The sequence below is a fragment of the Mycoplana ramosa genome, from assembly GCF_041930185.1.
Lineage (GTDB): Bacteria > Pseudomonadota > Alphaproteobacteria > Rhizobiales > Rhizobiaceae > Mycoplana > Mycoplana ramosa.
This window is the reverse complement of sequence record NZ_JBHEEW010000016.1, coordinates 1-55,827: the sequence shown is the minus strand read 5'-3', so window position 1 is coordinate 55,827 and position 55,827 is coordinate 1. Positions and strand designations below refer to the sequence as shown.

Genomic DNA, 55,827 nt, shown 5'->3' with positions numbered 1-55,827 from the left:
GTGTTCGTGGCGCCGCTTTTCTTTTTCTTTCTCGTTCTGTCGTCGGACCGCGTCGCGCGCGAAAGACTGAAGCACACCGAGGTGCTGATGCAGGCCAACGCCCAGGCGCTCGGCAAGCCGATCTGGGACTTCGACCTCGACAGCATCGCCCAGATCGTGGAAACACTGAGGGCGGGAGCCAACATAAATTACCTGCACATCCGCGACACTTCGGGGCTGATCAACATCCGCGAGCCGGAGGTGGCCCCCTCGCCAGACGCGATCCAGTCCATCGTGACCGCAGACATCCTTCATCGAACGAACGAAGGCATTCGCAAGGTCGGCACGGCAGAGATCGCAATTGCGCGGGACGGACCGTTCTCGCGCTTTTCCACGGACGAACTGGCGCTCTTCTCGATCTTCCTCTTCGCCGTCGGCACGCTCTTCACCGCGGCAATCATCGGCAATCGCATCACCATCATTCGACCACTGATGCGCCTGACCGCAGCGATCGAAGCGACCCGCCGGCTGGGCTCGCGTCATCACGTGGATTGGATGTCGAATGACGAAATGGGCCACCTCGCCCACAACTTCAACGAGATGCAGATCAGGCTGGAGCGGGAAGAGAACGAGCTGAAACTGGCGCATGCTCGCACCACCGAGATCTACAACAAGACGCCGGCGATGCTCTTTTCGACCGACCGGGACAATTGCATCACGGCGGTCAGCGACTATTGGCTCATTGCCACCGGCTATAGCCGCGATGCGGTCATCGGCCATAGCTTCACCAATTTCGTCGATGCTGCCGACCACCTGATCTACCGCGACCGGCACCAGTCCGGGCGGACCAGTACGGGGATCTGCGAGGTGACGGTGCGCTTTCACCGTGCCGACGGCACGGTAATGGATGTGCTCGTGCTCGAAACGGGGCTGGCGACGGACGACGCCGGCACCGAAACCACCCTGTCGGTGATGACGGACGTAACCGACCTGAAGGAAGCGGAAAGCCGTAACCTGCGCCAGGCGATCACCGACCATCTCACAGGCCTCCTCAACCGCCAGGGTTTCGAGTCCGTGCTGTGCGAACTGATTCACAAGGCGGAGATCGAAAACCAGACACTTGCCTGCCTGTTCCTCGACCTGGACCGCTTCAAGTGGATCAATGACAATCTGGGTCACGCCGTTGGCGACGAAGTCCTGTGCCAGGTGGCAAACCGTCTGCGTGACCAGTTGCGGTTCAATGACGTCGTTGCACGATTGGGCGGCGACGAATTTGCCGTCCTACTGCTCTCCCCGGAAGCAGCGCCGTTGGCCGTGGACGTCGGCAACCGCCTGTGCACGGCATTGAAGGAGCCCATTTTCGTCAACGGCAGCCGGCTGAACGTCAGCGCCAGCATCGGCATCGCGGTCTACCCGGATCACGCCGCGACGGCTGCGGACCTGCTGCAGAAGTCCGACATGGCGATGTACGCGCGAAAGCGCGGCGGCAAGAACGGAACGCAGGTGTTCCACGACGACATCGTCGACATCGCCCGCCGCCGCCTCGAAATCGAGCAATGCATCGAGCAGGGCCTGCGCGAGGGGCAATTCGATGCTTATCTCCAGCCGATTGTCAGCCTGAGCGATGGCCGGGTCGCCGGGTTCGAGGCGCTCATGCGCCTTTGCCATCCGCAAAATGGTGTCCTGTCGCCCAACGAGATCATCGGCGTGGCAGAGGAAAACGGCAGCATCGGAAAGATCGGTGATGTCATCCTGGAGAAGGCGATCCGCGACCTCGCGGCCATTTCGGCACTGGACGGGATGGCCAACTGCTATCTTGCGGCAAACTTCTCCCCCCTGCAGTTCGAACCGTCTCTGCCGAGCCGGCTCGCCGCACTCCTGCTGGATTGCGGTGTGACACCGTCGCGCATCGTCGTCGAGATCACCGAAGCGGTCCTGATGCTTGACAATCCGGTGATCCGCCAGACCCTGGACGCACTGACGGAACTGGGATGTAAAATTGCCCTGGATGACTTCGGCACGGGTTACTCCTCGCTCAGTTACCTCAACCGCTTCCCGGTGGATATCGTCAAGGTCGATCAATCCTTTATTCGCTCGCTCGACAGCAGCGAGCAGAGTATCAGCGCAAAGAGCCGGACTCTGATCGAAGGCATCCGGATGATCTCGCATCAGATGGGTTGCGTCGTTGTGGCTGAAGGGATCGAGACCGAGGCCGAACGGCAGGCTCTCGAAGAGATGGGCATCGACCTCGGTCAGGGCTTTCTTTTCAGCGAACCGCTTCCGTTTCATGAGTTGATACAGACACTTGACGTCGCGGAACGGACGCGGGGCCAATCCGGGAGCCACTGACTTTAGGACTGAAAATGGGGACGATGTCGATGAAAATCCTAGCCGGCGCATTGGCGATCGCCGCTTTCTTGGCGCAACCGGTAAGGGCGGGTGAGATCACCTTCGTGACGGAGGAATATGCTCCGTTCAACTACTCGGACAACGGGACGATCAAGGGCATCGCCGTCGAGCAGGTTCATCAGATTGCCGCGGCGGTCGGCCTCTCCTACCGGATCGAAATCATGCCATGGGCGCGTGCGATTGCTTTGGCGGAGCGGCAGCCGGATCATTGCGTCTTTACCACCGGTCACAATCGCGCGCGCGACGAGAAATTTCGCTGGGTCGAGCCGCTGCTGAAAGATCAGATGGTGATGGTCAGACACAAGGGCAGCGATGCCGCGACCACGGCGCCGGGCGCTCTACACCGGTTGCGGGTGGGTGCTCAACGCGGTGATTTCGCCGTGGAAGCGTTACAGAAGCACGGCTTCACCGACATCGACCTCGCCGCCGACATTTCGATCTCGCTGGGTAAGCTGAAGAGCGGACGCATCGATCTGATGCCGACCTCCGTCAAGACCTATGAGAAGATGCTCAAGGATGGACAGCCGATCGAAAAGGCGATGCTGCTCGACGGACAAATCTACGGCATCGCCTGCCACAGGGCCATGGCGCCGGAGACCATTGCGGCCATGCAAAGGACGCTCGACGAGCTCATCGCCAGCGGCAAACAGGACGCCATTTTTGCGGCATACGGACTGCCGCCGAATGCGCGCACCGCTTCGCGCTGACCGCCAATGCGGCAATAAGGGTTGACATCGCCCGCGATTGGCTGTGGGACAAACCCAAGAACACAAGCCACGACGCGAGCGCTTCCCATGCTGATCATCGCAGGCCTCGGCAATCCCGGACCGAAATATGCCGCCAACCGCCACAATATCGGATTCATGGCGGTTGACGCCATTCACCGCAAGAATCCCTTCTCGCCCTGGTCGAAGAAGTTCAAGGGAGAAATCTCCGAGGGTGAGATCGGTGGGGAGAAGGTTCTGCTGATCAAGCCGCAGACCTTCATGAACCTCTCCGGCGAATCCGTCGGCGATGCGATGCGCTTTTACAAGCTGGCGCCGAAGGACATCGTCGCGATCTACGACGAGCTTGATCTGGCGCCCGGCAAGGCGCGCATCAAGGTGGGCGGCGGCCATGGCGGCCACAACGGGGTCAAGTCGCTCGATGCCCATTGCGGCAAGGACTACCGCCGCCTGCGGCTCGGCATCGGCCATCCGGGCGTCAAGGAACTGGTGCACAACCACGTGCTCGGCGACTTCGCCAAGGCGGATCACACCTGGCTCGATCCGCTGCTGGACGAACTGGGGCTTAATGCCGACATGCTGGTGCGGGGCGAGGATTCGCAGCTGATGAACAAGCTGGCGCTCGCCGTCGGCGACACTGCGGAAGACGAACCGAAGGCGGAAAAGAAGCCAGCCGGCCAGTCGCATATCCGCGCCGTCCGCAACCATGCCCAGCCCAAGGCGCTGCCGGCAAGCGGCCCGATGGCGGAGATGCTGAAGAAGTTGTTGGGCAAGGCGGATTGAATCCCGACAGAACACGCGACGTCCGTCATGGCGGACCGTGCGCGCCGACAATTCCTTCCGCAGGCTGTCGGAGCAAGGCCGAGAGCGACGTTTCTATCCTTCCGGCTCGGTTGTGAACAGCAACGGAAAACCAGCCTCCTTCGCCAGATCCACCGCCTCCGTCGCCTTGGTTTCGGCGATGTCGCGGGCGCAGACGACCACGACACAGGTGCCCATCTTGTGGGCCGTCATCATGACCCGATAGCCGGCATCCTCCGACATGCGAAAGACGGCGCGCAAGACGAGGATGACGAACTCGCGCGGCGTGTAGTCATCGTTGATGAGGATGACCTTGTAGAGCCGCGGGCGCTGCAGCTTCGCCGCCGCTTTCGGGCTGACTGCGGTATCCTTGTTGCTCATCGGAGGGTCCTCTCCTGATGATCGGCGTTCATGGCCTGGCAGACCCATTTTGCTACGCGAACTCCGAAGCGGCAAGTGCGCCGGGGCCCCTTTGCTTCGGCGCATCCACACCGCGCCTGTCGGATGCTTTCCCAGCCCGCAGGCTTGACCATCCCTCGCCCTTCCCCCATAGCGGGGGCAAAGATTTCCAAGACACGGACGGACCAATCCATGGGTTTCAAATGCGGTATCGTCGGGCTGCCCAACGTCGGCAAGTCCACCCTGTTCAACGCGCTGACGAAGACGGCCGCCGCCCAGGCGGCGAACTATCCCTTCTGCACCATCGAGCCGAACACCGGCGAAGTCGCCGTGCCCGATCCGCGCATGCAAAAACTCGCCGAGATCGCGGGCTCCAAGGAAATCATCCCGACGCGCATCTCCTTCGTCGACATCGCAGGGCTTGTGCGCGGGGCATCGAAGGGTGAAGGCCTCGGCAATAAGTTCCTCGCCAACATCCGCGAAGTCGACGCGGTGGTGCATGTGCTGCGCTGCTTCGAAGATGATGATATCACCCATGTCGAGGGCCGCATCAATCCGGTGGGGGATGCCGACACGATCGAGACCGAGCTGATGCTCGCCGACCTCGAAAGCCTGGAGCGCCGCGTCGAGCAGACCCGCAAGCGCGCCACCGGCAAGGACAAGGATTCGATCGCGCAGCTGCCGGTCATGGAAGCCGTGATCAAGCTGTTGAACGAGGGCAAGCCGGCCCGTCTCCTGCTGAAGACGCTGGCACCGGAAGAGATCGACATCCTGAAGGGCCTCAACCTTCTGACGTCGCATCCGGTTCTCTATGTGTGCAACGTCGCCGAGGCCGACGCCTCGACCGGCAACAAGCATACCGAAGCCGTCGCCGCCATGGCCAAGGAGCAGGGCGCCGAATGCGTCATCATTTCGGCTGCGATCGAATCCGAGGTCGCCCAGCTTCCGGAAGAGGAAGCGGCGGAATTTCTGTCGGCACTCGGCCTTGCGGAGGCCGGCCTCGACCGCCTGATCCGCGCCGGCTACCATCTGCTCGACCTCATCACCTATTTCACCGTTGGCCCGAAGGAAACGCGCGCCTGGACCATCGTGCGCGGCACCAAGGCACCGCAGGCCGCCGGCGTGATCCACACTGATTTCGAACGCGGCTTCATCCGCGCCTTCACCATCTCCTATGACGACTACATCGCCTACAAGGGCGAAGTCGGCGCCAAGGAAGCCGGCAAGGGCCGCGACGAAGGCAAGGAATACGTCGTCCAGGACGGCGATGTGATCCACTTCCGCTTCAACACATAAGCAGGCGCCGGAGAGCATCGCATGGCCAAACTCGTGTTCGCCGACTTTCCGGTCGGACGGCGGTTCGATTTTCCCAGCCGCACGCTGACGGCGGACGAGATCGTCGCCTTTGCCAGCGAGTTCGACCCGCAGCCGATGCATATCGACGAGGCCGCCGGCCGGGCCAGCATCCTCGGCGGGCTTTCAGCCTCTGGATGGCATACGAGCGCCATCATGATGCGCATGCTCTGCGACAGCTACATCGACAGGACCGCAGCAGAAGGTTCACCAGGCGTCGAGAGCATGGAGTGGCGCAAGCCGGTGCTGGCCGGAGACACGCTTTCCGGACACGTCACGGTCACCGAAGCGCGCCTGTCGCGCTCGCGGCCCGAGATCGGCATCGTCCGCTTCGTCGCGGAGGTGACGAACCAGCGCGGCGAAACGGTCGCCGTCTGCGACTATGCCAACATGATCCGCGTCGAGGCAGAGGAGATGATGCATGCGCCTGGCTGAGCTTCATCCCGCCAATGAGAAGATCATCCTCGGCTCGCATCATTTCGACGCAGACGCGATCATCCGTTACGCCCGGCAATTCGACCCGCAACCCTTCCATGTCGATGCTGATGCGGCCAGGCACTCGCTGTTCGGCGGACTTTGCGCCTCCGGCTGGCACACCTGCGCCGGCTGGATGAAGACCTTCGTGGCGTTCTGGAGCGCCGAATATATTCGCTTGAAGTCCGCAGGCATGGTTCCGCCGGAACTCGGTCCCTCCGCCGGTTTCCGCAAGCTGCGCTGGTTCCGGCCGGTCTTTGCCGGCGACACGATAACCTACTCGGTGACGCTGCTCACGTCGCGACCACTGGCCTCACGCCCCGGACGACTGATCAACATGATCCTCTGCGAAGGTGAAAACCAGCACGGCGACCCGGTCGTCAGCTTCGAGAGCACGGTCCTGGAATTCGTCTGAGCCGTTTTCGGGCTACGGACGAAGTCTCGGCTGCTCATTTCCTCGAGCAGCATACAATTTGCTCCGTCATGCCGGACCTGATCCGCATCCAGTGCGCTCAAGTCCTTGAGCGCAAGACACTTCTTTGCGCCGCAGACGCGGCGCTGCTGGATCCCGGCTAAAGCCGGGATGATGGAACGAGGGCGCTGACCACAGACCTGAAGTTTTCCAGCGAGCGGGAGCGACGCACGTTCCCTCAGTGCCCAGCATAGGCGACGAGCGTGCGGACCTCGACGCCGAGATCCTCCAGCTTCATCCGGCCGCCGAGGTCCGGCAGGTCGATGACGAAGCAGGCGGCAACGATGTCGGCGCCGAGCTGGCGCAAAAGATTGACCGCCGCGACGGCCGTACCGCCGGTGGCAATCAGGTCGTCGACGAGGATAACCTTGTCACTCGGCTTCAACGCATCCTTGTGCACTTCCATCTCGTCCACGCCGTACTCCAGACTATAGGCGATGCGCACGGTCTCGCGCGGCAGCTTGCCCTTCTTGCGAATGGGAATGAAGCCGCTCGAGAGCTGGTGCGCCATCGCCCCGCCGAGAATGAAGCCGCGCGCCTCGACGCCGGCGACCTGGGCGACGCCCATGCCCGCGTAGGGATCAACCAGTTCGTCGACGGCCCGCCGGAACGCGCGGGGACTGCCCAGCAGCGTCGTGATATCGCGGAAGATGATTCCCGCTTTCGGATAGTCCGGAATGTTGCGGATCGCCGCGATCAATTCGTCGTGGAGCGTGGTCATGTGCAGGTTCCGTATGGCGGATCAGGAAAAAGAGATGGGCAATGGTGGCCGATTGCAAGAGGGATTCGTCGGCGCATCAAAAAAGGCGGCACGGGGCCGCCTTCTTTGCGTTTTGGTGGAACCGCTCAGTGTTCCTTGTTCGCGTAGACCGACTTCTTCGTCAGGTAGATCAGGCCGGTAAAGATCATCAGGAAGACCATGACCATGAAGCCCGTGCGCTTGCGCGCCTCCAGGTGCGGCTCCGCGGCCCACATCAGGAACGCCGAGACGTCGTGCGCGTATTGGTCGACCGTCTGCGGCGAGCCATCGTCGTAGGTGACCTGGTCGTCGGAGAGCGGATTGGCCATGGCCAGCGTGGCCGAGTTCGCGAAGTACGGGTTGTAGTGCGTGCCTTCGGCAACTTCGACGCCTTCCGGCGGGTCCTGGTAGCCAGTCAGCAGCGAGTAGATGTAGTCCGGCCCGCCCTCCTGGTACTGGGTGAAGATGTCGAAGACGAACTGCGGGAAGCCGCGGGTGATGCCGCGGGCCTTCGCGATCAGCGAGAAGTCCGGCGGCGCCGCACCGTTGTTGGCAGCCGCTGCTGCCTCGTGGTTCGGGAACGGTGACGGGAAGTAGTCGGACGCAACGGCCTTGCGGGTGAACATCTCACCGTCGGCGTTCGGTCCGTCCTGAACTTCGTAATTCGCGGCGAAGGCCTTCACCTGGGCTTCCGAGTAACCGAGGTCCTCCAGCGTGCGGAAGGCGACCAGGTTCATCGAGTGACAGGCGGCGCAGACTTCGGTGTAGACCTTCAGGCCGCGCTGCAGCTGGCCCTTGTCGTACTTGCCGAACGGGCCGGCGAAAGACCAATCCTGTTCGCGCGGCTTGTTGATCGGATAGTGCGGGGTGGCGTGCTCCGCCGCCGCACCGCCGGCAGCGGCCGGATTTTCCTGTGCGGTGGCGATCGATGCGCCGAGGCCGGCGACGACTGCGAGCGACAGAATGCTTGCAAGAAGCTTTTTCATTTTGTTCGGTTTCCTTTCGTCGCGTCGCGATCAGGCCTTGGCCAGCTTTGCGTTGGCGTTCTTCTGTTCCAGAACCGCTTCCGTGATGGAGTTCGGAATGCGCTTCGGGGTCTCGATCAGGCCGAGGACCGGCATGATGACGAGGAAGAAACCGAAGTAGTAGAGCGTGCCGAGCTGCGAAAGGATGACGTAGATGCCTTCTGCGGGCATGGCGCCGAGCCAGCCAAGCATGATGGCGTTGGCGACGAAGACCCAGAAGAACAGCTTGTACCACGGACGGTAGACGGCCGAGCGGACCTTCGAGGTGTCGAGCCAGGGCAGGAAGAACAGGATGATGATCGAGCCGAACATCACCAGAACGCCGCCGAGCTTGGAGTCGATCGGGCCGACGTTGAAGGTGATCGCGCGCAGCATCGCGTAGAACGGCAGGTAGTACCATTCCGGAACGATGTGAGCCGGGGTCTTCAGCGGGTCAGCCGGGATGTAGTTGTCCGGGTGGCCGAGGTAGTTCGGCATGTAGAAGACGAACCAGGCGAAGACGATCAGGAACACCGACACGCCGAACGCGTCCTTCATCGTCGCATAGGGCGTGAAGGGAACGGTGTCGGTCTTGGACTTCACCTCGACACCGGTCGGGTTGGTCTGCCCGGTGACGTGCAGCGCCCAGATGTGCAGGACGACGACGCCGGCGATCATGAACGGCAGCAGGTAGTGCAGCGAGAAGAAGCGGTTCAGCGTCGGCTGATCGACGGCGAAGCCGCCAAGCAGGAACTGCTGGATCCACTCGCCCACCAGCGGGAAGGCCGAGAAGAAGCCGGTGATAACGGTCGCGCCCCAGAAGGACATCTGGCCCCAAGGCAGAACGTAGCCCATGAAGCCGGTCGCCATCATCAGCAGGTAGATGACAACGCCGAGAATCCAGAGGATTTCGCGCGGCGCCTTGTAGGAGCCGTAGTAGAGACCGCGGGCGATGTGCAGATAGACGGCGATGAAGAAGAACGACGCACCGTTGGCGTGCATGTAGCGCAGCAGCCAGCCGTTGTTGACGTCGCGCATGATCTTCTCGACCGAATTGAAGGCCTCGCCGGTGCTGGCGACATAGTGCATTGCAAGGACGATGCCGGTCAGGATCTGCGCAATCAGCATCACCGAGAGCATTGCACCGAAGGTGTAGGCGTAGTTCAGGTTGCGCGGCACCGGATAGGAGATGAAGCTGTCATGGATCATCCGCGGCAGCGGCAGGCGCGAGTCGACCCATTTCTCGATGCCGGTCGTCGGCTGGTAGGTGGAATGTTCAGCACTCATAATCAGTATTCCCCTCAACCGATCTTGATGACTGTATCTGACACGAAGGAGAAGGTCGGCACGTGCAGGTTCTCCGGCGCCGGACCCTTGCGGATGCGGCCGGCCGTGTCGTAGTGCGAGCCGTGGCAGGGACAGAACCAGCCGCCGAAATCGCCGGCCTGACCGAGCGGCACGCAGCCGAGGTGGGTGCACGAGCCGATCATCACGATCCAGTTTTCCTTGCCCTCGCCGGCGGAGCGCTCAAGGTCGGTGGCTTCCGCATCGGCCGGAACGTTCGCGTTGCGCGCGTTCAGGTCCTTCAGCTCGGCAAGCGGAACGGCCTTGGCTTCTTCCACTTCCTTGTCGGTGCGGTTGCGGATGAAGATCGGCTTGCCGCGCCACTTGGCCGTCAGCGACATGCCCGGCTCAAGACTGGAAACATCGACTTCGATCGACGCAAGCGCGAGCGTCGAAGCATCCGGACGCATCTGATCGATGAACGGCCAGGCGACCGCGGCCGCGCCGACCACCCCGGCCATTCCCGTCGTAATGTAAAGAAAATCGCGGCGCGTGGGTTCGCCCGCGGTCCCGCTTGTTGTGTCGTGTTCGCTCACGGCCTGACCATCCTCTCACGCAAAGTCTGCGGTTACCGCACTGACCCCATGGAACCGAAAATCCGGACACAATGCGGCCATAGATTCCCCGCCAATCGGGCGCGTTCTAAGCTCGAACGCAACTTATGTCCAGTCTTGGCAAGCGCAGGTGGGCACATTGTCGCGGGAAAAGCCAGTGCTGTGATTTCATTGCCGAAGCTGACAATGCCGTAGCTGGCGGGGCGAACGCCCGCGGAGTGGTCTACATTGCGGCTCGTCTATTCCGCCGCCTGATCGCGCGCAAGGAAACCGCCCGACTGGCGCGCCCAGAGCTCGGCGTAGATGCCACGCCGCGCCACGAGTTCGGCATGGGTCCCCTGCTCGACGATCCGACCGCGGTCCATGACGACAAGCCGGTCGAGTGCGGCGATCGTGGAGAGGCGGTGCGCAATGGCAAGCACGGTCTTGCCGCGCATCAGCTTCTCCAGGTTCGACTGGATGGCTGCCTCCACCTCCGAGTCGAGGGCGGACGTCGCCTCGTCGAGCACGAGGATGGGCGCATCCTTGAGCATCACCCGCGCGATAGCAATCCGCTGTCGCTGGCCACCGGACAGCTTCACGCCGCGCTCGCCGACATGGGCGTCGTAACCCTTCCGCCCCCGCTGGTCTTCCAGACGCTGGATGAACTCGCTGGCCTCGGCGCGGTCGGCGGCAGCAATCACCTCGGCTTGGCTCGCGTCCGCCTTGCCGAACAGGATGTTGTCCCGAATCGAACGGTGCAGCAGCGCGGTGTCCTGGCTCACCATGCCGATGTTGGCACGCAGGCTTTCCTGCGTCACTGCGGCAATATCCTGGCCACCGACAAGAATACGGCCACCCTCCAGGTCGTAGAAGCGGAGCAGCAGGTTGACGAGAGTCGACTTGCCCGCCCCCGAACGGCCGACGATGCCCACCTTCTCGCCCGGGCGGATGGTCAGCGAAAGATCGTCGATCACCCCTGACTGTCGCCCATAGTGGAAGCGGATGTGCTCGAAGCGGACTTCAGGGCTTGTCATCACAAGGGGCCGGGCACCCGGCCGGTCAACGAGACCGATCGGCTGCGAGATCAGCTCGGCGGAATTCTGGATCGTTCCGATGTTGCGCATGATGCTGTTGAGCTGGGTCATCAGCCGGTTGAGCAGGAAATTGAGCCGCAGCACCAGCGCCATGGTAAAGGCAACTGCGCCCGCGCTGATCATGGAGGCCAGCCACAGGTGGATGCACAGCACCGCCATGCTGACGATCATGATCCCCGACAGCAGACCCAGGGAGGCGCGAACCCCCGTCAGGAAGCGCGTAAAGCGCAGGATCGTCGCCTGATAGGTCTCGAAGCCCTGCAGCATGTAGCGATCGTTGACGTCGTCGCGGCCGAAAAGCTTCAGCGTCTGAATGTTCGAATAGGCGTCGACCATGCGGCCATTCAGCATGGACGCCGCTTCCGCGGATTCCTTGGAATGGTAACGGATGCGCGGCACGAAGAACCGCGCCAGCAGCGCGAAGATGCCGATCCAGACGCAGACGACGGCGGCCAGCCGTAGATCGAGCCCGCCGATCAACACCAGTGTCGAGGCGGCATAGATCATCACGAACCAGATGCTTTCCATGAAGGAGGTGATGACGTCACCGGTCGCCTGCCCGGATGACCAGACCTTGGTGACGATGCGTCCGGAAAAGTCATTCTGGAAGAAGGAAAGCGACTGGCGCGCGACATGCACATACGACTGCCAGCGAACGAGATTGTAGAAGCCCGGTGTGATGACCTGCTGGTCGAACAGCGCCATCAGGAAGGTGACGGCGAAACGAACGATGCCGATCAGAAACAGCATCGCGAGAAGTTCGTAGCCATGACCGGCAATCAGTCCGGACCAGCCATCGGCCGGGTTCACCGTACCCAGAATGTCGACGAGCCGGCCAACGAACCAGAAGGTCGCCGCCTCGATCGCCGCCGTCAATCCGCCAAGGATCATCAAGGCGATGAACGGCCCCGGCGCCTGGCGCACGTAGAACCAGATGAAGCCGATCAGGCCGGCGGGCGGGCGCAGACCCTCGCTGCGCGCAAAAGGCTTTATCCAGTTCTCGAAATAGGAAAAGATCGCGCGCAGAAGCATGGGCAAGATATAGGCCGATTCCCAAGGGCGGCAAATTAAAGTTCGGAACGGGACCGGTCCGCCTGGCGGACCGGTCCCGTTTATTATTCCGCCGCCGCTTCCGCCTTCTCGTCGTCGGCGATGAAGCCGCCGGACTGGCGGCTCCACAGATCGGCGTAGATGCCGCCGCGGGCGACGAGTTCGGCATGGGTGCCCATCTCGTGGATATGGCCCTTGTCGAGCACGACGAGGCGGTCCATCTCGGTCAGCGTCGACAGGCGATGGGCGATCGCGATCACCGTCTTGCCCTGCATCAGCGCAAACAGGTTCTCCTGGATCGCCGCCTCGACCTCGGAGTCGAGCGCCGATGTCGCTTCGTCGAGGATCAGGATCGGCGCGTCCTTGAGGAAGACGCGGGCGATCGCGATGCGCTGGCGCTGGCCGCCGGAGAGTTTGACGCCGCGCTCGCCGACCTGCGCGTCGAGGCCCCTGCGACCCTGCTGGTCGACGAGGTCTTCGATGAAGCTCCAGGCATTGGCGCGCTTGGCCGCCTCGATGATCTCGGCGTCCGTTGCCTCCGGCCGGCCGTAGGCGATGTTGTCGCGGATCGATCGGTGCAGGAGCGAGGTGTCCTGCGTGACGACGCCGATCTGGCTGCGCAGGCTGTCCTGCGTGACCTCGGAGATGTCCTGTCCGTCGATGGTGATCCGCCCCTTCTCCAGGTCGTAGAACCGCAAGAGCACGTTCATCATCGTCGTCTTGCCGGCGCCCGAGCGACCGACGAGGCCGATCTTCTCGCCCGCCTTGATCGACAGCGAAAGGTCTTCGATCACGCCCTTGTTGTTGCCGTAGTGGAAGCCGACGCGGTCGAACTCGATCGCGCCCTTCCTGGCAGCCAGCGGCGCGGCCTGCGGCGCATCGGTGATGTCGTGCGCCTTCGTCATCATGCCCATGCCGTCGTAGACGGTGCCGATGTTCTCGAACAGCGCCGTCACTTCCCACATCACCCACTGCGACATGCCGTTGATGCGCATGGAAAGCCCGACGGCGACCGCCACCGCACCGACCGTCACGTCGCCCGACATCCAGAAATAGATGCCGATGGCGGCAGTGAGGAACATCACCAGGACGTTGTTCACGTCGATCAGGATGTTGAAGCGCGTGATCAGGCGCATCTGCTTGTGCACGGTCTGCAGGAACTCGTCCATGCCTTCGCGGGCATAAGTCTCCTCCCGGCCGGCATGGGAGAAGAGCTTCACGGTGGCAATGTTGGTGTAGCTGTCGACGATCCGGCCCGTCATCATCGAGCGCGCATCCGCCTGCTCGCGCGAAACCACCATCAGCTTCGGCACGAAATAGCGCAGGATGCTCACGTAGACGACGAACCAAACCAGCAGCGGCACGACGAGACGCAGGTCCGCCGAGGCGATGATCGCGATCATCGAGACGAAGTAGCTCACCACATAGATGAAGACGTCGATGATCTTCATGACGGTCTCGCGCACGGCGAGCGCCGTCTGCATCACCTTCGTCGAGACGCGGCCGGCGAACTCGTTGGCGAAGAAGGTCATGCTCTGGCGGATCAGGTAGCGGTGCATCTGCCAGCGGGCGATCATCGGGAAATTGCCTGCCAGCGCCTGGTGCATCGTCATCGTGTGCAGCGCCCCGAAGACCGGAATGAGCACGAGCAGGAGCACGGCCATCCAGATCAGCGTTCCGCCCTCGCGGGCAAGGAACGTGTTCGGGTCACCGGCCGAGAGCCAGTCGACGATGTTGCCGAGGAACTGGAACAACAGCACTTCCGCGATCCCCAGCACCATGGAGCAGAAGCCGAGCACGAACAGCCACGGCGCGGCCGGCCGCGTATAGTGCCACAGAAAGGCGAGAATTCCCTTCGGCGGGAGCGTCGGCTCCTCGGAGGGATAAGGGTTCAGTCTGCGTTCGAACCAGCCGAACATGGTAGTCTTCTCCGAAATCTGCCCGGGTCGCGCGGCATGGCATTCGGAGGAGCGCCAGCCTGACAGGATGCCCGGGAGACCGCGAGGCGAGCGACGAAGCCCACGGTCGATTGAAAATTCAAGGTTGAAAAAGCGCTTGAGCGCCTAGGCGAGACGGTGCGTGTTGCCGTCAAGGAGGCGTGGTCGATATGCTGTGTCCATATGGAAGCCTCCCTGTTCTCGCGTTGAAGATGACGCTTGTTAGCGTGAAATGCGACATTTTGCCAGAGGAAACCGTCGGAAAGCGCACCATTGCCGGTCGCTGTTGCCAGATCGGCACAACCTGACCGGTCCGCTGCCGGCGGCAATGCCGCGACACCGGCCACTGCATGACGGCGGCGCCACGGCCCCGACCGGCGCATTGCGCGATCTTGATTTCGATTCCGATGCGCGGGTTTATGCGCTAAGGCGAAAGCCATGTCGCAACTCCGCATCGCCCTCTACCAACCCGACATCGCCGGCAACACCGGCACGATCCTGCGGCTCGCCGCCTGCCTCGGCATCGGCGTCGACATCATCGAGCCGGCCGGCTTCGACATCTCCGACCGCAGCCTGAGGCGGGCCGGCATGGATTATCTCGCCGCCGTGACGCTGACCCGGCACGTCACCTGGGAGCGCTTCGAGCAATGGCGCCAGGCCAGCGGCCGTCGGCTCATTCTCGCCTCGACCAAGGCAGCCTTGCCCTATGTCGACCTCGCCTACCGGCCTGACGACATAATGCTCTTCGGCCGGGAGAGCGCCGGCGTTCCCGACCCTGTGCACGACGCCGCCGATGCCCGCGTGCTGATCCCCATGATCGAGGGACAGCGCTCGATCAACGTCGCCATGTCGGCGGCGATGATCGCCGGCGAAGCCTTGCGGCAGACGGGTTTCGGATAAGCGCGAAGCCGCCCGCCAGGGTCGGCGCCGGGTTCTGCTTGGAAAAGACGATCGCCGTCGATGCCGCCTATTCGATCTTGCTGGCCAGCAGCTTGTCGATGCGGCGGCCGTCCATGTCCACGACCTCGAACTGCCAGCCCTGCGTCTGGACGACCTCACCCGTGACCGGAAGATGCTGGAGCAGATCGATGATGAGGCCGGCGGCGGTCTGGTAGCTTCGGTTGTCGGACAGCGACAGGCCGAGCTGGTCTGCCATTTCGTCGATCGGCATCGAACCGGAGATCAGCCAGGATCCGTCGGCGCGCCGCACGGCATAGTCGTCCGCCTCGCCTTCACCGACATCGGAACGGAACACGCCAGCGATCGCTTCCAGCACGTCGGCCGGCGTCAGCACCCCCTCGAAGTGGCCGTACTCGTCATGAACGAGCAGCATCGGCACATCGGAGGAGCGCAGCGCTTCGAGCACGCGCATCGCGTCCATGCTGTCGGGGATGACGGGCGCCTGGCGGATGTAGGTGCGAATGTCGAACGGCGCGCCGGACGAGGCCGCCGGCAGAAGCTCCTTCACCTGCAGGATGCCGATGATGGATTCGATGCCACCGTCGCCGACGGGAAGGCGCGAGTGCGGGCTTGCGAAGATCTGCCGGCGGATTTCGTCCCGATCGTCGCTAAGATCGATCCAGTCGACGTCCTTGCGCGGGGTCATCAAGCCCCGGGCTTCCCGGTCAGAGAAGCGCATCACGCCGGCGATCATGCTCTGCTCGCCGCTTTCGATGACGCCCGCGGCTTCCGCTTCCGCCATGACCGCCTTGATCTCTTCGTCAGTGACGACGCTTTCCGGTGCTTCGTGCAAGCCGAGCAGGCGAAAGATCACCCGTGTCGAGCCGTCCAGCAACCAGACGAACGGACCGCCCGCCTTGGAAAGCAGCAACATGGCGGGGGCGACCGCACAGGCAAAGCGCTCCGGATTGCGCAGGGCAACCTGCTTGGGCACAAGTTCGCCAACGACGACCGAAAGATAGGTGATGATCGTGATGACGATGCCGTAGCCGAGCGGTCCGGCGAACAAGCTCGACACGCCTGCATCACGCAGGATCTCACCCAGACGCACGCCAAGCGCAGCGCCGGAAACGGCACCGGCGAGAATGCCGACGAGCGTAATGCCGATCTGCACCGTGGACAGGAACCTGCCGGGGTGGTCGGCGAGGCGCATGGCCGCCTCGGCCCCTCGTTTTCCCTGCGCAGCGAGCGTCTTCAGGCGGATTTTTCGCGAGGAGACGATTGAGAGTTCGGAAAGGGCAAAGACCCCGTTGATGACGATAAGACCAAATGCAATCGCAAGCTCGAACAAGCGGCGTTCGCCGGACGCATTTCCCGAACCGGCACCTTTCTGTTGTTTCAGATGCGCCGCAAACTATTGGGCAACGCCTCCACGGTCAATGCAATCCTTGACGACCTGCGGCGATTCCCTGTCAGGAATTCGGGGAAGGCAAGAAGACAGACCGGTTGCACCCGCGCGGCTGCCTTCAATCCGCGCTCGGCAGCCGCCGCATGGTGAACTCGATCCGGTCGCCTTCGAGCGGGCGCCAGCTTTCCACCTCGGTCCAATAGGCGGCCTTCGGCCAGGTATCGAACCACTCGCGGGCCTTCTGGCGCGCAGCGCCGCGCTCGAGGCGATAGGTCTCGCGGATGAAGTGGCCCTTTTCCTGCGCGGGCCGGGCACGCCTGCTCTGTTCAATCCGCCGCCGCAGGCCATCGAGCGGCGGGGGGCCTGGAATACGCGCCATGCAGATGTCCTCCGGCAGCACATTCATGGCCTAAACATAGGATGTCGCCGGCGTTTTGGCGAGTCCTCCCGCCCCGGCGTCGCCGAGGCGACGGTTGCCAAGTGTGGCACAAAAATGGGAAGTGTGAGGAAAGCCGAATCGGCCGTAGAATGCGGCCCGACAATCAGGAACAGATCATGGAAAGACCGGACCTGCCGCAGGGCCTGCCGGATGACATCGAGCCCAAGAAGGCGCGCGCGCGCGCCTGGTTCGAGGCGTTGCGGGACCATCTGTGCGCGGCCTTCGAAACGCTCGAAGACGAGTTGCAGGGGCCCCTGAGCGATCGTGCGCCCGGCCGCTTCGTTGCGCGCGACTGGCAGCGCGACGGCGGCGACGGCGGCGGCGGCCGAATGTCGATGATGGAAGGCCGCGTCTTCGAGAAGGTCGGCATCCACACATCGACCGTCTTCGGCGAATTCTCGCCCGAATTCCGCGGACAGATACCGGGCGCGAGCGAAGACCCGCGTTTCTGGGCCTCCGGCATCTCGCTGATCGCCCATCCGGTCAATCCGAACGTTCCGACCGTGCACATGAACACGCGCATGGTGGTCACCACCAGCCACTGGTTCGGCGGCGGCGCGGACCTGACGCCGATGCTCGGCCGTCGTCGGCTGCAGACCGATCCCGACACGCTGCTGTTCCACCGGGCCATGGAGATCACCTGCACCCGGCATCCGGTCGCCGACTATCAGAAGTTCAAGACATGGTGTGACGAGTACTTCTTTCTGAAGCACCGAAACGAGCCGCGCGGCATCGGCGGCGTCTTTTACGATTGGCAGCATTCCCCGGAGGAGGCCGGCGGCTGGGAAGCCGATTTCGCCTTCACCCAGGACATCGGCAGGGCATTCGGGCTGGTCTATCCGAAGATCGTGCGCTCCAACTTCAACAACGGCTGGACCGAGGAAGACCGGGACGAACAGCTCATCCGGCGCGGCCGCTACGTCGAATTCAACCTGCTTTACGATCGCGGCACGATTTTCGGCCTGAAGACGGGCGGGAATGTCGAGTCGATCCTCTCGTCGCTCCCCCCGGTCGTCCGCTGGCCCTGACCCGATTTGTCGCAGGCCGGAGACGTCATCCGAATTCCGTACCGAAATTTTTCATGTTAGCATCTCCTTACGTATAAGCTGGAGGAGGGTTATCATGACGCATGCGACTGCCGGTGTGTCGAGTGACGCCGAGCACGGCCAACACAGCGCCGAATTCGTCATTCGGGTCGCCGAGAAAATGCGCCTCGAAAGCGGCAGCGACCTGCCGCGAGACTACTTTCTGCAACTGGCTCGCCGCCAACTTGCCGGCACCGGCTCCCCATCTCCGTCCAAGGATGCCAGGTACAAGTCGTCCGCCTGCTTCGACGCCTGGGCAAAGCCCGACAGCAAGGTCGACTGACGCGCCCGCAGGCGCACGTTATCGGCAATTCGGAACTGGGCGGATCAATCCGTCGTTCGAAGTTGTTGTGACGTGCTATGATCAAATTGCTTCGCGCAAACTAAGGTCCTCATGCATACGTCAAAACAAGGGAGACCCGCCATGAGACTGTTTGAATGCGGAACGCTTGTCCCCGGCTGTGAATGGCATACCCGCGCCGATAGCGACGCTGAAGTCGTGCGCCGCGTCATCGAGCACATGCGCGACACACATGGCGAGACGGTGATCCGCGAGAACATGGTCGAAAACATCAAGGCCCGGATCGTCGACGAACCGACGGTGGAGAGGGCCTGAAGCGGTCCATTGAGGCGCAGGCGTACCGGGCGAGCATGGGTAAGAGTGCGCGCCGGCCAGCCCCTACGTCGCGAGCGTTGCCAGCCGGGCAAGAAGGCTTGCCCGGTCGAGGTTGAAATTGCTTTCGACCCACTCGTTTTCCAACATCCTGAGGATGTCGCCCACCTGCTGGCCGGCTGCAACGCCAGCGGCCAGCACATCTGTGCCGGACAGCGGAAAGTCTGGCTTAGACCAGCGTTCGGCCCGCGCCAGCAACCGCTGGCAAAGGCCGCTGAAGGCCATGGCCTGCGGATCGGCTTCTGCCTTCGCGCGGGATGACGCCAAAGCCAGCTTCAGGCGAACGATAATCCCCTGCACCCCGCTGCGGTAGAGCATGCGGTCGAAGGTCGTCTCTGCAAGGGTGGCTGGAATTTCGGGCGCGCCGGCCCACTGGGCGAGATAGGCTGCCTCGGCGCGCGACAGCTTCAGGCGCGCCGCCAGTCCGGCAAGTCTTTCCGTATCCGGCGGCAGGATCGCGGCCAGCCGAAGCAACGGATCCGGCGCCCAACCGCAGGCGGTCTCGGCGGCGACCAGGGCGGGAACGGCATCAATGCCCCACTTTTCCGTTTCCGGCAGGATTTCGGTGAGCACGCCCGACTGGCGCATCCACAGAAGGGCGCGGAACGGATCGGGGGCGGAAAGAAGCTTCTTCGTCTCCGACCAGACGCGTTCGGCCGACAGGGAGGCGAGCTTTGCCTTGGCGCGGGCGCAGGCGCGAAGGCCGTCCGCATCCGGCCGGCCGCCGCCGTAGAAGGCGAAGAAGCGGAAGAAGCGGAGAATGCGCAGGTAGTCCTCGGCGATCCTCTGGTCCGCGTCGCCGATGAAACGCACGGTCCGCGTCTCGATATCGGCCAGGCCGCCGACGAGGTCGATCACCGTTCCGTCAGCCGTCGCATAGAGCGCGTTGATCGTGAGATCGCGCCGCTCGGCATCCTCCTGCCAGTTCGTGCCGAATGCCACCTGCGCACGCCGGCCGTCCGTTTCCACATCGCGGCGCAGCGTCGTCACCTCGAATGGGGTGCGCTCCACGACAAGCGTCACCGTGCCATGATCGATACCGGTCGGAACGGCCTTGACCCCGGCGGCCCCGGCACGCGCGATCACATCGGCGGGAACAAGGGTGGTGGCGATGTCGACGTCGCCCACCGGCATCCCTATCAGGCTGTTGCGCACGGCTCCGCCTGCGACCCGCGCCTCGCCGCCGTCTTCATTGAGCAGCGTCAGCACGCGCTGAAGCGCGGGGTCCTTGAACCAGGCCTGATCCGCGACCGATGTCATGCGTAGAGCCTTTCGTAGATCACCCGGACGATGCCCGCAGTGATGCCCCAGATATCTCGCCCCTCGTAGGGCATGCGATAGTAGTACCGCTCGCTGCCGAGCCAGACGCCGCTTCCCATCGCGTGATTGGCCGGATTCATCAGGAAGGACAGCGGCACCTCGAACACCTCGTCGACCTCGTCCGGATTGAGGTGCAGGGAAAAGCCGGGCTGCACCACCGCCAGAACCGGCGTGATGCGAAATCCGGACAGCGCCATGTAATCCGGAAGCCGCCCGACCGGCTCGATCAACCGGCGATCGAGCCCGATTTCTTCCTCAGCCTCGCGTGCGGCCGCCTCTTCCATGTCGCGGTCGGTCTCGTCCACCGCGCCGCCCGGAAAGGCGACCTGGCCCGAATGCTTGCGCAGCGAGGCGGTGCGCTGCGTGAAGATCACCCGCGCATCGTCACCGTCGTTGACCGCCGCGATCAGCACGGCGGCATCCTTCAGTTTCATGCCCTCGACATGCGGGATCGTCGTCGGATTGAGCTTTGCGTCCCCGTTCTCGCGCCAGTCCTCCGGATGCAGCGTCAGGGACTGCGCCATGGCGCGGCGACGGAACTCGGCGGCACTGTAGAGGGGAAAACTCATTGCGACAGCGTTTCCAGCTCGGCCGCCGGCATGATCGGGAACACGGCTCCGCCGGAGCGCACCGCAAACATCGGCATTCCATCGATGACGATCGTCTCGCCGAGTGCGACGATGTCGTACATCACCGGCCGCGATATCAGTGCCTCCAGCCGTCCGCGCACGTGAAGATACGGCTTCAATTCGTTGTTTTCGCCATGGATGACGAAACGCAAGGGATGCTCGGCTCCGGCCTCAACCACATCGCCGACATTGGTGCGGAAGGTGAGCGTCTGCGTCTCGCCCTTGCCCTGGCTATCCATCTCGACGGCCACGAAGGGGGCGTCGACGACCCGGATGCCGACCTTTTCCACAGGGGTTACGAGATAGGTCTTTCCATCCTCGTCGCGCCGCAGCACCGTGGAAAAGAGCCGCACGAGAGGCGCTCGGCCGATCGGCGTGCCCATGTAGAACCAGGTGCCGTCGGCGCGGATCTCCATGTCGATATCGCCGCAATCGGGCGGATTCCATCTGTCCACCGGCGGCAGGCCGCGGCTCTGCCCCTGGTCTGCGGCAGCGCGCGCAATCAGGGCCGCGAGGCCGGCCGGATCACTCGTCGCCTGAAATTCGCCTTTCGCCATTGTTCCGTCCCGGTTGCCCCCTATCTCATTCCCATGTCACGAGATAGTCATTTCATGGCCGCTTGTCAGCAGCGGGCCAGCCTATAAGCTCAATATTCGACCGGCGGCACCGCCGGACTGCAAATCTGGCATCTGGAGACGACCATGGGCGTCGCGAAATCCCCTGAAACGGGCCTGGACGAAAAAGCCGTCATCGCTGCGGCCGAGAACGCGCTTGCCGATATCGCGCTGGTGCGCAAGGAAGTCGGGAAGGTGATTTTCGGCCAGGAGAGCGTGGTCGAGCAGACCATGCTCGCCATTCTCTCCGGCGGCCATGCGCTGCTCGTCGGGGTACCGGGGCTGGCGAAGACGAAGCTCGTGGCGACGCTCGGCACTGTCCTCGGTCTCTCCTCGAGCCGCATCCAGTTCACCCCGGACCTGATGCCCTCCGACATCCTAGGCTCCGAAGTGATGGACCAGGACGACAACGGCAAGCGCTCCTTCCGCTTCGTCCCCGGCCCAATCTTCACGCAATTGCTGATGGCCGACGAGATCAATCGCGCCTCGCCGCGCACCCAATCGGCGCTCCTGCAGGCGATGCAGGAGTACCATGTCACGATCGCGGGTCGCGCCAACGACCTTCCGCGCCCCTTCCACGTGCTGGCAACCCAGAACCCGTTGGAACAGGAGGGCACCTATCCGCTGCCGGAAGCCCAGCTCGACCGCTTCCTGCTGCAGGTCGACGTGCACTACCCGGATCTTGCCGCCGAGCGGCGGATCCTGCTGGAGACGACCGGCACCGGCGAAGTGCAGGCCGGACAGGCGATCACAGGCGCGCGCCTGCAGGAGATCCAGACGCTGATCCGCCAGATGCCGATCGGCGAGACCGTGCTCGACGCGATCCTCTCGCTGGTCCGCTCGGCCCGTCCGGGCAACGGCAATGCCGCCACCGACAAGCAGGTCGCCTGGGGGCCGGGTCCCCGCGCCGGCCAGGCGCTGATGCTGTGCGCCCGCGCCCGCGCCCTCTATGACGGCCGGCTGGCGCCGTCGGTGGACGACGTGCTGGCGCTCGCCGAGCCTGTGCTGCAGCATCGCATGGCGCTGACCTTCTCCGCCCGTGCCGAAGGGATGTCCGTACGCGACGTCATTGCCTCGCTCGTCAACCAGGCCCGCGGCTGACGGGGAGCGCGCCATGCCTGCAATCGGCGAGATCGTCCGACGCACACCGACAGCCGAGGTCCTGTCGCGAGCGCAGGCGCGCGCGGCACTGATACCGGATTGCCTGGTGGAGGCCCGCCGTCTTGCCAACACCGTGATCGCCGGCTGGCATGGCCGCCGCAAGCGCGGAATCGGCGAAAACTTCTGGCAGTTCCGTCCCTATGTGACCGGCGAGAGCCTTGCCCGGATCGACTGGCGGCGCTCGGCCCGCGACGACCATACCTATGTGCGCGATCGCGAATGGGAGGCGGCGCACACGATCTGGCTCTGGGCCGATCTGTCGCCCTCGATGATGTACAAGTCGAGCTTCGGCGCGGTGTCGAAGGAAAGCCGCGCGCTGGTGGTGATGCTGGCGCTCGCCGAGATCCTCGCCCGCTCGGGCGAGCGCATCGGCTGCCCGGGTATCATGGAGCCGATCGCAGCCCGTAATGCGGCCGACCGGCTCGCGACCGCCCTTGCCCACAGCACACTCGCCGACGGTCTCCCCTCCACCGAGATGATCCGCGGCTCGAGCGACATCGTGCTGATCGGCGACTTCCTCGATCCGCCGGATGGGGTGATGGAGCGGCTCGCGCCGCTGGCCAAACGCGGCTTTCGCGGCCACGTGATCGAAATCGCTGATCCGGCCGAAGAGTTGTTCCCCTATACCGGCCGCACCGAGTTCACCGACCCTGAATCCGGGCAAAAGTTGACCGCCGGTCGCGCAGAGACGCTCAAGGACGACTACGCCCGCGCCTATCAGGCTCGGCGCGCCACGCTGGCCGACAACCTGCGCCATCTCGGCTGGAGCTTCGTCGTACACCGCACCGACCATCTCGCGTCCGAGGCGATCGTCGCTGCGCACATGTACCTCTCCGGTCTGCCGGCAATGCGCGCTGCCGGAGCACACCGATGAGCAGCCTCGTGTTCGCCTATCCGGCCGTCCTTGCCGCACTCGTGCTTCTGCCGGCGATCTGGTGGCTCTTGCGGCTGACCCCGCCAAGGCCCGTCGTCGAAGCCTTTCCGCCGTTTCGCATCCTCGCCTCGATCCTGAAGCGCGAGGAAACGCCGGCGCGAAGCCCATGGTGGCTGACGTTGCTGCGAATGCTGATGGCGGCGGCCGTCATTGTCGGGATCGCCGAGCCCGTGCTCAATCCGCGCGAAAACACGCTTTCGGCCGCGGGTCCGCTCGTGCTCGTCATCGACAACAGCTGGGCCACCGCCACCGACTGGCAGCGGCGTGTCGACACCGCATCCGCCCTGATCGACGATGCGGAGGCGCGCAACGTGCCCATCGCGATGGTGTTCACCGTCGAACGGCATCACGATGCCGTTCCGACCGACGCGGCAACGGCCCGCGCGCGGCTCGCCGCGACCCAGGCCCTCCCCTTGCCGGCAGATCGCGAATCTGCACTCGCGGCCCTGAAGACCGCGCTTGCAAGCACCCCGCCTGGCACGCTTGCCTTCCTTTCCGACGGAATTGCCAATGGTGATGCCGACGGCACGCTTTCAGTGTTGAAAGCATTGCAGCCGGCAAATCTGCGCCTGATCGAGGGGGACGGCAAAGGGACCGTCGCAATCACGGACGCCAACAACGACGCTGAAGCGCTGACGGTCACGGCAAGCCGTCTTTCGACGGGCGAGGCGCGAACGCTGGCACTCACCGCCCACGACACGCGCGGCCGGCCGATCGGCAACGGAACGCTCGCCTTCAAGGCCGGCGAAGCGACGGCGACCGGCAGCATTGCGGCGCCCTTCGAACTGCGCAACGAATTTGCCCACATCACCATCGACGGCCTGGCCTCGGCCGGCGCCACCTACCTTTTGGACGACGGCTTTCGGCGCCGGCGTGTCGCCCTTCTGAGCGGTGAAACACAGGACGCCAGCCAACCGCTGCTCTCGCCGCTGCACTACATCGAAAAGGCGCTGGCGCCCTATTCCGACCTGATCCGCCCCGGCGTTGCCGACCTCGCCACCGGTATTCCCGAGCTCCTCGAACAACGGCCATCGGTCGTGATCATGGCCGATATCGGCCGCTTGCCGGAGGAGGCCTACGCCCCGATGAACAAATGGCTGGAGGCGGGCGGCATGCTGATCCGTTTCGCCGGACCGCGTCTCGCCGCAGCGCCTGCCGATGACCCGCTGGTGCCGGTCATGCTCCGGAAGGGCGAGCGTGCGCTTGACGGCGCACTGTCCTGGTCGGAGCCGCAGCCGCTTGCCGACTATCCGGCGACGAGTCCCTTCGCCGGCCTGCCGCGCGCGGACGATGTGCTGGTCAAGCGCCAGGTGCTCGCCGAGCCGACGCCGGACCTTCCCGAGCGGACCTGGGCGAGCCTTGCTGATGGAACACCGCTCGTGACGACGGGAAAGGTCGGCGCCGGGCGGATCGTGCTTTTCCACGTCAGCGCCGAAACCGGCTGGTCGAACCTGCCGCTTTCGGGTGACTTCGTCGAAATGCTGCGGCGCACCGTGCAGCTTTCGCGCGGCGGCGGCGTGGCCGTGTCGGGCGAAACGCAGGGGCAGCGCCTGCCGCCGTTCCGGCTCCTGACCGCGGTCGGCACGCTGACCACCGATACCGGCGAAGCCAAACCGCTCGATCCCGCCATCGCAGGAAAGGGTGTGGCCACGGCAGACAATCCCCCCGGTCTCTACGGCGCGCAGGATGGGTTTGTCGCGCACAACCTGTTTCCGGCCGGCCAACGGCTGGCACCGCTTCCAACTGCGGCCGATCCGGCGATCGAGCGCGAGAACCTGATCGGCCAGCTGGCGAAGTCCCTCAAGCCGACGTTGTTCCTGATCGCGGCACTCCTGCTGATCGCCGACAGCCTGATCGTGCTGATCATGAGCGGTGCCTTCGCCCGCACCATCAGGCAGGCGCCGGCGCGCGCCGCCGCGCTTGCCATGCCCTGCGCGCTGTCATTGGCGCTGCTGGTCCTTTCGCCGGGATCGCCCCTTGCCGACGACACCAAGCCCGGCGACGATGCGCTGCTGGCGCGCCTGGATACGACCCATCTCGCCTATGTCGTCACCGGCGAAACTGATGTCGACCGCACCTCGGAACGCGGGCTCGCCGGCCTGACGGAATTTCTCACCTACCGGACGACGCTTGAACCCGGCGACCCGGTCGGCGTCGACATCGCGACCGACGAACTGGCTGTCTATCCCCTGCTCTACTGGCCGGTGAGCGCAAGCGCGGAAATGCCGACGCCCGCCGCCATCAGCCGCATCGACGCCTACATGCGCAACGGCGGCACCGTTTTGTTCGACACACGCGACCAGTTTTCCTCGATCGAAAACGCCAGCGAAGCCAGTCCCAACACGCAGCGGCTGCGCGCGATCCTGGCCGACCTCGACATTCCGCCGCTGGAGCCCGTGCCGGCCGACCACGTCCTGACAAAGGCGTTCTACCTCCTGACCAATTTTCCCGGCCGCTACGCCGGCAGCCCCCTGTGGGTCGAGGCGGAACTCGACCACAAGGAAGACCCGAACCGGCCCGCGCGCGCTGGCGACGGCGTCACCCCGATCATGATCACCGGCAACGACTTCGCCGGCGCCTGGGCGATCGATGACAACGGCATGCCGCTCCTGCCGACAGTCCCCCCCGACGAGGTGCAGCGCGAGCACGCGTTTCGTGCCGGGGTTAACATCATGATGTACATGCTGACCGGCAACTACAAGGCGGACCAGGTCCACGTGCCCGCGCTTCTCGAACGGCTGGGGCAGTGACATGAGCATCGCCTTCTCACCGCTCATTCCCTGGTATGCGATTGCCCTGCTCGCAGCGGTTGCCGTGCTGCTGAGCGCCTTCGGGCTCTGGCGCCGGCTGCGCGGTTCGTCGCTGCGCGCGCTGGCGCTCGCATTGCTGATGCTGGCGCTCACGAACCCGGTCGTCACACGCGAGGAGCGCGAACCGCTGCCGACGGTGGTCGCTGTCGTCGTCGACCGCAGCCAAAGCCAGCAGAACGCCGACCGGACCGCGATGACCGACAAGGCCGTGGAGGATCTCAAGGCGCGTTTTGCCCGCTACCCGCGCCTCGAGCCGCGCATCGTCGAGGCCGGCAACGATCCGGACTCCGACACGCCCTCGACCCGCCTCTTCGACGCCCTGACGGCGGCCCTCGCCGACGTTCCCCCCTCGCGGGTGGGTGGCGCCATCCTGGTGACGGACGGACAGGTGCACGACATCCCGGACCCGGCCGCCTTCACCAGCTTCGACGCGCCCGTGCACGCGCTGATCACCGGCCGGCCGGACGAGTTCGACCGGCGCATCGAGGTCCTCAGCGCGCCGCGCTTCGGCATCGTCGGCGAACCGCAGGAACTGAAGTTTCGCGTGACTGACGACGGCAAGGGGCCAGGAACGACGGCGCGTGTAACGATCCGACTGAACGGCAACGAGATCGCCTCGGAAATGGCCACGCCCGGCGCGGAGATGCCCTTCCGCTTCACGGTGCCGCGCGGCGGCAGCAACGTGCTGGAATTCGCTGTTGAACCGATACAGGGCGAAATCACCACCGCCAACAACCGCGCCGTCCACCTGATCGATGGCATCCGCGAGAACCTGCGGGTGCTGCTCGTGTCCGGCGAGCCGCATGCCGGCGAACGCGCCTGGCGCAACCTGCTGAAGTCGGACACGGCCATCGATCTCGTCCACTTCACCATCCTGCGGCCGCCGGAAAAGCAGGACGGAACGCCGATCAACGAGCTGTCGCTGATCGCCTTCCCGACGCGGGAGCTGTTCGTCGACAAGATCAACGAGTTCGACCTGATCATTTTCGATCGCTACCAGCACCGTGGCGTGCTGCCGATCCTCTACTATGACAACATCGCCCAATACGTGGAAAACGGCGGCGCGCTGCTGATTGCCGCCGGCCCCGAACATGCCGGCAACGATTCGATCGCCTACACGCCGCTGTCGGTCGTGCTGCCTGCAACGCCGACCGGGGTAATAAACGAGAAGGCCTTTTATCCGCGGCTCACCGAACAGGGCAAGAAGCATCCTGTCACCCGCGGACTGGAGGGGGCGCTGGACGAGCCGCCGCACTGGGGACGCTGGTTCCGTACGGTCGACGTGGGCCCGCCGCAGGGCAGCGTCGTCATGGAAGGCGCGGACAACCACCCGCTCCTGGTGCTCAACCGCCACGGCAAGGGGCGCGTCGCCATGCTGCTGTCCGATCAGGGCTGGCTGTGGGCGCGCGGCTTCGAGGGCGGCGGCCCGCACGTCTCCCTCTATCGCCGCACCGCCCATTGGCTGATGCAGGAACCGGCGCTCGAGGAAGAAGCGTTAACGGCGCGCGCCTTCGGCCGGACGCTGGAGATCACACGTCAGACGATCAAGGAGGCTCCGGGCCCGGCGATCATGAAATTGCCCTCGGGCAAGACCAGTTCCGTCGAACTGAAGGCCGATGGTCCCGGGCTTTACCGCGCCGAGGTCAAGACGGCGGAAACCGGCCTCTATGAGATAGAGAACGAGGGATTGACGGCGCTGGTGCATGTCGGTGCAATCGATGCCCAGGAATTCAAGGCGACGATCTCGACCACCGAGACGCTTCAGCCGCTGGCTGACAAGACGAAGGGAACGGTGCGGCGTCTGGCCGACGCCGAAAACGCGCTCGACATGCCGCCGCTCCTGCCGGTCTCCGGATCGGTTCGCGCGTCCGATCCGCAGCGCCTTTCGCTGCGCATGACCAACGAGACGGCGCTGAAGAGCGTCGACAGCCTGCCGCTCTTTGCAGGCTTCGCCGGCGTCGGGCTGCTGCTGCTTGCGCTGTCGGGCATGTGGTATCGTGAGGGACGCTGAAAGAGCGCCTCAGCGCTGAACGCGACGAAGCGCGGCACCAAGCGTGACGAACTTCCGGACCGAACGCACGGAGCGGGCGGTTCTTCGCGTTCAGGACAGGTGCTGATCGGGCCCCTGACGGCCCCGCACGGGATGGAGGTTTCGATGCCGTCAACCTTCCATGTTCACGATCCGGCCGGCTATGACCAACTGATGGGGCGCTGGAGCAAAATTCTCGCCCGCCAGTTCATCGATTTCGCCGGGCTTGCCGACGGCGAAAAGATCATCGACGTCGGCTGCGGCACCGGCAGTCTCACCTTCGCCCTCGCCGAGGCTGCCAATGTGGATGACATTGTCGCGATCGACTATTCGCCGGTCTTCGTCGAAGCGGCCGCCCGGCGCAACACCGATCCGCGGATAAAAATCCGGCAGGCGGATGCCTGCGCCCTGCCCTTCGCCAATGGCAGGTTCGATCGCGCCATGGCGTTGCTCGTGCTCCATTTCGTACCCGACGCTGCCAAGGCCGTCGCCGAGATGCGGCGCGTCGTGCGACCCGGCGGCGTGGTCGCGGCGGCCGTGTGGGACCATCTTGGCGGCATGCCTGGCATGCGCATGATGGTCGACACGGTGGCGGCACTCAGCGAAGGCGGTCGCCAGTTGCGCGGCCGCTACTGCTTCCAGCCGATGATGCAACCCGGTGAAATGAAGCAGACTTTCATCGAGCAGGGGCTTGTGGACGTCGTCGATACCCAGCTCGTAGTCCGGATGGACTACCGGAACTTCGACGACTACTGGGCGCCGATCGCTGCGGGCGAAGGCCCGCTCGGCCACTATGTCGCCACGCTCGGGATCGAGGAGCAGGCGCGCATCGACGCCGCCGTGCGCGATGCCTACGAGGCAGGCCGGCCGGATGGCCCGAGGTCGTTTGCGAATGTCGCCCTGGCCTGCCGGGGCCTCGTTCCTTGAAGCGGGGACGTTGTGGCAACTCTCTGGCAAGGGTTGCTGGCGATCGCCGTCACCTCAGCCTGCCGCAGCGCGCTTCGCCGGTGCATCCGCAGCCGCGTCATCGGGCCGCCAGCCGATCTCGCCCCTCAGCCGCTCGTGCGTGTCGGCGGCGATCGGCACCACCAGCACCCGCTTCGGGTCGACCGGACCGGGGAAGGTCAGCGCATTGTAGGCCACCTTCTCGAAGCCGAGCGGGCCGTAATAGGGCGGATCGCCGACGAGGATGACCGCCTCGGATCCCTTCCGTCTGGCTGCCTCGACAGCAATGCGCACCAGTTCCCGGCCGATACCCTTGTTCTTGTGCGACGGCCGGACCGCGAGCGGGCCGAGCAGGTGTGCCTTCACGCTGCCGGCCATCACCGGCGTCATCCGCACCGAGGCGATCGTCTCGCCGTCATCGGCGCAGACGAACGACAGCGACCGGTCGTGCGGGCCCTGTTCGCGGATCCGTGCCGCGGCGCGCACATGCCGTCCGGGGCCGAACGCCTCTTCGTTGATGTGTTCGATGGCGGCGTCATGGGAAGCGTGTTCGGTCAGGTAGACGAGGTCGTGCTTGTGCATGGGAACAGGAACCGTGTGCGAGACAATAGGATGGCTTCGCCTCGAGAGAGGCGTTTGAGAGCATCAGCGTCGTCGCGGGTTTCCTGCAAAGAACATCGTTGGAACCGAATCCTCTTCGTGCCATCCGGCACGCGTTTTCTAACCAGCGCGGATAGCAGAAAAACGCCGCCTGTCAAAGCCCAAAACGCACTGTTCAAGAAACAGCACCTAGCCGTTCCCGACCGTTGAACCTATTTTGACAGTGTATTCGGGAGCCATAAGGAGATCGGCATGGGAAAGCTTGTGGACGGCATCTGGCATGATGTCTGGTACGACACCGCGGCCACCAGGGGTCACTTCAAGCGGGCGGCCTCGCAGTTTCGCAACTGGGTCACGTCCGACGGCGAACCCGGCCCCTCCGGCGAAGGCGGCTTCAAGGCCGAGGCCGGCCGCTACCATCTCTATGTCTCGCTGGCCTGCCCCTGGGCGCACCGCACGCTAATCTTCCGCAAGCTGAAGAAGCTGGAAGACCTGATTTCGGTCTCGATCGTCGATCCGGTGATGCTGTCGAAGGGCTGGGAGTTCAAGGGCGAAAACGGCGGCACCGTCGATCACCTTTTCGGTGCCGAGACGCTCTGGCAGATCTATGTGAAGGCCGATCCGCACTATTCCGGCCGCGTCACCGTTCCGGTACTCTGGGACAAGCAGCAGAACCGCATGGTCTCCAACGAATCGGCCGAGATCATCCGCATGTTCAATTCGGCCTTCGACGGGATCACCGGCTCGCGCGAGGACTATTATCCGGCCCACCTGCGTGCCGAGATCGACGCGCTGAACGACCACATCTACGACACGGTGAACAACGGGGTCTACAAGGCCGGCTTCGCGACGACCCAGGACGCCTATGAGGAGAACGTCGCCCGCGTGTTTGAAACGCTGGACGAACTCGAGCAGCGCTTGTCGCAGCAGCGCTACCTGACCGGCGCGCGGATCACCGAGGCGGACTGGCGCCTGTTCACGACGCTCGTGCGCTTCGATGCCGTCTATGTCGGCCACTTCAAGTGCAACATTCGCCGCATCGCCGATTATCCGAACCTGTCCGGCTACCTGCGCGACCTCTACCAGGTGCCCGGCATCCCCGAGACGGTGAACATGTTCCACATCAAGCAGCACTACTACCGCAGCCACCTGACGATCAATCCGACGGGGATCGTCCCGGAAGGGCCGGAACTCGACCTCACCGCGCCCCACGGGCGGGAACGGCTACTGGCCGCCTGAGACCGAGCGCGGCGCCGACGTCACCAGAAATCGGCCGGCGGAATTTGGCCGGCCACCTCGTCGAGCCGGCGCAGCGTCGCCGGCGTCACCCCGTCCGGCAAGGCATCGAGCGAAAAGAAACCTGCCTCGCGGATTTCCCGGTCGGGCCGCTTCGGTGCGCTCTGGCGCACGTTCGCGCAGACATAGAACAGCACGTGATCGCGCTTGCTCGTCCTTCTGTTGAAATAGACGTGAAACAGGCGCGGCGGGTCGCCGGCAAGCAGATTGCCTTCCTCGCGCAGTTCCTTGGCAAGCGCCTGCTGCGCGGTCTCGTGCCGCTCGATGCCGCCACCGGGCAGATGCCAACCGGGGACATAGCTGTGGCGCACGAGAAAGACGCGTCCCTCGGCATCGAAGCAGGCCGCGCGCACGCCGAGCGTCATCCCGCGCGCATAGGCGAAATAGCCATGCACCACACGTGTGACCAGGCGCGCCCAAAGGTTTCGCATTTCCGGCGGCCGTTCGCTGCTCATGCGCCTCCCCGTTCAACGCGCCTCTGCCTCGCCCCGCAAGGCTTCACCCAAGAGCCGGCTGAATCAAGACCGGACCGGTGACCTGGGTGAATTGTCCCGTTGAAAACAGGCAACAACCCTCCCCGGCAACGAATCGGAGCTGGCGGCATTCCCTTCCAACCCTGACTCGGTTTAAGGAAAGCCATGTTTCGCCTCGCCCACATCTCCGACATCCACCTCGGTCCACTGCCCGCGCTCTCCGTGCTCGAGCTGGCGTCGAAGCGGATCACCGGCTTCGTCAACTGGCACCGCAACCGCCGCCGCCATCTCTTTCCCAACACGCTTGGCCTGCTGATGGATGATCTGGAGCGGCGCAATCCGGATCACCTTGCCATCACCGGTGACCTCGTCAACCTTGCAGCGGCCGTCGAGATCGATACGGTCGCCTGCTGGCTGAGCGACGTGGGCAAACCCGAAAACGTGTCCGTCGTGCCCGGTAATCACGATGCCTACGTACCCGGCGCGTATGAGCGCTCTTGCCGGGCCTGGTATCCCTACATGCGCGGCGACGAAGCCCCTGCCGACTGGAACGCCGGCAGCCCGGTCTTTCCTTACATGCGCGTGCGCGGCAATGTCGCCCTGATCGGCTGTTCGACCGCAGTGGCGACGCCACCCTTCGCGGCGAGCGGCTATTTCGGCCGACGCCAGGCAAGAGCGACGGTCGACCTGTTGCAGGCAGCCGGTAAGGCCGGGCTGTTCCGCGTGGTGATGATCCACCATCCGCCGATCCGCGGCGCGACCTCCTTCCACAAACGAATGATCGGTATCCGCCGCTTCGCCGCGACGATTTCCTCCGGCGGCGCGGAACTGGTGCTGCACGGCCATACCCATTTCAACACCGTTCATTGGCTTCGCGGTCCCACAGGCGGCCAGGTCCCCGTCGTCGGGATCGCCTCGGCTTCGCAGGGGCCGGGCGGACACAAGCCGCCGGCTGCCTACAACCTGTTCGAGATTTCCGGAGAACCGGGGCGCTGGAACCTTATGCGCGAGCGCTACGAGCTCGACGCCTTGGGATCAGGCGTCGCGCTTGCCGAAACAACGCGCTTCCCGAGCGAGGAATAAGGGGCATTTCGATCGCGTCTCATCTCGCGCCACAGTGCAGGGACCCGAGCGGCCCTCGCCGTCGCGCCTTCTCGGCGCCGACCTGTGGCAGGATCGAAGTGAAACGGGTCGAGATCCAGCCTGTCAGATCGCTGGTCCAGGCGCTTGGGCGGCGACCGCAACACCCTTTGACCGACTCGGCCGGTCACATCGGTACTAGGGTCGCGCCGATCCCTGCCATTCCTATCCCCAACAGCTTCGGCCGAAGCGCCCGAATCTTCAATTGTGCCTGAACCTGCGCTTGCAGAGCGCAGCCCAAATGTTCCATATCAATGGTCGCGGGCAGGATTTGCGGCGAATACTGGTCTGATCTCGAACGTTTCCTTGGAAGTACAATGCGTCCGACGGCAGAATCGAATGAATTCCGGCGTGAATTGGTTGGTCTGTTGCCTAAGCTGCGCCGCTTTGCCATGACATTGACCCGAAACGCCAGCGACGCGGACGATCTCGTTCAGGAAGCCTGCGAACGCGCCATCACCCGCAGCCATCTGTGGAACGGCGAGGGACGGCTGGAAAGCTGGATATATGCCATGACGCGCAATCTCTGGGTGGACGAGATCAGGAAGCGCAAGGTCCGCACCGGATCGGGAACGGTCGATTTTTCCGAGCAGGACGACCTGCACATCGAGGCATCGGCCGACAAGGCCGTCTATGCCAAGCAATTGCACAAATTGATCATGACGATGCCAGAAGGTCTCTCGAGCGTGTTTCTCCTGGTGAACGTGGAAGGCCACAGCTACCGGGATGCGGCGGAGATCCTCGGAATCCCCATCGGGACCGTCATGAGCAGACTTTCGACGGCGCGCATAAGGCTAGCCGCAATGATCTCGGAACAGACAGAAAGGAGGACCTGAGCTTGGAAAGCACGCAGGGTCTCCCGCTCGAAGTGCGCTTGTCGGCCTATCTGGACGGACAGCTCTCGCATGCGGAAGCAAATGAAATCGACGGAATTCTGGCGCACGACGAGAGGGCGCGCACACTCTTCAATCGGCTGAAGCTGGGAAGCGACCTGGGACGCAAGGCGTTCGAGGACATGCTGCACGAGCCGGTGCCCCTGGATCTCGTCCGCAACATCAAACTGGTTTCGATCGACGGCGGACAGGATGCAGGACGTCCGCCCCCGAGCGAACCTCCGAAGCAAGTCACGGCCTACGGCACGCCGGCACGCCTTGGTGCGGCAGCGCTGGTCTTGCTCCTGGCCGGCGGCAGCGCCGGCTACCTGCTTGGCGCGCAGCACGCCGCGCCGGCAGCGCCGGCACAGGCGGTGCAATCGCGAAGCTGGCTTGACGACATTGCCGACTATCACCGCGTCTACGCACGCCAGACACGGCATCTCGCGGAAGTTTCGGCCGCGGAGAGCCCGCACATCACCGACTGGCTCTCCAAAGCGGTCGGCGTCGACTTCGCGATACCCGACCTGACCGCCAACCGGCTGAGCTTCCAGGGTGGCCGGCTTCTGGTCGCCGGCGGCAAACCGACAGCGCAGCTTCTCTACAAGGACGAAGATGGCGAAATCTTCGCCGTCTGTTTCCAGAGAAGTGATCCCGCCGTCGAAAGGACGGAGCTCGATGACAGCATTCGCGATGATCTCGGGTTGATCTCCTGGCAGGCGGGCGCCGCCTCGTTCGTCGTCGTCGGTCCGTCGTCCGATCCCGCACTGGAAACGATCGCGCAGGCGGTGGCGCAGGGGATCTGAATCTGCGGCAGCCGCAGCGCCCGTCCTAGATACACAAAAGCCGCCCCGGAGGCCCGGAGCGGCTTTGTGGTTTGGAAATCCAGTTCGATCAGCGGCCGGTTTCTTCCAACACCCGGTTGGCGGCCGAGATGATCGCCTCGAGCGAGGCGGTGACGATGTTGGTGTTGATGCCGACGCCGAAGAGCTTGCCGCCAGGATACTCGATCTCGACATAGGCGATCGCCGCCGCGTTCGAGCCCTGTTGCAACGAGTGCTCGGAATAGTCGACGACCGACATTTGCAAGCCGGTGTAGACGGACAGCGCGTGAATGAAGCCGTCGATCGGCCCGGTGCCCTGCCCTTCGATCATTTTGGTCTCGCCGCGATCGGTGATTTCGGCCGAAACGATGCGCACGCCCTTGCGGGTCGTGTCGGGATAGGTGTGGTGGTCGACGAAGCGCAGCCGCGCATCCGGCTGGGTCACGTAGCGTTCGAGGAAGCGCTCGTAGATGCGCTTGGACGGAAGCTCGACGCCCTCCTCGTCGGTGATGCGCTGGATGTCCTCGCGGAACTCCACCTGCAGGTTGCGCGGCAGGTTGATGCCGTGGTCCTGCTGCAGGATATAGGCGATGCCGCCCTTGCCCGACTGCGAGTTGATGCGGATGATCGCCTCGTAGGTGCGGCCGACGTCCTGCGGGTCGATCGGCAGGTAGGGCACCTCCCACAACGGCTTGTTGGCTGTCTTGATCGCCTTCATGCCCTTGTTGATCGCGTCCTGGTGCGAGCCGGAGAAGGCCGTGTAGACGAGTTCGCCGACGTAAGGGTGGCGCTCCGGGATGACCATCTCGTTGGAGTATTCGTAGACTGCCTTGATGCGCTCGATGTCGGAGCAGTCGAGCTTCGGGTCGACGCCTTGTGTGTACATGTTCAGCGCCAGCGTCACGACGTCGACATTGCCGGTGCGCTCGCCGTTGCCGAACAGCGTGCCCTCGACGCGGTCTGCACCCGCCATCAGGCCGAGCTCGGTCGCAGCGATCCCGGTGCCGCGGTCATTGTGCGGATGCAGCGAGATGATGAGGTTTTCGCGATTGTCGAGATTGCGGCACATCCATTCGATCTGGTCGGCATAGATGTTCGGCGTCGCCATCTCGACGGTCGACGGCAGGTTCATGATCAGCTTGTTGTCCGCCGTCGGACGCACGATCTCGGTGACGGCGTTGCAGATCTCCAGCGCGACCTCCAGCTCCGTGCCGGTGAAGCTCTCGGGGGAATACTCGAAGCGGTAGTCGCCGCCGGTCTCCGCCGCCATGTCCATGATCATCTTGGCCGCGTCGGTGGCGATCTGCTTGATGCCGGCGACGTCCTTGGCGAAGACAACGCGGCGCTGCAATTCACTGGTCGAATTGTAGAAATGGATGATGGGACGCGTTGCGCCTTCCAGCGCCTCGAAGGTGCGGGTGATCAGTTCCGGCCGGCACTGGACCAGCACCTGCAGCGAGACGTCGTCAGGCACGTTGCCCTCCTCGACGCACCAGCGGGCGAAGTCGAAGTCCGTCTGCGAGGCGGAGGGAAAGCCGATCTCGATCTCCTTGAAGTTCATGTCGAGCAAGAGCTGGAACATGCGGGCCTTGCGGTCGTGGCCCATCGGGTTGACCAGCGACTGGTTGCCGTCGCGCAGGTCGACAGAGCACCAGATCGGCGCCTTGGTGATGGTCTTGCTTGGCCAGGTGCGGTCCGGAATACTGATCTGCGGATACGGCTGATACTTCATAGCCGCGTTAGGCATGCCTTGCTTGGGAGTATGGGTCTTTACGGTCATGTGCCTGTCTCTTCGTCATCCCGGCTTTCGCCCGAAGCGTCATAGCCGATAGCGGCACGCTTGGCGACGGCGAAAGCTGGCCTTCCGAGGGCCCGGGTCGAAATTACAATATGGGTGATGCGAGGAGCACTTGCGCCGGCGGGCTGTTCGGCCACCGGGCGCTCCTCAAAGAACCCGGCAACCGCGCGTAAGGCCGAGAAGAAGGAGCGAGGAGAAGCTGCGCGAACGCTCGCGGGCAACCTGGCGGCTGCGCGAAATGCGGTCAACGAAAGTGCTTCTTGTCTTCAACATAGGCTGGCTTATAACGGCGCAACCGCCGTGGCGCAAGCCATGCGCGAGAGGATTTGTGCAGGATGCGTTCAGGCGGTAATCTCTGATGCGGCGACCATGTCGGCACGCCGCAGCGGAGGAATGGGGCTATGAAGTATATTGCCTTGGCACTGCTTGCCGCACTGGCAGGGTGCCAGTCCGCACCGATCGATCCGGTGACACTGGAAGCGCGAAACTATTGCTTTGCGCGATACGGCGGACCGGCGAACACCAACTACGACTACTGCGTCTATGCCCGCCAGATGGGAATGCGGCCTGTCGGCCCGGCACGGTTTGGCTTCTCGGATAACTGAGCCTGCGAGAGCCCCCCAGCAAGGGGGGCCCGAAAGACTTGCGCAGTGGATCAGATTTCCGCCTGCGAGGAAATGATCCGCGAGACGAGACCGTAATCCAGGGCTTCCTGGGCCGACAGCCAGTAGTCGCGGTCCGTATCCTTGGCGATCTTGTCGACCGGCTGGCCGGTGGCTTCGGCAAAGATCTTGTTCAGGCGCTCGTTCATCTTGAGGATCTCGCGGGCCTGGATCTCGATGTCGGAAGCCATGCCGCGCGTACCGCCCGACGGTTGGTGCAGCAGGAAGCGCGTGTTCGGCAAGCAAAGGCGCTGCTCCTTGGGCGCGGCGACATAGATCAGGGCGCCGGCGGAGGCGACCCAGCCGGTTCCGATCATCCAGACCTTCGGCTTGATGAACTTGATCATGTCGTGGATGCTGTCGCCGGACTCGACGTGGCCGCCGGGCGAGTTGACGAAGATGCGGATATCCTCGTCGCTGGCAGCAGCCAGCGCCACCAGCTGCGAGCAGACCTTCTGCGCCAGTTCCTGGGTGATGCCGCCATAGATGAAGATCGAGCGCGACTTGAACAGGTTCGCCTCGGTTTCCTTGCCGAGCGGCAGCTCGGTCTTCTTGTCGTCTTCTTCGTCGTTCATCGGCAACTCTCCGCCTGTCGTCTCTAATATCCTTGCCGCAGTCAGATAATGCGACTCAGCCGCCAAGACAATGCAACAAAACGTCGACAAGGCGATAGAGGGCGCCGCGGCCAGCGGCAAACAGGGTAAACGCCCGGTCCCCGGTTCGCCAAGGCTATCTGATCGCGAGGAGACGACACCCCGACACGGAGCTGTGAACGGGCGGCGAAGGTCATGAATCTTGAAGGAAATAAATATTAGCGTATCCTAATATTATTCCGTGCAATTGCGCACGATGAGGGCCTCATGGAGGTTACGATGATGAATCTGATGTCCGGTCGGAGAGGTCAGGATCTGGTCACCCTGCTCCTGGCCGTGTGCCTGTTTCTGTCACCCTGGGTGATCGGCTTTGTCGCCGACAAGACGCCCAGCTGGAACGCCTGGATCGCCGCCATCGTGCTCGGCGCCTTTGCGATCATGACGCTTTCGGCCTTTGCGGAATGGGAGGAATGGGTGAACATGGTGGTCGGCCTGTGGCTGATCGCGTCGCCCTGGCTGCTTGGCTTCATGGCCAACACTCACGCGATGTGGACCCACGTGATCCTCGGAATCTGCACCGCCGCGGTATCGGCCTGGGCAGTCTGGGACTATCGCCATCCGCATTCGCATGCTTAACGCTCCCGCGCGCCCATAACACGCGGCGGCGCAAGCAGCGGCGAAAGATCCAGGATTGGATGCCGAACCCGACCACCCGGGGCGGTGAAAGCCTGTCGCGTGAAACGCACTCACGCGACCGGCTTTATGTTTGCCTGCGGGCGCGATCGCCCTTAACCGCGCCCGCGATAAGGCGCCACACCCTGATCCGGAAGCCACACGCCCTCGGGCGGCGCGCCGGTCTGCCAGAACACGTCGATGGGGATGCCGCCGCGCGGATACCAGTAGGCGCCGATCCGCAGCCATTTCGGCGAAAGCAGTTTCACCAGCCGCTTGGCGATGTCGAGGGTGCAATCCTCATGAAAGGCGCCGTGGTTTCGGAAGGAGTGCAGATACAACTTCAGCGACTTCGATTCGACCAGCCAGCCGTCCGGCACGTAGTCGATGACGATGTGGGCGAAATCCGGCTGGCCGGTCATCGGGCAGAGCGAGGTGAACTCCGGTGCGGTGAAGCGGACGACGAAATCGGCGTCCTGATGCCCGCTCGGCACCCTTTCCAGCACCGCTTCTTCCGGGGTGGAGGGGAGGTCCACGTTCCGGCCGAGCTGCGAAAGATTCGAAACGTCCGTCTTGGTCATGGTGCTGCCCTTTCCACTCTTACCCTGATGCCGTGCGCCTTCTCTGTTTCCGGCTCCACATGGATGGCAATCTGTGCGCCGGGCTGGACCGATTCGATCGCCGCTTCGAGCCGGTCGCAGATCTCATGCGCATCGCCCACCGCCATCCCGGCCGGAACCACCAGATGGAAATCGATGAAGGTCGCCGATCCGGCCCGTCGCGTTTTCAGATCATGGACGCCGAGCGACCCTTCCGCATGGGCGGCGATGGCCTGCTTGATCGCCGCCTCCTCGGCCGGATCGACCGCATGGTCCATCAACCCACTCACGGAGTTGGAGATGATTTTCCACCCCTGAAAGACAATGTTCAAGGCGACGAAAATCGCCATCACCGGGTCGAGGATCGCGTATCCGGTCGCAAGTGCCAGCAAAAGCCCAACCAGCACGCCCGCAGACGTGACCACGTCCGAAAGAATGTGGTGCCCGTCCGCAGTCAAAGCCGGCGAGCGGTGCCGACGGCCCACTCGGATCAGAATCGCTGCCCAGACGGCATTCAGAAGCGCCGCGACCAGGTTGATCGCAAGGCCGAGAACGGGCTGGTCGAGCAGCGTCGGCGCCCGCAGCTTCGGCACCGCCTCCTGCAGGATGAGCAGCGCCGCAACGACGATCAGCACGCCTTCAATGACGGCAGAAAAATACTCGGCCTTGTGGTGACCGAACGGATGCGTCGCATCGGCCGGACGCGCAGCGTAGTGGATCGCCCCCCAGGCGATCACGGCAGCGATCACGTTGACGGTCGATTCGAGCGCGTCCGACAGCAGCGCGACCGAGCCGGTCACCCACCAGGCAAGCAACTTCAGCCCCATGACGAAGACGGCCAGCGGAATGCCGATCAGGGCCAGTCGCGTGACAATCGGGTTTCCGTTCGTAGCCATGCTCGCTCCAATGCGGATGCAAACGAATTGCAAGATCCATGTTCTTCAACGCAAAACCGCCCGCGCGGGTTTTCGCGCAGGCGGCTTTTCTATGCGATCTCTATCGGCCAATTCGGCCGCGATGTCAAAGTCGGATTGGGTTATGCCGCCTTCGTTTTTGACTTGCGCGCAAGACGGGCGACCACGTTTTCGATCATCCGCATGCCCGCGTCCCCGCCGAGCGTCATGATCGATTCCGGATGGAACTGCACCGCCGCCACCGGCTCCCTGGCATGCTCGATCCCCATGATCGTTCCGTCCTCGCTCTCGGCGGTGACGATGAAATCCCGGGGCAGCGTTGCCGGATCAGCGAAGATCGAGTGATAGCGCCCGACCGTCACCTCCTTGCCGAGGCCGGAAAAGACGATGCCGGGCTCCAGCACGCGGATGCGCGAGGGCTTGCCGTGCATCGGCACCGCGAGCTGGCGCAGTTCCCCGCCATAGGCCTCGGCCAGCGCCTGCAGACCCAGGCAGACGCCGAAGACCGGCAGGTCACGGGCGCGCGCCTTTTTGATCGTCGTCTTGCAGTCGAAGTCCTTCGGGCTGCCGGGGCCGGGCGAAAGCACGACGAGGTCGGGTTTCAAGCGGTCGAACAGTTCGTCGGCGACCGGCGTGCGCACCGTGGTCACGGTGGCCCCCGTCTGGCGGAAATAGTTCGCCAGCGTATGCACGAAGCTGTCTTCGTGGTCGACGAGCAGGATGTTCACCCCGGCGCCGACGGCGTCGACGTCGCGCTGGAGCTTGGCCGTATTGCCGGCCTTGGCGTCACGGATGGCTGCGATCATGGCGGATGCTTTCAGTTCGGTCTCGGCTTCTTCCTCTTCCGGATTGGAATCGTTGAGCAGCGTCGCCCCTGCCCTGATCTCGGCGATCCCGTCCTTGATGCGGATGGTGCGCAGCGTCAGCCCGGTGTTCATGTCGCCATTGAAGCCGACCATGCCGATCGCGCCACCATACCACAACCGCGGGCTCTTCTCGTGCGCCTCGATGAAGCGCATCGCCCACAGTTTCGGCGCGCCGGTGACGGTCACGGCCCAGGCGTGGCTGAGAAAGCCGTCGAAGGCATCCATGTCGTCGCGCAGACGTCCTTCGATATGGTCGACCGTGTGGATCAGCCGGGAATACATCTCGATCTGGCGGCGGCCGATCACCTTGACCGAACCCGGCTCGCACACGCGGCTCTTGTCGTTGCGGTCGACGTCGGAGCACATCGTCAGCTCCGACTCGTCCTTCTTGGAGTTCAGCAGTTTCAGGATCTGCTCAGAGTCGGCGATCGGATCGTCGCCGCGCTTGATCGTCCCGGAGATCGGGCAGGTCTCGATGCGCCGGCCGGACACGCGCACGAACATCTCCGGCGAGGCCCCGACGAGATACTCCTGGTTGCCGAGATTGATGAAGAAGGAATAGGGCGACGGATTGATCGCCTTCAGGCGCTTGGAGATCTCGGAGGGCTTGCTTTCGCAGCGCTCATAGAATTTCTGACCGGGCACCACCTCGAACAGGTCGCCGCGGCGAAAGCTCTCCTTCGCCTTGACGACCAGCTCGGCATATTCGCCGGGCTGGTGGTCGCCGCGCGGCGGGATGGTGTCGGTTGGGCGGAACGGTTCGGGCGCGATCGTCTGGCCTTTCCCTTCCGTCGTCAGTCCGTCCTTGGCGAAGTCGTAGCGATCGATCCAGGCCTTGGCGGCATAGTGATCGACGACAAGGATCTCGTCGGGGAGGAACAGCACCATGTCGCGCTGGTCTGCCGGGCGCGGCAGCTTCAAGTCGATCGCGTCGAACTGGAAGGCCAAGTCGTAGCCGAAGGCACCGTAGAGGCCAAGACTGGAATCCTCCGGCGAGCGAAACAGCTCCGTCACTGCGCGCAGGACAGTAAAGACGGTCGGGATTTTGGAGCGCTCCTCCTCGGTGAAGACCCGATCCGGCTCGTTGACCCGGAGGTCGAGCCGCCGGGAAGACGATGCACCGGGGGTCAGATCGCCGACCTCTGCAAGGCGCGGCGCGATCATGGCGAGGAGCGCCTCGCCGCGCTCGTTGTAGGCTTCGAGCCAGACGTCCCGTCCGAAGGAGGTAATGGCGAGCGGCGGGTCGACAATTGCGGTATCCCAACGCGTGTAGCGGCCGGGATACTCGTAGTTCGACGAGAACACCGCGCCGCGATGCTGGTCGAGCCTGTCGACATAGGCCGAGATCGCGTTCGCATAGTCCGCGGCCCGGCGCCGGCGCGTGACAAGAATGCCGCCCCGCGTCTCGTAGGTCTCGGCGCCCTCGTCCCGAAGTTTCGTCACCATTCCTTGCTCTCCTGTTCGGCCCGGTTCCGAAGGCAGCCCGAAAAGAAAAAGCCGCCTCGAGGTTTCCGGGCGGCTTGTCGTTCAATCGCGCATGACTGGTCGAGGCCGCAGTTAGCGTGCCCACCACCAGATCGCGATGTTGCGTGCGTTCGTCATCGCCAGAATTGTTAGCGTGAAGCACAGGCGAACGCAACGCCCTTTTCCCGCGGCGGCCACCTGCTTCCGAAACCTCGCCATTTCTGGGGATAGCCCTGCCATGCCGGTCCTGACATGCTGGCACTGCATCGAATTCATCCTGTCGGATTTTCAGGGACGGCCCGAGCATGGTGACATGCAAAATTGCCCACTTTCGCCACGTGCAGCGGTGCCTGCTCGAAAGCATCGACGAATACGACACGCCTGAATTTCAAGCGCTGGACCGCGAGGCGGCCGACACCTTCGACGCCATCCTGCAGCTTTCACCGGCGAGCGCCGAGGAAGCGCGGGTTCTCATTTCGTTTCTTCTCGACATGATCGCCGGAAGCGAGGAATGCGGCAGCAGACGGTTGATCGAACGCGTGCGCGAACTGACAGGATCGCTCACGGCCGCCGAAACCGCGTCGGGTTTAGAGACCGGATACGGCGCAGGGATCTGACCCTCTCGGGGAACCGAAAATCGTCATGATCGTTCTATGACCATCCATACGAACAAGATGGAGTGGTTTCATAGACTTGCGATCTTCCGCCGTTCTCATCATGGCCAGTTTTATGCTGGCGGGGGCGACGCTCCCTGAAATAGGCCCGCTGCCGGCCACACGTCCGGCAAAGGAAAACACCCAACCGGACAAGGATGCGCTGCCGGGCGGCGTGCCTGAAAAGGACAATGTGCCTGACAAGGACAGTGTGTCCGACACGGACCGCCCACTGCAGCCACCGCCGCTTGTCGAGGAAGACGCAGCCGCATTCCGTGCCTGCACGCAAGCCCTGAGGGAGAGCGGTGCGATTATCAAGGAAGAAGCCCGTATCGATACCACGGATGGCTGTGGCATCGCTCGACCGATCGTGGTGTCGCGCCTGGCCAGCGACATCGAGATTGGCCCGCCCGCGATCTTGCGTTGCGAAACGGCACTGCAGCTTCAGCGATGGACCCGCGAGGCGATCCTTCCCGCCATCAACGCGGTGATGCCGGCGAAGCGGCTTGCCGGACTTGAGCAGGCTTCCGCCTATGTATGCCGCAAGCGCAACGGCTCAGCGAACGGCAAGATCTCCGAGCACGCCTTCGGCAACGCGATCGACATCGCCGCCTTCCGTTTCTCCGACGGCAGCAGGCTTGGGATTGCGGCGCGCGACGAGGATGCGACAGCCGAAGGCGCGCTGCAGCGCGCGGCGGTGGCGAGCGCTTGCCTGTATTTCCGGACCGTCCTCGATCCGGGCAGCGACGCCGCGCACGAAAGCCATCTGCATCTCGATGTCATGACGCGCTCAAACGGTTACCGATACTGCTGGTAGGGCGAACGTTCTATATTCATTTCTCACACGCGCATCGTTGTTGAAGGACCGCTTCCATGACCCTTTCCATGCATCGACTTTCCGTCCCCGTTTTCGTTCGTGGCCTCAACGTGCTGGCGAGGTTGGTCGACAAGGCACAGGTCCATGCGGATGCCAGCACGATTCCCCCCGACGTGCTCATCAACGCACGGCTCGCGCCGGACATGCTTTCTTTTTCCGGGCAGATCCAGCGTGCCAGCGACACCTCGAAGAACGCCTTGGGGCGCTTGACCGGGGCTGGCGCGCCAAGCTTTCCGGACACGGAAACGACGTTTGCGGAGTTGCAGGCGCGCATCGACAGGACCATCGCCTATCTCAATTCGATCAGGGAGACAGACCTCGCTGGAAGCGAGGCCCGCCAGGTCACCCTTAATGTCGGCAAGCTCCAGGTGACGTTCACCGGCGCGGACTATCTGCTCGAGTTCGCCCTGCCGAACTTCTTCTTCCACGTCACGACCGCCTACGACATCCTTCGTCACAACGGACTGGAGATCGGCAAGGGCGACTATCTGGGTCCCTACGCCTAGTTCGGGCCGAGCGGTTGGGCACACCGACGGCTAAAGCAGGAGCGCAGCGCCCATCTCCGGCCGGTGCTCTACGCTGGCGCCCCTGCCAATCGCGGGCCGAAAACATGACTCAAAAAGTCATTTTTAAACTTGACTCATTTTATCCATATTTATAACACCTCCCGCGAGGCTTGCTTCACGACACGAACCGGAAATCGAAGACATCGCACGCGTTGCCCGCCGCGGCGCGTGAGGGCCTTCGCATGCATTTTTTCAAAGGGTTATCAGATGACATCGAACTTGCCGCTGACCAGGGGACTGCTGGCTGGCACGGCCATCGCGATCACGCTTGGCGCAGTATCCGCCCTTGCCCAGGAGACGACGAATACTGCGGCAGATCAAACGACCAGCCTCGACACGATCACGGTCGAGGCAGCAGGTGACCTCTTAGAAGCACAATCGCCGCTCACGCAAACGACCGGCCGGGCCGAAATTGAAGAGCGCATGATTACCAGTTTCCAGGATTTCTCCCGGCGCGTCGACGCCGGCGTCAATTTCAACACGCAAGACAACAGCATCAACATCCGCGGTCTCCAGGCAGATCGCGTTCTGACCACGCTCGACGGCATTCGCGTGCCCTGGCTGAACGATCCGCGGAGCTCCACCATTGGCCTCAACACGTTCGACTTCGACAGTCTGTCAGCGATCGACGTCACCAAGGGGACCGATTCCAGCCGCTATGGTTCCGGCGCACTCGGCGGCGTCGTCGGATTGCGGACCCTCAACCCGGAGGACCTGATCGCCGAGGGCCAGAACCACGGAGCCCTTGTCAAGTCCACCTACGACAGCACGGACCGGGGCGGGCTTGGCAATGCAGCAGTTGCCGGCCGGTTCAATGACACTTGGCTCCTGCTGCAAGGCGGCTACAAGAACGGGCAAGAGACCGACACCAAAGGCGACGTCGGCGGATATGGTCCGACACGAACCGAGGCCAACCCGGCAGATTTCGACCAAGGCAACGTGCTCGCCAAGCTCCACCAGTACATCGACGGCGGCCACCGGATCGGGTTGACGGGTGAGATCTTCAGCCGCGACGAAGACATCGACAACAGACGCGGAACCACAGGCAGCTACGTGCCGGGTTCGCTTGAATCGGGCGAGGACATCCGTCGCCAGCGCCTTTCGGCGTCTTACGACTTCATCTCGCCGGAAGGCAACGATTGGCTCGACCAGGCGAGCATCGTCACCTACTGGCAGAAGCAGCGCATCAACAAGACCACGGATGCCATGCGCGTCGGACTTCCAAGCGGCGTCTTTCTGCGCGACAACCTTCTGGACCAGACGAGCTACGGCATCAATGGCGACGCCGCGAAGGCCGTTGAACTGGGCGGCATAGAGCACAGCTTCCGTTTCGGCGGCGAGCTATACGGCGACAAAATGCACCAATACTCCTGGGGACGCGACAATTGCCCCAGTGTCGGGTTTGCCGGCCCCTGCCAATTCCTGCACACCAACGCCTCCGACATGCCGGACGTCAACAGCGCCGCCCTTGGTCTGTATGTCGAAGACGACATCAGCCTGCTGGACGCCCGGCTGACGCTGACCCCTGGCCTACGCTTCGACTGGTTTCGCCATTCGCCGCAATCGACGGCCGCATACGAACGCAGCCCGAGCTTCGATCAGGCCTATCTGAATTCGACCAGCGATTACAGCTTTTCGCCCAAGCTGCGCGCGGCCTGGCAAGCCAGCAGCGAACTGGAACTCTTCGCACAATGGGCCCAGGGTTTTCGCGCGCCGAGCGCGACCGAACTCTATCAGAACTACGGTGCACCGGGCTCCTATCTGATCATCGGCAATCCGAACCTCAAGCCCGAGACCAGCAACGGCTTCGAGGTCGGCGCCAACTACGAGTCGGACGCCTATACGGTCTCGGCAAACGTGTTCAACAACTACTACCGCAACTTCATCGACAGCGTGTCGTTTGATGGAGGGGCCGAATTCCCGTTTGGCATCACGAAATACACGAACCTGGCCCGCGTGCAGATCTACGGCGTCGAGCTTGCCGGCGAGTGGCGCTTCACAGACGAGTGGCGCACCTGGGCCTCGATCGCCTGGGCGCACGGCAAGGACACCGACACGGACCAATACCTGAACTCGGTCGCCCCGCTGCGTGCGATCGTCGGTCTCGGCTATGCGACCGACACCTGGGGCTCCGATGTCTCGCTGACGGCGGCCGGCACTCGCAACAAGGTCAGCGACGGCGGCTTCAAGGCGCCGGGCTACGGCATCGTCGATGCCACCGCCTGGTGGGAGCCGGAACAGGTGGCGGGGCTGCGGGTGCGGGCCGGTGTCTTCAACATCTTCGACAAGACATACTGGGACGCGATCAGCGTGCCGGACAACACCGCGCCGGAGGGCCAGGACTTCTACACCGAACCCGGCCGTACCTTCCGCCTCTCTCTGACAAAGACGTTCTGACGGCGTACCTGGTGAATCTGAAGGCGCCGCGACAGGATCGCGGCGCCTTGCTTGGCTTGATGGACACAGAATATGCGGGCGTTGCCCTTTAGAACAGGCCTTCGATCTGCCCCATCTCGTTGAGGAAGATCTTTTCCGAGGACGGCACCTTCGGCAGGCCCGGCATGGTCATGATCTCGCCGGTGATCACGACAATGAAGCCGGCTCCGGCCGAAAGCCGCACTTCGCGGATCGGAACGGTATGCCCTTCCGGCGCGCCGCGCAGGTTGGGATCGGTGGAGAAGGAATACTGCGTCTTCGCCATGCAGATCGGCAGGTGCCCGTAGCCTTGCGCCTCCCAGGCGTGAAGCTGGTCGCGCACCGACTTGTCGGCGATCACCTCGCCGGCATGGTAGATGTCCTTGGCGATCGTCTCGATCTTGTGGAACAGCGACATGTCGTCCGGATAGAGCGGCGCGAACTGCGAGTGTCCGGATTCGGCAAGCTCGACGACCTTGCGCGACAGCTCCTCGATGCCGGCCGAGCCCTGCGCCCAGTGCTTGCACAGGACCGCTTCCGCACCCAGCGTGGCGACATATTCCTTGATCGCCCGGATTTCCCGGTCGGTGTCGGTGACGAAGTGGTTGATCGCCACGACGACCGGCACGCCGAACTTCTTCACGTTCTGCACGTGGCGGCCGAGGTTGGCGCAGCCCTTGTGGACGGCTTCGACGTCCTCGCGGCCAAGGTCTTCCTTCTTGACCCCTCCGTTCATCTTCATCGCCCGCGCGGTGGCGACGATCACCGCTGCATCCGGCTTCAGCCCGGCCTTACGGCACTTGATGTCGAAGAACTTTTCCGCCCCGAGATCCGCGCCGAAACCGGCTTCCGTGACGACGTAATCGGCGAGCTTCAGCGCCGTCTTCGTCGCGACGACCGAATTGCAACCGTGTGCGATGTTGGCGAAGGGACCGCCGTGAACGAAGGCCGGGTTGTTCTCGAGCGTCTGCACGAGGTTCGGCTGCATGGCGTCCTTGAGCAGAACGGTCATGGCGCCATCGGCCTTGATGTCGCGGGCGAAGACCGGCGTCTTGTCGCGGCGATAGCCGATGATGATGTTGCCGAGCCGCTTTTCAAGGTCTCGCAGGTCATTTGCCAGGCAGAGGATCGCCATGACTTCCGAGGCGACGGTGATGTCGAAGCCGGCCTCGCGCGGATAGCCGTTGGCGACGCCGCCGAGCGAGCAGACGATCTCGCGGAGTGCCCGGTCGTTCATGTCCATCACACGGCGCCAGGCAACGCGGCGGGTGTCGATGTTCTGCTCGTTGCCCCAATAGATGTGGTTGTCGATCAGCGCGGCGAGCAGGTTGTGCGCCGAGGTGATCGCGTGGAAGTCGCCGGTGAAGTGGAGGTTCATGTCCTCCATCGGCACGACCTGGGCATAGCCGCCGCCGGCAGCGCCGCCCTTCACGCCGAAGCATGGACCGAGCGAGGCTTCGCGAATGCAGACGATTGCCTTCTTGCCGATGCGGTTCAGGCCGTCGCCGAGGCCGACCGTCGTCGTCGTCTTACCCTCGCCGGCCGGGGTCGGGTTGATGGCGGTGACGAGGATCAGCTTGCCGTCCTTCTTTTCCCGTTGCTGGGCGATGAACGCGGCGCTGATCTTCGCCTTGTCGTGACCGTAGGGAAGCAGGTGCTCAGGCGGAATGTCGAGTTTGGCGCCGATTTCCAGGATCGGTTTCTTCTTCGCCGCGCGGGCGATCTCGATGTCGGATTTGACCTCGGTCATGGTGGTACTGCTTCCTCTTCAGCTAGGACGTTCGAGCGCCGCCCTTTCATCTTTATTTTGGCATTGCAACCATCGCGAGCCAGTAGCCACGCATCCGGCGCAGTATCGCAGCAGCGGGCGTCATTGATGGCGACGCCCGCTGCGCGGTCGGTCAATTAGTACCTGAACGGCGGAAGGCCGCTATGCCGGAATTTGCCGCTCTATGGGCTAAAAACGACAATCGGAAGGGTTGCAAGCCCGCGGACAGTTTGACTTGTGCCGACGAGGCCAGGTTGCGGACTGCGCAAGATTGTGAAGTGACTTTCACCATTTTTCGTGCCAACTGCCGGCAAAACAATCGCTGGAAGAGAATATCGATAGGGAAACATGAAGGAACTCGACCGACTTGATCGAAAGATACTCCGCGCCCTTCAGCAGGAGGGGCGTTTGACGAACATCGAACTGGCGGAGAAGGTCAATCTTTCACCGACAGCCACGGCCGAGCGCGTCAAACGCCTGACCCGTGACGGCTACATCACCGGCTACATGGCGGTCCTCTCGCCCGAGCGCCTCGGCCGCAATCTCCTTGTCTTCGTGCAAGTGAAGCTGGACCGCACGACTCCCGACGTCTTCGACTCTTTCGCCGAAGCCGTGCGCCAGAGCGATAACGTGATGGAATGCCACATGGTCGCGGGCGGGTTCGACTATCTCGTCAAGGCGCGCGTCGCCGGCATGGAGGCCTACCGCACCTTCCTCTCCGATACGTTCCTGTCGCTGCCCGGCGTGCGTGAGACGCACACCTACGCCGTGATGGAAGAGGTCAAGAGCACCGGCTGGCTGCCCGTGTAAGGGCGAGCCAGGTCCCGTCTCCGCAAAGCAGATGCCTGCCCGACCGGGACCTGCACCCCTGACAGTCAGCGCGTCAGGATATCGCGCATCTCGACCAGGTTGGAACGGACGCGCAGGATGTAGAAGCCCATCGTCGCCAGATGGGTGGGCATGATCCAGCCGTCCTCGCGGCCGTTGGAGATGATCAGCGGCTGGATATTCAGGGCGGCGCGCAACTGCTTGACCGTTTCCGCCCAGATCTGCGTCAGGCCACGCTGGACAATGACCGCATCGAAGTCGGCGCCGGCCGCCGACAGGATGCCGTAGTAGCCGTAGAGCTGGCCGTAAGCGAACCAGAAGCGATCGTCGGCACGCGTGTCGAACCAGCCGCCGTTGTGGAACTCCGAACGCTCTCGGATGATCGCGGACGTATTGCCAAGGTCGTTGGCGATGCGGTCGAGGAACTGGACAAGGTTGTCGGAGCGGGCGTCGAAGGTGGCGTTGCAGGCTGCAAGCGAGTCGTTGAACTTCTGCAGGTCCCGCATCGCGGCGCGGTAGAAGCTCGGCGTCGGCGTCTTCGGGCCGAACGGGCTGAGGCCGAAATACCAGGTCTCCTCATCGAACTGGATGTTTCCACGCGCCGACTGCAGGTCGGTGTTGACGCCAGAGGTGCCGCGCACGCGGCCGAGCGTATCGACCAGTTCCACGGACGTGCGGCGGATCGCCTGGTTGACGCCACGCTGGAACGAGGCCTTGTTGTCGAGCCAGGGCGTGTCGTCCCAGTCCAGCCCGAAGAACCCGAGCTTGTAAAGGATCATCGATGAGACCCAGGCATTCTGGTTGACGTTGAAGTCGATCAGGTCAGCCGTCACGTCGACGATCGCCGAACGCTCGCATTTGTTGGCCGGTGCCGTCTGACCGGCTGCGACCTTCACCGGCAGGCCAGCATCGTTCTTGCGCGCCGGGAAATTGTAGGCGTTGACGTAATCGACGTTGAAATTGTACCAGGCCTGTGTCTGCCAGATGAAATAGCCATAGAGCCCGATGAGGCCAAGGAGGACGATTCCGATCGGGGCCTTGATGATCCAGTCGCGCTGCCGGTACCAGTTGCCAACCGCAACGAAAGGCGAGGCCAGCCATGAGACGACAAGCCCTATGCCGCGCCCGATGGCGGCGAAGACGCGCTGGAAAAACGCGGCGATCGGGTCAAGCATTGCCTTTGTCCTCTCCAATACCGTAGAGCCTCTGCCGGAAGGCAGGTTTGTCCTTCAGATAGGTTCGCGTCAGCGTTTCAACCACATATTCCCTAAACTTTTCGCTGAGCGTCCCGTAGCTTTTGTAAAAGCCCTGCTTGTCGAAGACGAAGCGGGAAACGAAATCGAACGGGGTCATCTGCGAAATCAGCTGGTTGACCAGCCATCGGTCGGGATGGGCGGGAGCGGCCCGAACGAGCAAAAAGCGGTTCCGCGGGGCCAGATCGTTCAGCCGGATCTCGCCGGATGCCGCAATGACGCGCATCGCCTCCTGCAACAAGGGATAGACCCCGTCCTCGGCGACCAGCGCCGCGTTGCGATGGATCCAGGTCTGGAGCCAGATGCGGTCCGCCTTCGCCAGATCGGCGCGGGGATCGACCCGGTTGATGAGGCTCGTGATCACCATTTCGGCGCGATGCTGCAACAGCCCCGAGGCCTCGACCCAGGAGGCGCGCGGCAACTCCAGCCGCTTGGTTGCGGCCAGGAATTCGAAGATGCGCTGGTGGTCGTCGAGCGCGATGTAGCTCACCTGCCACGGTCGCGAACGGCGAAAGTCGGGTACGGAGGGATCGCAGATCACCGTCGTCTGCCGGCCATCAAGGAAGACGAAGACGCCGCCAAAGTGATTGGCCCAGAAGGCCTCGTGGCGGAAGACGAGCTGGTCCGGCACAAGCGGGTTCTGGCGGATGTCGCCGGTCTGCCTGGCAAGCTCGACCATTCGCTCCAGCATCGCGTCGTCGGTCCAGGCATTTGGAACGGTCTTCAGCCGGTCGACGAGCGTGCGCAGTTCCGCCGCCTTGTCCAGAAGGTCGTCTGCCGACAAGACGCGAAAGCGCACTTCATTGATCGAAAGCAGGTCGTCGATGTCATCGACGACCGAGACGGAGTCCTCGATCTCGCCATAGAGCGCGTCACGGATCGTGACTGCATTGATGGCGCGCGCATTGGCGTCGAAGAATTCGTGCATGAGGGCGGCGGTGTTGGAAAAGCTCGTGTGCACGACGGGCAGTTCGGCCTGATCCGGCGTCAGGATGATGAAGCGGCGATTTACCCGGTTCGGGTCAAGGTAGTCGCGGTCGCCAAGCTCGTCGGCAATCTCCGGGGCAAAGCCGGTCATGTCGATGCCGAACTGCGTCAGCTTCGTCCGCGGCAACCCGAAACCCTCGAGCGCCTTGTTGTAACGCTCGACGAGGTGCGGCTCGGAGATATCAAGCAGCCGCCCGTAGATCAGTTCGGCTTCGAGGAGGCGGTTCATGGCTCACCAGGCGCAGGCAAGAATTTGAGATCAGGCGCCCTAACCCTCTCGGTCAATCGGCCGTCGCATATTGCAAGTATCGTCTCAAGTACCGAAGTCCGTTCCATCAAAACGTCTACATTCCAGAAACGAGCGACCGACCAGCATTTGAGGTTCATGAATCGGTTTCGCTTTTCGTCATCCTCGCTGTCCGTATGTTGACTGCCATCAACTTCAACCACCAGCATTTTTTCGCGGCAGGCAAAGTCCGCGAAATATGCTCCGATCGGATACTGGCGTACGAACTTGTGCCCATTCAGCCGGCGGCCGCGCAGTTCTGACCAAAGCAGTTCTTCAGCGTCGTTATCAATCTGCCGAAGCTGCCTGGCACGCTCTGTTCTCTTCCAATTCGCTCCCCTCATCTCCCCGCACCTAATCTCATCAAGCCCCTCACCCTAACCCTCTCCCCGCGAGCGGGGAGAGGGGACTGGGCGCGTCGCGACAAATGTCCTTCTCCCCGCCTGCGGGGAGAAGGTGCCGGCAGGCGGATGAGGGGCAAATGCGATGTCAAAGGGCGCAACGCGTGACGCATCCCTACTCCTCCCACCGCCCGTCCGCTTTCATCGCCGCGATCGCGCGGAGCGCCCGTTCGCGCTGGCGCTCGCGGCGGATGATCTCGGCGACGGCCGCCTCGTCGGCCTTGTCGGCGTAGCGGAATTCAGAGTCCGCGTAGCGGTTGATCTCCTGCAGCACCATTTCCATCGTGATCGGCGCACGCAGCGCCTCGATCATCGACTTCTTGTCGTCGTACGGTTTGTGCATGAACGCCCCGGGGGTGGCGAACCACTCGTCCGGCAGGTCCACGTCCATCGCCCGCATCTTGATGACGTCGGTGATGTTCTTGATCGCCCGACCGGTGAAGCGCGGCTCGGCCTCCTTGATCATGTGCAGGTAGGTGCCGACGTCGGCAATTGTCCCAAGCTTGCCATGGGCCTTTTCGTAACGCTCCCAGACGGCGAGCAGCCCATCCTCCTGCGGCCGCGAATGCTCCCCGTAGGACGTGGAGACCGCGCGCTTGATCTCTTGCCCGGCCAGCAGCGCATGCTCGCCGAGCGGGATTGAATGGTTCTTGCCGACGAGGATCGCGAAGATGTCGATGTAGTCGTCGCGCGACTGCGGCCCGTCGACCAGCCAGCGGGCGCCGGCGCGCTGGCGCAGCGCGTCGTCGACGTTTTCCGGATAGTTGGAGAACATGCCGAAGGTGCAGTTTCCGCGCACCACCGTCGAGGCGCCGGCAAAGCTCTCCATCAGGACCGCCGTCACCTCGTGCTGTCCGGCGGAAGCCCGGTCGTCGGAGCGCCTGGCTGCGACCTGGTCGACGTCGTCGATCGTGCCGAAGCCGATCGCCTTCGGGTTGACGACGTTGTCGACGAACGCCCTGCAATTCTGCCCGGACTTGCCCTGGTAGGAGGAGATCTGTTCGACGCCAAAATTCTCGTAATGGAAGGGATAGCCGGCAATGCGGCAATACTCGTCCAGCAGGCCCGCCAGCATCTGGATCAGCATGGTCTTTCCGGTGCCCGGCATGCCGTCGCCGATAAAGGTGAAGAGGAACCCGCCGAGCTCGACGAACGGGTTCATCTGCCGCTCGAAATCATAGGCCATCAGCATCTTGGCGAGCCGCATCGCCTGATGCTTGGCGATGTGGTTGCCGACGATCTCGGTCGGCTTCTTGAAGCTCATCGACAGCGGCTTGCGCTTCTGCCCCGGCGCCACGTCGAAGCCGTTGATGGTGAAGTCGTCCTGCTCGATGCGGATATGCGCGCTCTCGAAGCTGGAAAGACCGGTGAAGCGCGCCTTACGACCAATCAGTCCCTCCAGCGCCACCCTTGCGAAGGCCCGTGCCCGCGCGATCAAGGCGGTCTCGTCAGGCGCGCCCGCGATGGCGTGGTCCAACCCGGCAACGAGGCTCTTGACCGCATCCTGTGCGGTGTCGAACAGGTAGTCGGGCTCGTCGGTGTCCTCCGCCGGCTCGCCTTCGCCCAACAAGGTCGCGCCGAGATAGGCGGCGAAGGTGAAGGCGGCGACATAGGCGGACGCGGAGAGCAGCGCCTTGAAGCGGGTCGCCTCCTCGCCGGCGAGCGGAGCCGTCGCATTCCTCGGCTGCAGTTGCTCCAGCTCGGTCTGCCGGGCGAACACCTCGGCGACGGCGAGCGCGATCTCGATGCCCCTGCGGGCGCGATAGAGAAGCTGGTGCTGCGCCGGCGACAGCAGCGGATCGTTCGGCCGCACCGAGGCAATGGTCTTGGCCAGTTCCACCTCGCGCGTGCGCCGCACGCCGCCGGTCGAGACGGTGGAGACGAAGCGCCGACCGGTGCCGGCCAGCGCGGTGCCGCCCGGACCGCCATCGCTCTGCAGGATGACAAGCCGCGTCACCATGCCCTGCGCCAGCGCCCGGTGTCTTGCAATGTCGCCTTCGGGGATCATCGTCAGGTCGGCGTTCAGGCTCATCGCATCAGACCTCGCTGATCACCTGGTTGGCAGAAATCACATGCACCTTGTAGTCACCGAAAATCGCCTCCGCCTCGCCGGCCGCGTAGAGCGCCTGGTAGGCATCGTGCGGAACGAGCGCGTGCTTTTCATAGGCGCTGACGCCCATGCGGGTGGCCTCGAGGTTGTTGGTGTCGATGTAGAACTCCTCCTGCGCCGGCGTCGAACTCCAGAAACCGCGCTGGGCCGGGCGCTCGGCCTGCGAAAACACCTCCTGGATCGTCCAGGTCAAAAGCCAGGCATTCTCCACCTTGCGGACCTTTGAGAGAATTTCACGGACCCGCTCGTTGTTTTCGGTGATGTCGGCCGAATAAAAGGGCCCGAGCACGAAGCGGCGGAGCTGCTTGGGGTGCAGCATCTCGAAATCCTTGTCGAGATTGGTCGCGATCGTCACCGGCGAGAGCGGATAGGCGCTGTTCTTCAGTGCGAAATCGTCAAAGAGGCTGGCGAAGTCCGGATTGAGCAGCCCGCCGACCGGCAGATCGATGCGGATATCCGGGTTGAGCTTGCCGTCGGGCGTGACCAGCATCTGCACGATCTTCTCGGACGAATCCTCCACGGTGGCCATGTAGACCATCGGCAGCGTGCTCGTGCCGTCGAAGGCTCCCCAGGTGATCACGTAGTAGGGCCGCATCGTCTTCGGATTGACGGCGACCCGGATCGTCTCCGGCAGGATGAACGGCGAGAAGATCTCCCCTTTGCCGATCTGCTGGAGATACATGCGCTCGGCCATGCGCGCCTGCAGCGCGGTTGGAAACGCCTTGTTGCGCAGGATGAAGTCGGCCATCTCGGCGCGTAGCGCATCCGCACCTGGGATTGCGGCCATACGCTGCTCCGCGCTTCTGCGGTCGTTCTCCAGCTCCAGCACGTTCTGGTAGACGGGAAAACCGCTCTCGGCCCGCGAGATGCGGAACTGGTCGACAAAGCCGATCCGGTTTTCCCAACAGGCGAAGGAAGCCTTGAGCCGTTCGAGATACGGCATGATCGCCTCTCCGATCACGCCATGCTGGTAGAGCGGCGAGTTGCGGTCGGCGAGAAAGATCTCCAGTCCGCCAAGGGCTGCGCGGATCGAGGCGAAATATTGCGCAACGGTGCTGTCGGCGGCGGCTTTCATGGGGTGTGCCCCTCATCTACCCATGGGCACTGTCGCTTCGTGAACAGGAAGAAAGGACGGACCGCAGCACTTCTGTTCCCTCTCCCCGCCTGCGAGGAGTGAGCTGGCGTGAGGGGCAAAACTCTGCCGAACGAGCGGGTCACGGTGGTACCGTCACGCCTTCACGTAGTTCGATGCGTTGTGCTTGTCCATGACCTCCTGGAAGCGCCGTGCAAAGGCGTCGTCGGCGAGCTTCTTGCGGCGCTGGATGTCCTGGGTGGCCAGCATGTTCTTCTCATGCATCTCGAGGAGATCGCCGATGTGCTTCTGGGCGGCGGCACCGATCCCGGCCATGGTTTCCTCCGCCGCGCTGTCCACCTGGCTGCCGAGCGTGTTGATCCGGTGGGCGACATCCTGCTGCGCCGCCGTCTTCAACGAATCCTCCAGCGCCTTGTAGAGCACGATGCGCTGCTCGGTATCGATGGTCAGCTTGTTGATCAACGTGTTCTGCGCGGCTGTAGCCCGCCGCGAATTTCCGGAATTTTGACAGCAGAAACTGGAAAAATAAAAATTCCGGATCGGCTGTCAAAAAT

At 63.5% G+C, this 55,827-nt stretch carries 52 protein-coding genes and 1 pseudogene (1 of these 53 only partly in view); 26 read left to right on the top strand and 27 right to left on the bottom strand.

The window, feature by feature from the left end; genetic code table 11:
• The 3 genes from JNC62_RS18625 to pth all read left to right on the top strand — a co-directional run.
• Positions 1-2,328: the 3' portion of a putative bifunctional diguanylate cyclase/phosphodiesterase gene (locus tag JNC62_RS18625; protein ID WP_374840670.1), read on the top strand. Its footprint begins 57 nt before the window's first position; only the last 2,328 of its 2,385 coding nucleotides appear in the window; the start codon falls outside the window, past its left edge; it ends in the stop codon at positions 2,326-2,328.
• 29 nt (positions 2,329-2,357) lie between these two features.
• Positions 2,358-3,095, top strand: coding sequence for a substrate-binding periplasmic protein (locus JNC62_RS18620; protein ID WP_374840668.1), 738 nt, complete (start codon positions 2,358-2,360; stop codon positions 3,093-3,095).
• Positions 3,096-3,182: 87 nt separating this feature from the next.
• Positions 3,183-3,896 (top strand): aminoacyl-tRNA hydrolase, encoded by a 714-nt coding sequence (pth, locus tag JNC62_RS18615; RefSeq protein WP_374840666.1) that lies wholly within the window; start codon positions 3,183-3,185, stop codon positions 3,894-3,896.
• A gap of 93 nt (positions 3,897-3,989) precedes the next feature.
• Here pth and clpS read toward each other — a convergent pair whose 3' ends face one another.
• Positions 3,990-4,295 (bottom strand): ATP-dependent Clp protease adapter ClpS, encoded by a 306-nt coding sequence (gene clpS / locus JNC62_RS18610; protein WP_374840664.1) that lies wholly within the window; start codon positions 4,293-4,295, stop codon positions 3,990-3,992.
• A gap of 210 nt (positions 4,296-4,505) precedes the next feature.
• Between clpS and ychF the strand changes: the two genes are divergently transcribed.
• The 3 genes from ychF to JNC62_RS18595 are packed head-to-tail and all read left to right on the top strand — an operon-like array spanning position 4,506 to position 6,555.
• The gene (gene ychF / locus JNC62_RS18605; protein WP_374840662.1) at positions 4,506-5,609 is read left to right on the top strand and encodes a redox-regulated ATPase YchF; all 1,104 of its coding nucleotides are present in this window, start codon (positions 4,506-4,508) and stop codon (positions 5,607-5,609) included.
• A gap of 21 nt (positions 5,610-5,630) precedes the next feature.
• Positions 5,631-6,101, top strand: coding sequence for a MaoC family dehydratase (locus JNC62_RS18600; protein WP_374840660.1), 471 nt, complete (start codon positions 5,631-5,633; stop codon positions 6,099-6,101).
• A complete protein-coding gene (locus JNC62_RS18595; protein WP_374840658.1) occupies positions 6,088-6,555 on the top strand; it encodes a MaoC family dehydratase in 468 nt (155 codons plus the stop codon). Before JNC62_RS18600 ends, JNC62_RS18595 begins: the two co-directional genes overlap by 14 nt.
• Positions 6,556-6,790: 235 nt before the next feature.
• Here JNC62_RS18595 and JNC62_RS18590 read toward each other — a convergent pair whose 3' ends face one another.
• The 6 genes from JNC62_RS18590 to JNC62_RS18565 form a co-directional block, all read right to left on the bottom strand.
• Positions 6,791-7,333, bottom strand: coding sequence for an adenine phosphoribosyltransferase (locus JNC62_RS18590; protein ID WP_374840656.1), 543 nt, complete (start codon positions 7,331-7,333; stop codon positions 6,791-6,793).
• A gap of 125 nt (positions 7,334-7,458) precedes the next feature.
• The gene (locus JNC62_RS18585) at positions 7,459-8,337 is read right to left on the bottom strand and encodes a cytochrome c1 (protein WP_374840654.1); all 879 of its coding nucleotides are present in this window, start codon (positions 8,335-8,337) and stop codon (positions 7,459-7,461) included.
• 30 nt (positions 8,338-8,367) lie between these two features.
• Positions 8,368-9,642, bottom strand: a complete 1,275-nt coding sequence (locus tag JNC62_RS18580) for a cytochrome b (RefSeq protein ID WP_374840652.1) — start codon at positions 9,640-9,642, stop codon at positions 8,368-8,370.
• Between the two features lie 14 nt (positions 9,643-9,656).
• A complete protein-coding gene (gene petA / locus JNC62_RS18575; RefSeq protein WP_374840650.1) occupies positions 9,657-10,235 on the bottom strand; it encodes a ubiquinol-cytochrome c reductase iron-sulfur subunit in 579 nt (192 codons plus the stop codon).
• 257 nt (positions 10,236-10,492) lie between these two features.
• The gene (locus tag JNC62_RS18570) at positions 10,493-12,361 is read right to left on the bottom strand and encodes an ABC transporter ATP-binding protein (protein ID WP_374840798.1); all 1,869 of its coding nucleotides are present in this window, start codon (positions 12,359-12,361) and stop codon (positions 10,493-10,495) included.
• An 83-nt stretch (positions 12,362-12,444) separates the two neighbouring features.
• A complete protein-coding gene (locus JNC62_RS18565; RefSeq protein ID WP_374840648.1) occupies positions 12,445-14,298 on the bottom strand; it encodes an ABC transporter ATP-binding protein in 1,854 nt (617 codons plus the stop codon).
• A 456-nt stretch (positions 14,299-14,754) separates the two neighbouring features.
• Here JNC62_RS18565 and JNC62_RS18560 point away from each other — a divergent pair, with 456 nt between their 5' ends.
• Positions 14,755-15,216 (top strand): tRNA (cytidine(34)-2'-O)-methyltransferase, encoded by a 462-nt coding sequence (locus tag JNC62_RS18560; RefSeq protein WP_374840646.1) that lies wholly within the window; start codon positions 14,755-14,757, stop codon positions 15,214-15,216.
• A gap of 67 nt (positions 15,217-15,283) precedes the next feature.
• On the opposite strand, the gene JNC62_RS18555 is transcribed toward JNC62_RS18560, so the two are convergent.
• Together JNC62_RS18555 and JNC62_RS18550 are read right to left on the bottom strand one after the other, a co-directional pair.
• The gene (locus JNC62_RS18555; RefSeq protein WP_374840644.1) at positions 15,284-16,567 is read right to left on the bottom strand and encodes a hemolysin family protein; all 1,284 of its coding nucleotides are present in this window, start codon (positions 16,565-16,567) and stop codon (positions 15,284-15,286) included.
• Positions 16,568-16,742: 175 nt separating this feature from the next.
• Positions 16,743-17,003 carry a hypothetical protein gene (locus JNC62_RS18550; RefSeq protein WP_374840643.1) on the bottom strand — a complete coding sequence of 87 codons (261 nt, stop codon included), beginning with the start codon at positions 17,001-17,003 and terminating at the stop codon, positions 16,743-16,745.
• Positions 17,004-17,179: 176 nt separating this feature from the next.
• Here JNC62_RS18550 and hemF point away from each other — a divergent pair, with 176 nt between their 5' ends.
• The 3 genes from hemF (at position 17,180) to JNC62_RS18535 (ending at position 18,764) form a co-directional block, all read left to right on the top strand.
• Positions 17,180-18,091 carry an oxygen-dependent coproporphyrinogen oxidase gene (gene hemF, locus JNC62_RS18545; protein ID WP_374840641.1) on the top strand — a complete coding sequence of 304 codons (912 nt, stop codon included), beginning with the start codon at positions 17,180-17,182 and terminating at the stop codon, positions 18,089-18,091.
• A 94-nt stretch (positions 18,092-18,185) separates the two neighbouring features.
• Complete coding sequence (locus JNC62_RS18540) at positions 18,186-18,431, top strand: hypothetical protein (protein WP_374840639.1); 246 nt, start codon at positions 18,186-18,188, stop codon at positions 18,429-18,431.
• A 141-nt stretch (positions 18,432-18,572) separates the two neighbouring features.
• The gene (locus JNC62_RS18535) at positions 18,573-18,764 is read left to right on the top strand and encodes a DUF1059 domain-containing protein (protein ID WP_374840637.1); all 192 of its coding nucleotides are present in this window, start codon (positions 18,573-18,575) and stop codon (positions 18,762-18,764) included.
• Positions 18,765-18,827: 63 nt separating this feature from the next.
• Here the strand turns inward: JNC62_RS18535 and JNC62_RS18530 are convergent, their stop codons facing one another.
• Genes JNC62_RS18530 through JNC62_RS18520 form a run of 3 tightly spaced genes read right to left on the bottom strand, consistent with a single transcriptional unit; the run spans position 18,828 to position 21,327 of the window.
• Complete coding sequence (locus JNC62_RS18530; protein WP_374840635.1) at positions 18,828-20,081, bottom strand: CCA tRNA nucleotidyltransferase; 1,254 nt, start codon at positions 20,079-20,081, stop codon at positions 18,828-18,830.
• Positions 20,078-20,710 carry an NUDIX hydrolase gene (locus JNC62_RS18525; RefSeq protein ID WP_374840633.1) on the bottom strand — a complete coding sequence of 211 codons (633 nt, stop codon included), beginning with the start codon at positions 20,708-20,710 and terminating at the stop codon, positions 20,078-20,080. The genes JNC62_RS18530 and JNC62_RS18525 overlap by 4 nt, the downstream gene beginning before the upstream one ends.
• Positions 20,707-21,327 (bottom strand): DUF1285 domain-containing protein, encoded by a 621-nt coding sequence (locus tag JNC62_RS18520; RefSeq protein ID WP_374840631.1) that lies wholly within the window; start codon positions 21,325-21,327, stop codon positions 20,707-20,709. Before JNC62_RS18520 ends, JNC62_RS18525 begins: the two co-directional genes overlap by 4 nt.
• A 144-nt stretch (positions 21,328-21,471) precedes the next feature.
• Here JNC62_RS18520 and JNC62_RS18515 point away from each other — a divergent pair, with 144 nt between their 5' ends.
• The 5 genes from JNC62_RS18515 (at position 21,472) to JNC62_RS18495 (ending at position 29,245) form a co-directional block, all read left to right on the top strand.
• The gene (locus tag JNC62_RS18515; RefSeq protein ID WP_374840629.1) at positions 21,472-22,485 is read left to right on the top strand and encodes an AAA family ATPase; all 1,014 of its coding nucleotides are present in this window, start codon (positions 21,472-21,474) and stop codon (positions 22,483-22,485) included.
• 13 nt (positions 22,486-22,498) lie between these two features.
• The gene (locus tag JNC62_RS18510; RefSeq protein WP_374840628.1) at positions 22,499-23,419 is read left to right on the top strand and encodes a DUF58 domain-containing protein; all 921 of its coding nucleotides are present in this window, start codon (positions 22,499-22,501) and stop codon (positions 23,417-23,419) included.
• A complete protein-coding gene (locus tag JNC62_RS18505; protein WP_374840626.1) occupies positions 23,416-26,229 on the top strand; it encodes a DUF4159 domain-containing protein in 2,814 nt (937 codons plus the stop codon). The genes JNC62_RS18510 and JNC62_RS18505 overlap by 4 nt, the downstream gene beginning before the upstream one ends.
• A 1-nt stretch (position 26,230) precedes the next feature.
• Positions 26,231-28,300, top strand: a complete 2,070-nt coding sequence (locus tag JNC62_RS18500; protein ID WP_374840624.1) for a hypothetical protein — start codon at positions 26,231-26,233, stop codon at positions 28,298-28,300.
• 144 nt (positions 28,301-28,444) lie between these two features.
• Positions 28,445-29,245 carry a class I SAM-dependent methyltransferase gene (locus JNC62_RS18495; RefSeq protein WP_374840622.1) on the top strand — a complete coding sequence of 267 codons (801 nt, stop codon included), beginning with the start codon at positions 28,445-28,447 and terminating at the stop codon, positions 29,243-29,245.
• Positions 29,246-29,299: 54 nt separating this feature from the next.
• Here JNC62_RS18495 and JNC62_RS18490 read toward each other — a convergent pair whose 3' ends face one another.
• Entirely contained in the window at positions 29,300-29,845 is a 546-nt protein-coding gene (locus JNC62_RS18490; protein ID WP_374840620.1) for a GNAT family N-acetyltransferase, read from the bottom strand.
• A gap of 270 nt (positions 29,846-30,115) precedes the next feature.
• Between JNC62_RS18490 and JNC62_RS18485 the strand changes: the two genes are divergently transcribed.
• Positions 30,116-31,102, top strand: coding sequence for a glutathione S-transferase family protein (locus JNC62_RS18485; RefSeq protein WP_374840618.1), 987 nt, complete (start codon positions 30,116-30,118; stop codon positions 31,100-31,102).
• 20 nt (positions 31,103-31,122) lie between these two features.
• On the opposite strand, the gene JNC62_RS18480 is transcribed toward JNC62_RS18485, so the two are convergent.
• Complete coding sequence (locus tag JNC62_RS18480) at positions 31,123-31,614, bottom strand: NUDIX domain-containing protein (protein ID WP_374840616.1); 492 nt, start codon at positions 31,612-31,614, stop codon at positions 31,123-31,125.
• A gap of 183 nt (positions 31,615-31,797) precedes the next feature.
• On the opposite strand from JNC62_RS18480, the gene JNC62_RS18475 reads away from it, so the two are divergent.
• The 3 genes from JNC62_RS18475 to JNC62_RS18465 all read left to right on the top strand — a co-directional run bounded on the left by JNC62_RS18475 (position 31,798) and on the right by JNC62_RS18465 (position 34,450).
• The gene (locus tag JNC62_RS18475; RefSeq protein WP_374840615.1) at positions 31,798-32,715 is read left to right on the top strand and encodes a metallophosphoesterase family protein; all 918 of its coding nucleotides are present in this window, start codon (positions 31,798-31,800) and stop codon (positions 32,713-32,715) included.
• A gap of 374 nt (positions 32,716-33,089) precedes the next feature.
• Positions 33,090-33,608 (top strand): RNA polymerase sigma factor, encoded by a 519-nt coding sequence (locus JNC62_RS18470; RefSeq protein WP_374840796.1) that lies wholly within the window; start codon positions 33,090-33,092, stop codon positions 33,606-33,608.
• A gap of 2 nt (positions 33,609-33,610) precedes the next feature.
• Positions 33,611-34,450: an anti-sigma factor family protein gene (locus JNC62_RS18465; RefSeq protein ID WP_374840613.1), complete on the top strand. Its 840-nt coding sequence runs from the start codon at positions 33,611-33,613 to the stop codon at positions 34,448-34,450.
• A gap of 88 nt (positions 34,451-34,538) precedes the next feature.
• On the opposite strand, the gene leuA is transcribed toward JNC62_RS18465, so the two are convergent.
• Positions 34,539-36,248, bottom strand: coding sequence for a 2-isopropylmalate synthase (leuA, locus tag JNC62_RS18460; RefSeq protein ID WP_374840611.1), 1,710 nt, complete (start codon positions 36,246-36,248; stop codon positions 34,539-34,541).
• Positions 36,249-36,667: 419 nt separating this feature from the next.
• Between leuA and JNC62_RS18455 the strand changes: the two genes are divergently transcribed.
• The gene (locus JNC62_RS18455) at positions 36,668-36,871 is read left to right on the top strand and encodes a hypothetical protein (protein ID WP_374840609.1); all 204 of its coding nucleotides are present in this window, start codon (positions 36,668-36,670) and stop codon (positions 36,869-36,871) included.
• A 50-nt stretch (positions 36,872-36,921) separates the two neighbouring features.
• On the opposite strand, the gene JNC62_RS18450 is transcribed toward JNC62_RS18455, so the two are convergent.
• Positions 36,922-37,503 carry an ATP-dependent Clp protease proteolytic subunit gene (locus JNC62_RS18450; RefSeq protein WP_374840607.1) on the bottom strand — a complete coding sequence of 194 codons (582 nt, stop codon included), beginning with the start codon at positions 37,501-37,503 and terminating at the stop codon, positions 36,922-36,924.
• Positions 37,504-37,800: 297 nt separating this feature from the next.
• On the opposite strand from JNC62_RS18450, the gene JNC62_RS18445 reads away from it, so the two are divergent.
• Positions 37,801-38,157, top strand: coding sequence for an SPW repeat protein (locus tag JNC62_RS18445; RefSeq protein ID WP_374840605.1), 357 nt, complete (start codon positions 37,801-37,803; stop codon positions 38,155-38,157).
• Positions 38,158-38,309: 152 nt separating this feature from the next.
• Here JNC62_RS18445 and queF read toward each other — a convergent pair whose 3' ends face one another.
• The 4 genes from queF to trpLE all read right to left on the bottom strand — a co-directional run bounded on the left by queF (position 38,310) and on the right by trpLE (position 42,174).
• Positions 38,310-38,774 (bottom strand): preQ(1) synthase, encoded by a 465-nt coding sequence (queF, locus tag JNC62_RS18440; protein ID WP_374840603.1) that lies wholly within the window; start codon positions 38,772-38,774, stop codon positions 38,310-38,312.
• The gene (locus tag JNC62_RS18435; RefSeq protein WP_374840601.1) at positions 38,771-39,688 is read right to left on the bottom strand and encodes a cation diffusion facilitator family transporter; all 918 of its coding nucleotides are present in this window, start codon (positions 39,686-39,688) and stop codon (positions 38,771-38,773) included. The genes queF and JNC62_RS18435 overlap by 4 nt, the downstream gene beginning before the upstream one ends.
• Positions 39,689-39,828: 140 nt before the next feature.
• Positions 39,829-42,018, bottom strand: coding sequence for an anthranilate synthase (locus JNC62_RS18430; protein WP_374840599.1), 2,190 nt, complete (start codon positions 42,016-42,018; stop codon positions 39,829-39,831).
• Positions 42,019-42,129: 111 nt separating this feature from the next.
• Positions 42,130-42,174, bottom strand: coding sequence for a trpE operon leader peptide TrpLE (gene trpLE, locus JNC62_RS18425; protein WP_197065633.1), 45 nt, complete (start codon positions 42,172-42,174; stop codon positions 42,130-42,132).
• Positions 42,175-42,341: 167 nt separating this feature from the next.
• Here trpLE and JNC62_RS18420 point away from each other — a divergent pair, with 167 nt between their 5' ends.
• The 4 genes from JNC62_RS18420 to JNC62_RS18405 all read left to right on the top strand — a co-directional run bounded on the left by JNC62_RS18420 (position 42,342) and on the right by JNC62_RS18405 (position 46,529).
• Positions 42,342-42,653 (top strand): hypothetical protein, encoded by a 312-nt coding sequence (locus JNC62_RS18420; protein ID WP_374840597.1) that lies wholly within the window; start codon positions 42,342-42,344, stop codon positions 42,651-42,653.
• Between the two features lie 112 nt (positions 42,654-42,765).
• Positions 42,766-43,506, top strand: coding sequence for an extensin-like domain-containing protein (locus JNC62_RS18415; protein WP_374840595.1), 741 nt, complete (start codon positions 42,766-42,768; stop codon positions 43,504-43,506).
• Between the two features lie 56 nt (positions 43,507-43,562).
• Positions 43,563-44,072, top strand: a complete 510-nt coding sequence (locus JNC62_RS18410; RefSeq protein ID WP_374840594.1) for a DUF1993 domain-containing protein — start codon at positions 43,563-43,565, stop codon at positions 44,070-44,072.
• Positions 44,073-44,339: 267 nt separating this feature from the next.
• Positions 44,340-46,529 carry a TonB-dependent hemoglobin/transferrin/lactoferrin family receptor gene (locus JNC62_RS18405; RefSeq protein WP_374840592.1) on the top strand — a complete coding sequence of 730 codons (2,190 nt, stop codon included), beginning with the start codon at positions 44,340-44,342 and terminating at the stop codon, positions 46,527-46,529.
• Positions 46,530-46,617: 88 nt separating this feature from the next.
• Here JNC62_RS18405 and JNC62_RS18400 read toward each other — a convergent pair whose 3' ends face one another.
• Positions 46,618-48,297: a formate--tetrahydrofolate ligase gene (locus tag JNC62_RS18400; RefSeq protein ID WP_374840590.1), complete on the bottom strand. Its 1,680-nt coding sequence runs from the start codon at positions 48,295-48,297 to the stop codon at positions 46,618-46,620.
• A 366-nt stretch (positions 48,298-48,663) separates the two neighbouring features.
• Here JNC62_RS18400 and JNC62_RS18395 point away from each other — a divergent pair, with 366 nt between their 5' ends.
• Positions 48,664-49,125, top strand: coding sequence for an Lrp/AsnC ligand binding domain-containing protein (locus tag JNC62_RS18395; RefSeq protein ID WP_374840588.1), 462 nt, complete (start codon positions 48,664-48,666; stop codon positions 49,123-49,125).
• A gap of 65 nt (positions 49,126-49,190) precedes the next feature.
• Here the strand turns inward: JNC62_RS18395 and JNC62_RS18390 are convergent, their stop codons facing one another.
• The 6 genes and pseudogenes from JNC62_RS18390 to JNC62_RS18365 all read right to left on the bottom strand — a co-directional run.
• A complete protein-coding gene (locus JNC62_RS18390; protein ID WP_374840586.1) occupies positions 49,191-50,318 on the bottom strand; it encodes a DUF2333 family protein in 1,128 nt (375 codons plus the stop codon).
• A complete protein-coding gene (locus JNC62_RS18385) occupies positions 50,311-51,612 on the bottom strand; it encodes a DUF6638 family protein (RefSeq protein WP_374840584.1) in 1,302 nt (433 codons plus the stop codon). The genes JNC62_RS18390 and JNC62_RS18385 overlap by 8 nt, the downstream gene beginning before the upstream one ends.
• Entirely contained in the window at positions 51,609-52,013 is a 405-nt protein-coding gene (locus JNC62_RS18380; protein WP_374840583.1) for an endonuclease domain-containing protein, read from the bottom strand. Before JNC62_RS18380 ends, JNC62_RS18385 begins: the two co-directional genes overlap by 4 nt.
• 172 nt (positions 52,014-52,185) lie before the next feature.
• Positions 52,186-54,102, bottom strand: a complete 1,917-nt coding sequence (locus tag JNC62_RS18375) for an AAA family ATPase (RefSeq protein WP_374840581.1) — start codon at positions 54,100-54,102, stop codon at positions 52,186-52,188.
• Positions 54,103-54,106: 4 nt separating this feature from the next.
• Positions 54,107-55,255 (bottom strand): hypothetical protein, encoded by a 1,149-nt coding sequence (locus JNC62_RS18370; protein WP_374840579.1) that lies wholly within the window; start codon positions 55,253-55,255, stop codon positions 54,107-54,109.
• A gap of 153 nt (positions 55,256-55,408) precedes the next feature.
• A pseudogene (locus JNC62_RS18365) lies at positions 55,409-55,750 on the bottom strand (hypothetical protein); the annotation flags it as partial.
• Positions 55,751-55,827: the final 77 nt, after the last annotated feature.

What these genes read in the sequence shown, in the direction of transcription:
- JNC62_RS18415 (WP_374840595.1), top strand. Translation starts at nt 42,766, where the DNA reads ATGCTGGCGGGGGCGACGCTCCCTGAAATAGGCCCGCTGCCGGCCACA.
- JNC62_RS18430 (WP_374840599.1), bottom strand. Translation starts at nt 42,018, where the DNA reads ATGGTGACGAAACTTCGGGACGAGGGCGCCGAGACCTACGAGACGCGG.
- JNC62_RS18470 (WP_374840796.1), top strand. Translation starts at nt 33,090, where the DNA reads ATGCGTCCGACGGCAGAATCGAATGAATTCCGGCGTGAATTGGTTGGT.
- JNC62_RS18375 (WP_374840581.1), bottom strand. Translation starts at nt 54,102, where the DNA reads ATGAGCCTGAACGCCGACCTGACGATGATCCCCGAAGGCGACATTGCA.
- JNC62_RS18535 (WP_374840637.1), top strand. Translation starts at nt 18,573, where the DNA reads ATGAGACTGTTTGAATGCGGAACGCTTGTCCCCGGCTGTGAATGGCAT.
- JNC62_RS18590 (WP_374840656.1), bottom strand. Translation starts at nt 7,333, where the DNA reads ATGACCACGCTCCACGACGAATTGATCGCGGCGATCCGCAACATTCCG.
- queF (WP_374840603.1), bottom strand. Translation starts at nt 38,774, where the DNA reads ATGACCAAGACGGACGTTTCGAATCTTTCGCAGCTCGGCCGGAACGTG.
- JNC62_RS18495 (WP_374840622.1), top strand. Translation starts at nt 28,445, where the DNA reads ATGCCGTCAACCTTCCATGTTCACGATCCGGCCGGCTATGACCAACTG.
- JNC62_RS18500 (WP_374840624.1), top strand. Translation starts at nt 26,231, where the DNA reads ATGAGCATCGCCTTCTCACCGCTCATTCCCTGGTATGCGATTGCCCTG.
- pth (WP_374840666.1), top strand. Translation starts at nt 3,183, where the DNA reads ATGCTGATCATCGCAGGCCTCGGCAATCCCGGACCGAAATATGCCGCC.
- JNC62_RS18570 (WP_374840798.1), bottom strand. Translation starts at nt 12,361, where the DNA reads ATGCTTCTGCGCGCGATCTTTTCCTATTTCGAGAACTGGATAAAGCCT.
- leuA (WP_374840611.1), bottom strand. Translation starts at nt 36,248, where the DNA reads ATGACCGTAAAGACCCATACTCCCAAGCAAGGCATGCCTAACGCGGCT.
- clpS (WP_374840664.1), bottom strand. Translation starts at nt 4,295, where the DNA reads ATGAGCAACAAGGATACCGCAGTCAGCCCGAAAGCGGCGGCGAAGCTG.
- JNC62_RS18450 (WP_374840607.1), bottom strand. Translation starts at nt 37,503, where the DNA reads ATGAACGACGAAGAAGACGACAAGAAGACCGAGCTGCCGCTCGGCAAG.
- JNC62_RS18405 (WP_374840592.1), top strand. Translation starts at nt 44,340, where the DNA reads ATGACATCGAACTTGCCGCTGACCAGGGGACTGCTGGCTGGCACGGCC.
- JNC62_RS18475 (WP_374840615.1), top strand. Translation starts at nt 31,798, where the DNA reads ATGTTTCGCCTCGCCCACATCTCCGACATCCACCTCGGTCCACTGCCC.
- JNC62_RS18420 (WP_374840597.1), top strand. Translation starts at nt 42,342, where the DNA reads ATGGTGACATGCAAAATTGCCCACTTTCGCCACGTGCAGCGGTGCCTG.
- JNC62_RS18385 (WP_374840584.1), bottom strand. Translation starts at nt 51,612, where the DNA reads ATGAACCGCCTCCTCGAAGCCGAACTGATCTACGGGCGGCTGCTTGAT.
- JNC62_RS18510 (WP_374840628.1), top strand. Translation starts at nt 22,499, where the DNA reads ATGCCTGCAATCGGCGAGATCGTCCGACGCACACCGACAGCCGAGGTC.
- JNC62_RS18390 (WP_374840586.1), bottom strand. Translation starts at nt 50,318, where the DNA reads ATGCTTGACCCGATCGCCGCGTTTTTCCAGCGCGTCTTCGCCGCCATC.
- JNC62_RS18380 (WP_374840583.1), bottom strand. Translation starts at nt 52,013, where the DNA reads ATGAGGGGAGCGAATTGGAAGAGAACAGAGCGTGCCAGGCAGCTTCGG.
- JNC62_RS18550 (WP_374840643.1), bottom strand. Translation starts at nt 17,003, where the DNA reads ATGGCGCGTATTCCAGGCCCCCCGCCGCTCGATGGCCTGCGGCGGCGG.
- JNC62_RS18485 (WP_374840618.1), top strand. Translation starts at nt 30,116, where the DNA reads ATGGGAAAGCTTGTGGACGGCATCTGGCATGATGTCTGGTACGACACC.
- ychF (WP_374840662.1), top strand. Translation starts at nt 4,506, where the DNA reads ATGGGTTTCAAATGCGGTATCGTCGGGCTGCCCAACGTCGGCAAGTCC.
- JNC62_RS18455 (WP_374840609.1), top strand. Translation starts at nt 36,668, where the DNA reads ATGAAGTATATTGCCTTGGCACTGCTTGCCGCACTGGCAGGGTGCCAG.
- JNC62_RS18505 (WP_374840626.1), top strand. Translation starts at nt 23,416, where the DNA reads ATGAGCAGCCTCGTGTTCGCCTATCCGGCCGTCCTTGCCGCACTCGTG.
- JNC62_RS18370 (WP_374840579.1), bottom strand. Translation starts at nt 55,255, where the DNA reads ATGAAAGCCGCCGCCGACAGCACCGTTGCGCAATATTTCGCCTCGATC.
- JNC62_RS18540 (WP_374840639.1), top strand. Translation starts at nt 18,186, where the DNA reads ATGACGCATGCGACTGCCGGTGTGTCGAGTGACGCCGAGCACGGCCAA.
- JNC62_RS18410 (WP_374840594.1), top strand. Translation starts at nt 43,563, where the DNA reads ATGACCCTTTCCATGCATCGACTTTCCGTCCCCGTTTTCGTTCGTGGC.
- JNC62_RS18580 (WP_374840652.1), bottom strand. Translation starts at nt 9,642, where the DNA reads ATGAGTGCTGAACATTCCACCTACCAGCCGACGACCGGCATCGAGAAA.
- JNC62_RS18515 (WP_374840629.1), top strand. Translation starts at nt 21,472, where the DNA reads ATGGGCGTCGCGAAATCCCCTGAAACGGGCCTGGACGAAAAAGCCGTC.
- JNC62_RS18480 (WP_374840616.1), bottom strand. Translation starts at nt 31,614, where the DNA reads ATGAGCAGCGAACGGCCGCCGGAAATGCGAAACCTTTGGGCGCGCCTG.
- JNC62_RS18435 (WP_374840601.1), bottom strand. Translation starts at nt 39,688, where the DNA reads ATGGCTACGAACGGAAACCCGATTGTCACGCGACTGGCCCTGATCGGC.
- JNC62_RS18565 (WP_374840648.1), bottom strand. Translation starts at nt 14,298, where the DNA reads ATGTTCGGCTGGTTCGAACGCAGACTGAACCCTTATCCCTCCGAGGAG.
- JNC62_RS18490 (WP_374840620.1), bottom strand. Translation starts at nt 29,845, where the DNA reads ATGCACAAGCACGACCTCGTCTACCTGACCGAACACGCTTCCCATGAC.
- JNC62_RS18445 (WP_374840605.1), top strand. Translation starts at nt 37,801, where the DNA reads ATGATGAATCTGATGTCCGGTCGGAGAGGTCAGGATCTGGTCACCCTG.
- JNC62_RS18525 (WP_374840633.1), bottom strand. Translation starts at nt 20,710, where the DNA reads ATGAGTTTTCCCCTCTACAGTGCCGCCGAGTTCCGTCGCCGCGCCATG.
- JNC62_RS18400 (WP_374840590.1), bottom strand. Translation starts at nt 48,297, where the DNA reads ATGACCGAGGTCAAATCCGACATCGAGATCGCCCGCGCGGCGAAGAAG.
- JNC62_RS18595 (WP_374840658.1), top strand. Translation starts at nt 6,088, where the DNA reads ATGCGCCTGGCTGAGCTTCATCCCGCCAATGAGAAGATCATCCTCGGC.
- JNC62_RS18395 (WP_374840588.1), top strand. Translation starts at nt 48,664, where the DNA reads ATGAAGGAACTCGACCGACTTGATCGAAAGATACTCCGCGCCCTTCAG.
- JNC62_RS18520 (WP_374840631.1), bottom strand. Translation starts at nt 21,327, where the DNA reads ATGGCGAAAGGCGAATTTCAGGCGACGAGTGATCCGGCCGGCCTCGCG.
- JNC62_RS18585 (WP_374840654.1), bottom strand. Translation starts at nt 8,337, where the DNA reads ATGAAAAAGCTTCTTGCAAGCATTCTGTCGCTCGCAGTCGTCGCCGGC.
- JNC62_RS18600 (WP_374840660.1), top strand. Translation starts at nt 5,631, where the DNA reads ATGGCCAAACTCGTGTTCGCCGACTTTCCGGTCGGACGGCGGTTCGAT.
- JNC62_RS18530 (WP_374840635.1), bottom strand. Translation starts at nt 20,081, where the DNA reads ATGACATCGGTCGCGGATCAGGCCTGGTTCAAGGACCCCGCGCTTCAG.
- hemF (WP_374840641.1), top strand. Translation starts at nt 17,180, where the DNA reads ATGGAAAGACCGGACCTGCCGCAGGGCCTGCCGGATGACATCGAGCCC.
- JNC62_RS18560 (WP_374840646.1), top strand. Translation starts at nt 14,755, where the DNA reads ATGTCGCAACTCCGCATCGCCCTCTACCAACCCGACATCGCCGGCAAC.
- JNC62_RS18620 (WP_374840668.1), top strand. Translation starts at nt 2,358, where the DNA reads ATGAAAATCCTAGCCGGCGCATTGGCGATCGCCGCTTTCTTGGCGCAA.